The sequence below is a fragment of the Methylobacterium sp. B1 genome (genome assembly GCF_000333255.1).
GTDB lineage: Bacteria > Pseudomonadota > Alphaproteobacteria > Rhizobiales > Beijerinckiaceae > Methylobacterium > Methylobacterium fujisawaense.
Map to the genome: position 1 here is coordinate 1 of NZ_BACT01000245.1, position 41,574 is coordinate 41,574.

Below are 41,574 nucleotides of genomic sequence, written 5' to 3' on the forward strand. Positions count from 1 at the left end.
GCTCGCGCAGCGCAACGCGCGAGATGCCCATCTTGCGGTAATAGGCGCGCGGGCGGCCGGTCATGCCGCAGCGATTGCGGATGCGGGTGGCCGACGAGTTGCGCGGCAGTTCCGCGAGCTTGAGGCGCGCCTCGAAGCGCTCCTCCATCTCGAGGGCTTCGTTGTTGGCGATCTCGAGGAGCGCCTTCCGCTTGGCCGCGAAGCGCTTCACCAGCGCCTTGCGAGCCTCATTCTTCTCGACTGAGCTTTTCTTCGACATGTGGTCTATCTCCGGTGTCCGCGTCTGAAGCCCGAGAGCTTCACTGCCGGAACGGGAACTTGAAGGCGGCGAGCAGGGCCTTGGCCTCGGCATCGGTCTTGGCGGTGGTCGCCACGACGATGTCCATGCCCCAGGTCTGCTCGGCCTTGTCGTAGGAGATCTCCGGGAACACGAGGTGCTCCTTGAGACCGAGGGCGTAGTTGCCGCGGCCGTCGAACGAGCGCGGGTTCAGGCCGCGGAAGTCACGCACGCGCGGCAGCGCGATGGTGATCAGCCGGTCCATGAACTCGTACATGCGCTGCTTGCGCAGGGTCACCTTGCAGCCGATCGGCATGCCTTCGCGGACCTTGAAGGTCGCGATGGCCTTGCGGGCCCGGGTGATGACCGGCTTCTGGCCGGCGATCAGGGCGAGGTCGCCCGCCGCCACCGAGGCCTTCTTCGAGTCCGCGGTGGACTCGCCGACGCCCATGTTGATCACGATCTTGGTGATCTGCGGCACTTCCATGGGGTTCTTGTAGCCGAACTCCTCGATCAGCTTCTGGCGAACCACCTCGTCGTAGTGCTTGCGCAGGCGCGGGGTGTAGGCGTTCTTGTCGGCCTCAGCCATCGATCTGATCCCCCGTGGTCTTGGCGAACCGGACCTTGCGCCCGTCTTCGAGGATGCGGAAACCCACGCGGGTCGGCTTGCCGTTGGCATCCGCGACCGCGATGTTCGAGAGCTGGATGGCGGCCTCCTTGGAGATGATGCCGCCTTCCTGGTTCTGGGTCTGCTTCTGGTGCTTCTTGACCAGGTTGATGCCGCGCACGAAGGCCCGGCCTTCCTTCGGCAGAACCTGGATCACCTCGCCCGACCGGCCCGAATCGCGGCCGGTGAGCACGACGACCTTGTCGCCCTTCTTGATCTTGGCAGCCATTACAGCACCTCCGGAGCCAGGGAGATGATCTTCATGTGGTTGCGGGCGCGGAGCTCGCGCGGAACCGGTCCGAAGATACGGGTGCCGATCGGCTCCTTCTGATTGTTGATCAGGACCGCGGCGTTCTTGTCGAAGCGGATGACCGAACCGTCGGCACGCTTCACGTCCTTGGCGGTGCGGACGACGACCGCCTTCATGACGTCGCCCTTCTTGACGCGACCGCGCGGGATCGCCTCCTTGACGGAGACGACGATCACGTCGCCCACGCCGGCATACTTGCGCTTCGACCCGCCGAGAACCTTGATGCACATCACACGGCGTGCACCCGAGTTGTCGGCGACGTCCAGATTCGTTTGCATCTGGATCACGTGCGTGACTCCTTGTTTCAGGCGGGTTTCCGCACACGGACGGTATTGCCCGGCGGACGACGCCTGATGGGGACCTGATGTCCCCGGCTCATGTGTTCGACCGCGCTGGCGGTGTCGCAAGGACACCGGCGCGGTCACCGCGTTCACAGGGTGCGAGCACCCATCGGAATGTCGCGAAGGCCGGGCGGATACTACGGGCCGCCCCGGATGGCAAGCGGAGCGGCGCGAAATCGTCGGCGGCGCATGGCTGGATTGACCCGATGCACGGCCTGGTTCCAGCCGGCGCCCGTCAAGAGGCCGCGTCGCATGGGGATCGTCGGCGCGCCCCGATTCGGCCTCGCGCGCACGACTCGCTGCGGATCTGTCGTGCGGGCCGGCGTGCCTCTCAAAATGCGACGACCGGCGCGCCTCTCGGCGCACCGGTCGCTGAGCGCTCGGGCGGGTCTCAGGCGGGCTGGCCGCCTGATTCGAACAGGAAGCCGTCGAGGCTCGGGATCGTCACCGACGCGCCGCTCGCGGGCTTCGACAGGCGCCAGGGCCGCTCCGAGCGGGCGCGGATCGCTTCGGAGGGGCGGAGCCGCCGCATGAGACCGTCCTCGCCGACCTCCTCGATCGCCAGGAATCCGTAGACCTGAAGCCGGGAGGCCGTCAGTTTCGTCCCGCGATCCTCGGCGGCGACGACCATGCTGCCGGTGGCGTAGACGGCATCGAGCAGGGACCGCTGCTCGCTGCGCCGGCGGCTGCGTGCCTCCCACTCGCCCGGTGCCTGGGCGGGAATGGCCCGCCGGAACGGAACGACGTTGCTGACCGCGACGCAACCCATACGCAAAACCCTTGACGCAGACCCGCGGCGGCACGCAGGCCGCCCGTTGATCGCGACAATTCGACGGATCGCTTTAATTCTCCGTAGACCCTGCCGGCGCCCCCCTGCCCCGATCCGGTACGTCCCCTTCGGCAACCCGGCAGGATTTGCCGGCTTGCCCGCGTCCGGGGCGGGGTCCTCACGGCGGCCGCACCGGCCATCAACGGGCCTCCTCTCATCTCCGCCGGATGGCTTCGGCCCCTCTGGGCTGCCTCTCCCCCCCAAGGCGGAGTGGGACGCATCGCGCGACGGTTTCGGCAGGAGACCGTTTCATCGCCGGCCGAATCCGAGGTCGCGGCCATCGTTCGATCCGGCACGACGGGCGACCCAGGGGCCTGCTCCGGTCAGGATGGCCTCAGCCGAGATGTGCCGTCGGTCGCGAGCGGCGCCGCACGAGCCGCGCGGCGAGCCTGTCGAGGGCGACGCACAGGCCCGCGTAGAGGGCGCCGACGAACAGGAAGATCTCGGCCGGGTAGACCATGGTGCGGTTGTTCACCTGGGTGGCCACGAAGGACAACTCGGGCACGCCGATCACGTAGGCGAGCGAGGTGTCCTTGATGAGCGCGGTCCATTGATTGACGAAGGACGGCACCATGGCCCTGAGCGCCTGTGGCAGGATGATGAAGCGCAGCACCGGCCAGAGGCCGAAGCCGAGGGCGAGGCCCGCCTCCCACTGGCCGTGGCCGATGCTCTCGATCCCGGCCGCCACCCCGTACGAGAGATAGGCCCCGCCGACGAGCGCCAGGGTCGCCGCCACGGTGCCGATCTCCGGAATCGACACGCCGAACAGGATCGGCAGCAGGAAGTAGCTCCAGAAGATCAGCATCACGATCGGCACGGCGCGGAAGACGCCGAGCCCGATGGTCAGAGCGACGCGGGACGGCCCCGCGCTCATCGCCAGGGCGATGCCCAGGACGAGACCCAGCAGGGCCGAGGCGAGGCCGGACAGGCCGGAGAGGATCAGCGTCAGCGCCAGCCCGCCGACCGGGCCTCTGGGCCAGGCGCCGAGCAGCAGGTAGCCGAGATTGTCGGTGATGATCGCAGGATTCATCGGCGCGGTCCCGGAGCCGCGGCGCGGCGGGCCACCGCCTGCCCCGCCGCCTCGACCAGGGCGACCGCGCCCGCATAGAGCAGCGTCGCGATGCCGAAGGCCTGGAAGGTCTTGAACGTCTCGGTCTCCACCTGCCGGGACGCGTAGGACAGCTCCGCGAGGCCGATCGTCATGGTGAGGGCGGTGTTCTTGATCGTGTTGAGGTACTGGCCGACGATCGGCAGCCAGGCGACGCGCAGGGCCTGTGGCAGGACGATGTGGCGGAAGGTCTGGACCGGCGTCAGGCCAAGGGCGATGGCCGCCTCCCGCTGGCCGGGGCGGACACCGTTGACGCCTGCCCGGCCCTCCTCGGCGATATAGGCGCCCGCATAGACGGTGAGGCCGAAGAACCCGGCCAGGGTCTCGTAGGCCGGCCAATCCACGGCGCCGAATCCCAGATCGAGGGCGTGCGGCGTGTTCAGCCAGGTTGTCGCGCCGCTCGGCAACAGGGCTGCGCCCACGAAGTACCAGACGAAGAGCTGCACCAGCAGCGGCGTGTTCCGGACGATCCCGACGAAGCCGGCCACTGCCCGCCCGGCCGCGGCGCCGCCCGCTTCCCGCAGGCAGCACGCCGCGAGACCCACCCCGGTGCCGGCGAGACACACGGCCGCCGAGAGGGCCAGGGTGAGCTCGAAGCCTTGGATCAGCCAGACGAGGTAGCGAGGCGCCAACAGGTCGCCGAAGAGCTGGCCCATCTCCGTCGCCCGGCCTCGGCTAGTTGCGGTCGCCGATTCGGAACAGGCGCGGCAGCGGCTGCTCGGTGTTCGGGCCGAACCAGCGATCGTAGATCTGTGCCGCCTTGCCGCGCGCCTCCAACTCGCGCAGCGCCTCGTTCACGAGATCCCGAAGCCGGCCCTCCCCCTTCGGGATGCCGACGCCGATATAGTCGTTGGAGATGCTGAAGGGCGGGATCTCGTAATTCTGGCGGTCCGGCACCTTCGCCAGCAGCCCGACGAGCTTCGGCCCGTCCTGCGTGATCGCCTGGACGTTGCCGTTGCGCAGGGCGGTGAAGGCGAAGGGCGTGTCATCGAAGGCGACCACCGTCGCCTTCGGGAAGTCCCGGCGCAGCACGATCTCGTTGGTGGTGCCCCTGTCGACGCCGATGCGCAGGCCGTTGAGCTGATCGGGGGACGACAGGGTGCCCTTCTTGGTCAAGAACTGCTGGCCGGACGCGAAGTAGGGGATGCTGAAGTCGAGTTGCTTGCCCCGCTCCTCCGTGATCGTGAAGTTCGCCAGGACCAGATCGACTTTGCCGGAGATCAGCAGCGGGATCCGATTCGCCGGGTTGGTGGGACGCAGTTCGACCTTTACGCCGAGCTTGTCGGCGATGGCCTGGGCGTAATCGACATCGAGTCCGGCAATCTGCAGGGTCCCGCGATCAACGAAGCCGAAGGGCGGATTGCTGTCGAAGACGGCCACCCGGAGAACGCCGGCCTTCCGGATGTCGTCGAGCCTGTCGGCCTGAGCTGCACCCACCGAACAAAGGATTGCCAGGGCGAGAGCGAAGAGGCGGCGCACGCGAATCTCCGTTGAACAGGGCGGTGACAAAAACTCGGGCCGTTCACGGACGACGAAAGTTCTTCGGTGCCGGGTGCAAGATGATCTCCGGTCCGGAGAAGACGATCGGAGCGGTCTGTCCCGAGCCTCCGCATCATTCTCTGAAAGCCGCAATCCGATCAACGGACCAGATTTCCGTTTTTCACCGGGTCATCAGCACAGCGTGCTGGGGAAGCGTGGAGAAAGGCGGTGGATGTTCTTCTTGCGCCGGCAGGACGACTCGCGTGACCTTGCCCGGGTTCTGCCGCGGGTTGATGCCATTCCGGATCGAGCGCGGGGGCGGCCGTGGTTGACGGTCCGGTGATGCGGTGAGGGTCATGTCCGCGCGGACGGGGATTCCGCGCCTTGACCGATCCTTAACCTCCGGCGCGATGCAGTTTTCTGCCGCCACCGCATTGACCTGCGGGACAACCGCGGCTAGAAGCGCGCCACTTCGGACGGCCATCGGCTGCCGACGGCCCTTGGGCATACCCCCTTGACGCCGCCGCCATCGCCCCGCGCGCTCCGAGGGTTCAAATCGCCTGACGCTTAAGTCAGATCCGTAGGTATGAGCGCGTTCGTTTCGGGCGTGCTCCTCTGCCCACACCGCGCCGAGGGTCCGTGACAGGCCCTCCGGCGCATATTCGTTTTGCGGACTGCCCTGTGCAGTCCGGCCTAGGTGACCGAGGAAGAGGGCACAGGATGCCGACGATCAACCAGCTGATCGCCCAGCCGCGGAAGATCCAGCGGAGCCGCAACAAGGTTCCGGCGCTCGACGCTTGCCCGCAGAAGCGCGGCGTCTGCACCCGCGTCTACACGACGACCCCGAAGAAGCCGAACTCGGCGCTTCGTAAGGTCGCCAAGGTGCGCCTCACCAACGGCTTCGAGGTGATCGGCTACATCCCGGGTGAGGGTCACAACCTTCAGGAGCACTCCGTGGTGATGATCCGCGGCGGCCGCGTGAAGGATCTTCCGGGCGTGCGCTACCACATCCTGCGCGGCGTGCTCGACACGCAGGGCGTGAAGAACCGCAAGCAGCGCCGGTCGAAGTACGGCGCCAAGCGTCCGAAGTAAGTCGGATGCCCGGATTTTTCCCGGGCGCCGGTCTGCGTTTCCACGGCCTCGCAAGGATGTCGCCGGCCTTTCGGCTCAGGCGGCCTGCGCGGGGTGCTTAAGATCTTTTCGTTCGAGAGTTCCAGAAGATGTCCCGTCGTCACTCTGCCGAGAAGCGTGAGATCATCCCGGACCCGAAGTACGGGGACGTGGTGCTGACGAAGTTCATGAACTCCATCATGTACGAGGGCAAGAAGTCGACCGCCGAGCGGATCGTCTACGGTGCCTTCGACATCGTCGAGAACCGCGCCCGCGCCAACCCGATCGAGGTGTTCCGCGCCGCCCTCGACAACGTCGCCCCGATGATTGAGGTCCGCTCTCGCCGCGTCGGCGGCGCGACCTACCAGGTCCCCGTCGAGGTGCGCACCGAGCGTCGCCAGGCCCTCGCCATCCGTTGGCTGATCCAGGCGGCCCGTTCGCGCAACGACCGGACCATGATCGAGCGGCTCTCCGCCGAGTTGCTCGACGCCGCCAACAACCGCGGCAACGCCGTCAAGAAGCGGGAAGACACGCACCGGATGGCGGAAGCCAACCGCGCCTTCTCGCACTACCGCTGGTAAGCGGTTCCGCCGTCTCTCAGGAGCAATTCGATGCCCCGCACGCACGCGATCGAGGACTACCGCAACTTCGGCATCATGGCCCACATTGATGCCGGCAAGACCACGACGACCGAGCGGATCCTCTACTACACCGGAAAGTCCCATAAGATCGGCGAGGTCCATGAGGGCGCCGCCACCATGGACTGGATGGCGCAGGAGCAGGAGCGTGGCATCACGATCACCTCGGCTGCGACGACCTGCTTCTGGCGCGACAAGCGCCTGAACATCATCGACACCCCCGGCCACGTCGACTTCACCATCGAGGTCGAGCGCTCCCTGCGCGTGCTCGACGGCGCCGTGTGCGTGCTCGACGGCAACCAGGGCGTCGAGCCGCAGACCGAGACCGTGTGGCGTCAGGCCGACAAGTACGACGTGCCGCGCGTCGTGTTCGTCAACAAGATGGACAAGATCGGCGCCGACTTCTTCAAGTGCGTCGCCGACATCATCGACCGCGTCGCCGGCAAGCCCGTCTGCCTGCAGCTGCCGATCGGTGCCGAGTCCAGCTTCCAGGGCGTGATCGACCTCATCAAGATGAAGGCGATCGTCTGGACGGGAGAGGCGCTCGGCGCCAACTTCGACGAGACCGAGATCCCGGCCGACCTGAAGGATCAGGCTGTCGAGTACCGCACCAAGCTGGTCGAGGCCTGCGTCGAGCTCGACGACGAGGCGATGTCCGCCTACCTCGACGGCAGCGAGCCCGACGAGGCGACCATGCGCCGCCTGGTGCGCAAGGCCGTGCAGCTGCGCGCCTTCCACCCGGTGCTGTGCGGCTCGGCCTTCAAGAACAAGGGCGTGCAGCCGCTCCTCGACGCCGTCGTGGACTACCTGCCCTCCCCGGCCGATCGCGGCGAGATCAAGGGCATCGACTTCAAGACCGAGGAAGAGACCGTCCGTCACCCGACGGATTCGGATCCCTTCTCCATGCTCGCCTTCAAGATCATGGACGATCCCCACGTCGGCACGATCACCTTCTGCCGCGTGTATTCGGGCAAGGTCGAGACCAGCGCCAACGTGCTGAACTCGTCGCGCGACAAGAAGGAGCGCGTCGGCCGCATGCTCCTGATGCACGCCAACAACCGTGAGGACATCAAGGAGGCCTTCGCGGGCGACATCGTCGCCCTGGCCGGCCTCAAGGATACCCGCACGGGCGACACCCTCTGCGATCCGCAGAAGGCCGTGATCCTCGAGAAGATGGAGTTCCCCGAGCCCGTCATCGAGATCGCCGTCGAGCCGAAGTCGAAGGCCGATCAGGAGAAGCTCGGCATCGCGCTCTCGAAGCTCGCCGCCGAGGATCCGTCCTTCCGCGTGTCCACGGACCAGGAATCCGGCCAGACCATCCTCCGGGGGATGGGCGAGCTCCACCTGGACATCAAGGTCGACATCCTGCGCCGCACCTACAAGGTCGACGCGAATATCGGCCAGCCGCAGGTGGCCTACCGCGAGAAGCTGACCCGCCGTCAGGAGATCGACTACACGCACAAGAAGCAGACCGGCGGTACCGGCCAGTTTGCCCGCGTGAAGTTCGTGGTCGAGCCGAACGAGCCGGGCGCCGGCTTCCAGTTCGAGTCGAAGATCGTCGGCGGCGCGGTGCCGAAGGAGTACATCCCCGGCGTCGAGAAGGGCCTGAACTCGGTCCTGGGTGCGGGCGTCCTCGCCGGCTTCCCGGTGGTCGACGTGAAGGTCGAGCTGATCGACGGCGCCTACCACGACGTCGACTCCTCGGCGCTGGCCTTCGAGATCGCGTCCCGTGCAGCCCTCCGTGAGGCCCTGCAGAAGGGCGGCTCGGTCCTGCTCGAGCCGGTGATGAAGGTCGAGGTCGTCTCGCCGGAAGAGTACACCGGCTCGGTCATCGGCGACCTGAACTCCCGCCGCGGCCAGATCCAGGGTCAGGACATGCGCGGCAACGCCAACGTCATCAACGCGATGGTGCCGCTGGCCAACATGTTCGGCTACGTGAACAACCTGCGCTCCATGTCGCAGGGCCGGGCGAACTTCACCATGCAGTTCGACCACTACGAAGAGGTGCCGCGCGGCGAGGCCGACAAGGTCATCGCCAAGTACGCCTAAGGCTTCGGCCTGAGGCATCTCTTCTTCCGCAACGCGAATTCGAATCTAGGAGGCTCTGATGGGCAAGGAAAAGTTCTCCCGCACCAAGCCGCACTGCAACATTGGCACGATTGGTCACGTTGACCACGGCAAGACGTCGTTGACGGCGGCGATCACGAAGGTTCTGGCGGAGACGGGCGGGGCGACGTTCACGGCCTACGACCAGATCGACAAGGCTCCGGAGGAGAAGGCGCGCGGGATCACGATCTCGACGGCGCACGTGGAGTACGAGACGCAGAACCGTCACTACGCGCACGTGGATTGCCCCGGGCACGCCGACTACGTGAAGAACATGATCACGGGCGCGGCGCAGATGGACGGCGCGATCCTGGTGGTTTCGGCGGCCGACGGCCCGATGCCGCAGACCCGCGAGCACATCCTTCTGGCGCGCCAGGTCGGCGTTCCGGCGCTGGTGGTGTTCCTCAACAAGGTCGACATGGTTGACGACGAGGAGCTCCTGGAGCTGGTCGAGCTGGAGGTGCGCGAGCTCCTGTCGAAGTACGACTTCCCCGGCGACGACATCCCGATCACCAAGGGCTCTGCGCTGATGGCGCTTGAGGACAAGGAGCCGAAGATCGGCAAGGAGGCGGTGCTGGCGCTGATGGCGACGGTGGATGCCTACATCCCGCAGCCGGAGCGTCCGATCGACCTGCCGTTCCTGATGCCGATCGAGGACGTGTTCTCGATCTCGGGCCGCGGCACGGTGGTGACGGGACGCGTCGAGCGCGGCATCGTCAAGGTCGGCGAGACGGTGGAGATCGTCGGCATCCGCGACACGCAGACCACGACGGTCACGGGCGTGGAGATGTTCCGCAAGCTGCTCGACCAGGGCCAGGCGGGCGACAACGTCGGCGTGCTGCTGCGCGGCACGAAGCGCGAGGACGTGGAGCGCGGCCAGGTCGTGTGCAAGCCGGGTTCGGTGAAGCCGCACGCCAAGTTCAAGGCCGAGGCCTACATCCTGACCAAGGAAGAGGGCGGCCGCCACACGCCGTTCTTCACCAACTACCGGCCGCAGTTCTACTTCCGCACCACCGACGTGACCGGGATCGTGACGCTGCCCGAGGGCACCGAGATGGTGATGCCGGGCGACAACGTGACCATGGACGTGGCGCTGATCGTGCCGGTGGCCATGGAGGAGAAGCTGCGCTTCGCCATCCGCGAGGGCGGCCGCACCGTCGGTGCCGGCGTCGTCGCCGCCATCAACGATTGAGCTCGAGCAGGGCCGGCGCGTCGCGACAGACGACGCGCCGGCCCTGCGCCGTCAGCCGGCGGATGGTCCGTGGTCATCTCTAGACCACGGGGGTGCGTCAGGGCTCAAGCCATCGACTTCGATGTGACTCGCGCCGGCCTCCGTCTTGACGGGGTGCCGGCGTTATTTTGTCTTGTCTCCGCCTTGTCTTGGGGGAGACTCGGATGTTCGGAGATTCCGCGCGGTGGGCCGCGCGATTGCTGGCGCTGATCTGTGCCGGCTCCGTGTTCCTGCCGGTCGGCGCGCGGGCAGAACGACCTGAGCGACGGCCGCTTTCGCGACGCGGTGATCAAGCAGATCCGGATCCATCGACCGGACGTGGCGATCGACCTCAATGCCGATCCGGCGCAGCTCGGCATCGGCACCCAGACGCTCGATCTCACCAACCTCCACCAGCATGTCCGCGGCCTCACCGAGGCCGAGCGCCGGCGGGAGGTCGACGAATTCCTCGGCCTCGCCTTCGCCAAGGCCGGCCCTGCGCCGGAGCCGGCGGATTTCGCGGCGATCAAGGGCCGCCTGCGCGTGCAGCTGGTGCCGGATGAGATCCTTCAGCAGAACCCGCAGCTCGCGCATCGCCGGTTCTCCGAGACGCTGAACGTCGTCTACGTGCTCGACGAGCCCAGGCGCTACCAGTACGTCACCCGCGAGATGATCGCCGGCTGGCACGTCGATCCTGCCGTGGTGGAAGCCACGGCGGTGCGGAACCTCGCGGGGGCCTCCAAGGATGTGCCGTTCCAGCTCGTCGTCGCGGACCGCACGCCCGTCGCCGCCCTCGCCAGGGAAGACGACAATTACGCCCTCGCGCGTTTGCTCGTGCCGGACTGGCTCGAGGAGATCCGCAAGGCGCTGAAGGCCGACGGCATCACGCTGACCGGGCCGACCCGCAATCTGCTCATGGCGTGGCCCGCCGACAGCCCTGCGCGGCGCGAGCTGGCCGCAGAGGCCACCACGCAGATGCGCGCCGGCCCCTACGGCCGCAGCGACGAGCTGTTCCGCTTCGACCGGGGCGGGCTACGGCCCCTGACCGCCGCCGAGCGGGCGGATCACGGCCGGTGATGCGCGGCGATCGGCGGCGAACCTCTTGCAAGCCGCGCCGCGATGAGGCATTGGGCGGTGCGCTAGGAGTGTAGCTCAACTGGTCAGAGCGCCGGTCTCCAAAACCGGAGGTTGCGGGTTCGAGTCCCTCCACTCCTGCCAGACATTCAGCCCGATCCCGCGCGGTGGCCCGGTCGACAAGCCGGGGGAGTTGCGCTAGAGCGGGCGCAATCCGAGATCTGAAGCGACCGTCGGTGCGGGCCCATCCGGGTCCTCGGCGCCGACATTCGCATTCCCGGATGCGGTCTCTGCCTCGGGGCCGAACACGCACAGATACTGGCGCCATGGCATCGAACGAAGCGACCAAGAAGGTGGACCTGGTGCGCGGCGCAGCCCGCGGTCCCGCGAATCCGCCGCCGGCCCGGCCGGCGACGCCGAACCGGGCGCCGCAGAAGCGTGCCACGCCGGGCGAGTTCATCGCGCAGGTTCGCGACGAGGCCCGCAAGGTCACGTGGCCGACCCGCCGGGAGACCACGATCACGACGATCATGGTCTTCGTGATGGTCGTGGCCGCGAGCCTGTTCTTCACGGTCGTGGATCAGGCCCTGCGCTTCCTGGTCGGCCTGATTTTGGGCGTCTGAGTCGGAGGCGTACGAGGGCGGCTCGCCGCCGATCGGGGGAGACCCCGCGGACTTGTCGGAGTTGAACGGAACCGTGTCGAAGCGCTGGTACATCGTCCACGCCTACTCGAACTTCGAGAACAAGGTCGCCCAGTCCATCAAGGATCAGGCGGCTCAGCGCGGGCTGACCGAGCTGTTCGACGAGGTGATGGTCCCGACCGAGAAGGTCGTGGAGGTCCGCCGCGGCCGGAAGGTCGATGCCGAGCGTAAGTTCTTCCCCGGCTACGTGCTGGTGAAGTGCGACCTCACCGACGAGGTCTACCACCTCATCAAGAACACCCCGAAGGTCACGGGCTTCCTCGGCGCCGACAAGTCGAAGCCGGTTCCGATCCCCGACGCCGAGGCCGAGCGGATCAAGGGCCAGGTCGCCGAGGGCGTCGACCGGCCGAAGCCCTCGATCTCCTTCGAGATCGGCGAGACCGTCCGGGTCGCCGACGGTCCGTTCGCCAGCTTCAACGGCACCGTCGAGGAGATCGACGACGCCCGCTCCCGCCTCAAGGTGGCCGTGTCGATCTTCGGCCGCGCGACGCCGGTGGAGCTCGAATACGCCCAGGTCGAGAAGGCCTGAGCCTCCTGATTTCGGTGGCCCTGAGGCCGCCGCGTCCTTCCGGCCGTCGCTGTGCGGCGGCCGCGAACTTGCCCCATCCTCCTGAGGCTGGGGCATCATCCGCGGGAGATCCGCCCGGCCTCGCCTCCGGGATCCACGGCTCGCACCGCGACCTGCAACCGTCCGACCCGCCGCGCTTCAGGCCGCGTGGGGGCGGATTCTCATTGGGAGCAGTCCCATGGCGAAGAAGATCACGGGCTACGTGAAGCTTCAGGTCCCGGCCGGCGCCGCCAACCCGTCGCCGCCGATCGGTCCCGCGCTCGGTCAGCGCGGCCTCAACATCATGGAATTCTGCAAGGCCTTCAACGCGAAGACCGCGCAGATGGAGAAGGGCACCCCGATCCCGGTGATCATCACCGCGTATCAGGATCGGTCCTTCACCTTCGAGATGAAGCAGCCCCCGGTCACCTTCTTCCTGAAGAAGGCCGTCGGCCTGAAGCTCGGCAAGAAGCCGGCCTCCGGCTCGAAGACCCCGGGCAAGGGCCCGACCGTCGGCAAGATCTCCGAGGCGCAGCTGCGCGAGATCGCCGAGAAGAAGATGCCCGACCTCAACTGCGACTCGATCGAGTCGGCCGTTGCCATGATCCGCGGCTCCGCCCGGGCCATGGGCCTCGAAGTGACGGCCTGAGGGAGGATAGCATGGCTAAGGAAGGCAAGCGCATCCGCGCCGCCCGCGAGGGCATCGAGGTCACCAAGCTCTATCCCCTCGACGAGGCGATCAAGCTGGTGAAGGAGCGGGCGACCGCGAAGTTCGACGAGACCGTCGAGGTTTCCATGAATCTCGGCGTCGATCCCCGCCACGCCGACCAGATGGTCCGCGGCGTCTGCAACCTGCCGAACGGCTCCGGCCGGACGGTGCGCGTGGCGGTCTTCGCCCGCGGCGCCAAGGCGGACGACGCCAAGGCCGCCGGTGCCGACATCGTCGGCGCCGAGGACCTGCTGGAGATCGTGCAGAGCGGCAAGATCGAGTTCGATCGCTGCATCGCGACCCCGGACATGATGCCGCTGGTCGGCCGTCTCGGTAAGGTGCTGGGCCCGCGCGGCCTGATGCCGAACCCGAAGGTCGGCACCGTCACCATGGACGTGAAGGGCGCCGTCGCCGGCGCCAAGGGCGGCTCGGTGGAGTTCCGCGTCGAGAAGGCCGGCATCGTCCATGCCGGCGTCGGCAAGGTCTCGTTCGATGCCGACAAGCTCGTCGAGAACATCAAGGCCTTCGCGGACGCCGTCGCCAAGGCGAAGCCCGCGGGCGCCAAGGGCACCTACGTCCAGCGCATCGCCGTCACCTCGACGATGGGCCCGGGCGTGAAGGTCGAGCCGAACACGGTTCTGACCGCCTGAGGCAAGGCATAGCGTCTACGCTGCGGAGCGCCCGGCCGGAAACGGCCGGGCGTTTTCCGTTGCGGGCATGCGGACCGAGCCGCCGTCCCGCCGCGACAGTCTGGCGAGCCGCCGGACGGCACGCTCGACGCGGGCTCGGCGACCGATCCGGCGCATCGCGTGGGTACCTTGCCGGGAAACGCCCCGGATTACGGCGTGACCATGCTGGTCCCGTCCGAGGCCCGTCGGCGGATCTGATCGGCGGGGCCGAATCGCGGCGATTCTCGTGCTGGATCCCGGGTCGCATATCGCTGACGCGCCCTGTGCCCGGGAAGGGCCGGTGAGAAATAAACCCGTACCCCTTTTCCGGACGGTTGAAGCGGATCCTATCCGGAACCCGGCACGCGACAGGCCGCGACAGCGGCGCCGTTCTCCTTCACGCCATTCTTAACGGCAGAGGGGGCGCCAACGGGCGCGGCTGTGCTAGATAGGCCGACATGCGATGCACCCTGACGGTCACCTCCAAGCGACGCATCCTGTGCGTCTTTCCCGCCTACACGCCGTCCTTCGGGACGTTCTCCCACGCCTACCCGCTGATGGGCGGGGTGAAGGCGTTCATGCCGCCGCAGGGGCTGCTGCTGATCGCGGCCTACATGCCGGAGGCGTGGGAATGCAGATTCATCGATGAGAATATCCGCCGCGCGAGCCCGGCCGAGTTCGCCTGGGCCGACGCGGTGTTCGTTTCTGGCATGCACATCCAGGAACCGCAGATCCACGACATCCGCGACCGTGCCCGGGCCGCCGGCAAGGTCACGGTCCTGGGCGGTCCCTCGGTCTCCGGCGCGCCGGAGAAATACGGCGACTTCGACTATCTCCATGTCGGCGAGATCGGCGACGCCACCGACCAGCTCGTCGCGCGCCTCGACGCCGATGTCGCGCCGCCGCCCGCCCAGGTGGTGCTGGAGACGAAGGACCGGCTCGCGCTCGCCGACTTCCCGGCCCCGGCCTACGACCACGCACCGCTCAAGCGCTATCTGATCGGCTCGCTGCAATTCTCCTCGGGCTGCCCCTATCGCTGCGAGTTCTGCGACATCCCGCAGCTCTATGGCCGCCAGCCGCGGCTCAAGAGCCCCGAGCAGATGTGCGCCGAGCTCGACGCCATCATCAGCCAGCCCGGCCATCCGGCCGTCGTGTACTTCGTCGACGACAATTTCATCGCCAACCGCAAGGCGACCCGCGAGATGCTGCCGCACCTCGTGGCGTGGCAGAAGAAGAACAACTACCCGCTCCAGTTCGCCTGCGAGGCGACGCTGAACATGGCCAAGCAGCCCGAGATCCTCGAGCTGATGCGGCAGGCGAACTTCATGACGGTGTTCGTCGGCATCGAGACCCCGGAGGCCGAGGCCCTCAAGGGCATCGACAAGACCCACAACGCCGCCGTCCCGATGTACGAGGCGATCGAGACCCTCAATTCCTACGGGCTGGAGGTGACCTCGGGCATTATCCTGGGCCTCGATTCCGACACCGACAAATCCGAGCAGAACCTGATCGACTTCATCGACCGCTCGGCCATTCCCGTGCTGACCATCAACCTGCTTCAGGCCCTGCCCAAGACCCCACTCTGGGACCGGCTGGAACGCGAGGGCCGGCTCGTCCATGATGCGGCATTGGAATCGAACGTGCTGTTCAAGCGCCCGCACGACACCGTGGTGGGCAGCTGGCGCCGGGCCATCGCGCACGCCTATACGCCGGAGAAGATCTTCGAGCGCTTCAAGCACCAATGCGCGGTGACCTACCCGAACCGCATCACCACGCCGACCGCCGGCAAGCTGACCTTCACCAATCTCCGCCGGGGCCTGATCCTGGGGTTCAACATCATCACCCGGGTCGGGATCTTTTCCGATTACCGCAAGCCGTTCTGGAGTGCGGCCGGCTACGCGCTGAAGCGCGGGCAGATCGAGGCGGTGTTCAACATGGGCTTCGTGGCCCACCACCTGATCCGCTTCACCCGCGAGGCCCTGCGCGGCGAGCACAACGCCTCCTTCTACGCCGCCAAGGCCGCGGAGGCGAAGGCGGCCCGCGACCGGAGCTGGTGGGAATCGGCCCGGCGCAGGCTGGCGCCGGAACGCGAGGCCGCGTGAGGCGGGTTGCCGGTCAGGCCCGGAGATTCCGCAGCAAGTCCTTGCCTGCGGCGGAAAAGTCGCGCTTCAGCCCTTGGCAGGCGGCTTGCTAGGCTCTATACACCGCGCCTCACGCATTTCATCCTCACGGAAGGAGACGGCCGATCGGCCGGTTTCCGCTCGAAATGTCGCCCGGGCAACCGGGTGGCAAAGGCCGGACGGATCCCAGGGGCGACGAGCCCCGCGGAGCCTTGTCCGGCCATGTCCTGTCCGAGACTGCAGGTGCCGGCTCGCCGGCTTAATCCCCCAAGCCTGCACAGACGGGGAAGACCGAATTCGAAAAGCCTCGCCCAGGCCTCGGCCGCGGAGGGGTGTCGGTTTGAACCAACTCGCCCGAGGCGGCCTTCAGGGGCACGCGCGGGGACAGGGCCGCGAAGCGTCGTTCGGACGTTCCCGGTCTCTTGGCCGAGATGACGTCCGGGCGGCATGTGCAACCGGCGGACCCGAGATCGGGTTCCGCCAACCGGAGAGAGCCCAGTGGACCGGACAGCTAAAGCTGATCTCGTCTCGACGCTCAACGGCGTGTTCAGTGAGAGCGCCGTTGTCGTCGTGGCCCACTACAAGGGCCTCACGGTCGCCGACATGCAGAAGCTGCGTTCGCAGATGAAGCAGGCTGGCGCCACCGTGAAGGTCGCCAAGAACAGCCTCGCCGGCATCGCACTCGATGGCACGGACGTCGCCTCCATCAAGCCGCTCCTGAAGGGCCCGACCCTGCTCGCCTATTCCGGCGACCCGGTCGCAGCCGCGAAGGTCGCGGTCGATTTCGCCAAGGCCAACGACAAGCTCGTGATCCTCGGCGGCGCGATGGGGAAGACCGCCCTGAACCCGGACGGCGTGAAGGCCCTCGCCTCGCTCCCGTCCCTCGACGAACTGCGCGCCAAGATCGTGGGCCTCGTGCAGGCTCCCGCGACGAAGATCGCTCAGGTCGTCAACGCGCCGGCGGCCAAGCTCGCCCGCGTGTTCGGGGCCTATGCCAAGAAGGACGAGGCCGCCTGAGGCCCTTCAAAAACCATCCGTTCGAACCGATATTGAGAGGAATTCAAAATGGCTGATCTCGCCAAGCTCGTCGACGACCTGTCCTCGCTGACCGTGCTCGAGGCCGCTGACCTGGCCAAGATGCTCGAAGAGAAGTGGGGCGTCTCGGCCGCCGCTGCCGTCGCCGTTGCCGCCGGCCCGGCTGCCGGTGGCGCCGCCGCCGCCGTCGAGGAGCAGACCGAGTTCACGGTCGTCCTGGCCTCGGCCGGCGACAAGAAGATCGAGGTCATCAAGGAGGTCCGCGCGATCACCGGCCTCGGCCTCAAGGAAGCCAAGGACCTCGTCGAGGGCGCGCCGAAGCCGGTCAAGGAAGGCGTTGCCAAGGACGAGGCCGAGAAGCTCAAGGCCCAGCTCGAGAAGGCCGGCGCCAAGATCGAGCTCAAGTAAGTCGACGATGGGCCGGTCCCGGCCCATCACCCCACGGAGGTCCGCTTCGGGCCTGTCGTGACCGGAGCCCGCGGGTGCAACACCCGCGGGCTTTAGGCCGCTTCGGCGGATGGTCCCGGAAGGGACCGGCGAGAAGTTTCGGTTCGGTGGCGCTGCCCGGCGGGGCGCGCGTCGCGGCCCGGTGCGGGAGGTCCCTTTCGGGAGCGCTTCCCCGGGCGAGAGGTACGCGGGTAGGAGCGAGGTCACATGGCCAACACGCTGGTCGGTCGCAAGCGCATTCGGAAGTTCTTCGGCAAGATCAAGGAAGTTGCCGAGATGCCGAACCTCATCGAGGTTCAGAAGGCGTCCTACGACCAGTTCCTGATGGTCGACGAGCCCGAGGGTGGGCGCGCCGACGAGGGGCTGCAGAGCGTGTTCAAGTCGGTGTTCCCGATTTCCGACTTCGCTTCCACGGCCCTGCTCGAGTTCGTGCGCTACACCTTCGAGGCGCCCAAGTACGATGTCGACGAGTGCCGCCAGCGCGGCATCACCTTCGCGGCCCCGCTGAAGGTCACGCTGCGCCTCATCGTGTTCGATGTCGATCCCGACACGCAGGCGAAGTCGGTCAAGGACATCAAGGAGCAGGACGTCTACATGGGCGACATGCCCCTGATGACGGAGAACGGCACCTTCATCGTCAACGGCACCGAGCGCGTGATCGTCTCGCAGATGCACCGCTCGCCGGGCGTGTTCTTCGACCACGACAAGGGCAAGACCCATTCCTCGGGCAAGCTCCTGTTCGCCGCCCGCATCATCCCGTACCGGGGCTCCTGGCTCGACGTCGAGTTCGACGCCAAGGACATCGTCCACGTCCGCATCGACCGGAAGCGCAAGCTGCCGGCGACGTCGCTGCTCTATGCCCTCGGCCTCGACGGCGAGGAGATCCTGTCGACCTTCTACAACAAGGTCGTCTATGACCGCGACGGCGCCGACTGGCGCGTGCCCTTCGACGCCGAGCGCATGAAGGGCATGAAGGCCACCGTCGACCTGATCGACGCCGATTCCGGCGAGGTCGTGCTCGAGGCCGGCAAGAAGCTCAACGCCCGCAACGCCCGTCAGATCACCGACAAGGGCACCAAATTCCTCAAGGCCACCGACGAGGATCTCGTCGGCCAGTACGTGGCCGAGGATCTCGTCAACGCGCAGACCGGCGAGATCTGGGCCGAGGCCGGCGAGGAGATCACCGACAAGCTCCTGAAGAGCCTGGATGATGTCGGCATCACCGAGCTCCCGGTGCTCGACATCGACCACGTCAATGTCGGCCCCTACATTCGCAACACGCTGGCGGTGGACAAGAACTCCAACCGCGAGGGCGCGCTGTTCGACATCTACCGGGTCATGCGCCCGGGCGAGCCGCCGACCCTCGAGACCGCCGAGGCGATGTTCCACTCGCTGTTCTTCGACTCCGAGCGGTACGACCTCTCGGCCGTCGGCCGCGTGAAGATGAACATGCGCCTCGACCTCGACGCCGCCGACACCGTGCGCACCCTCCGCAAGGAGGACATGCTCGCGGTTGTGAAGGCGCTCGTGGAGCTGCGCGACGGCAAGGGCGAGGTCGACGACATCGACCACCTCGGCAACCGCCGCGTCCGCTCGGTGGGCGAGCTCATGGAGAACCAGTACCGCCTGGGCCTCCTGCGCATGGAGCGCGCGATCCGCGAGCGCATGAGCCAGGTCGATATCGACACGGTCATGCCGCAAGATCTCATCAACGCGAAGCCCGCCGCCGCGGCCGTGCGCGAGTTCTTCGGCTCGTCGCAGCTCTCGCAGTTCATGGACCAGACCAACCCGCTCTCCGAGGTGACGCACAAGCGCCGCCTGTCGGCGCTCGGCCCGGGCGGTCTGACCCGCGAGCGCGCCGCTTTCGAGGTGCGCGACGTGCACCCGACCCATTACGGCCGCATCTGCCCGATCGAGACGCCGGAAGGCCCGAACATCGGCCTGATCAACTCGCTCGCCACCTTCGCGCGGGTGAACAAGTACGGCTTCATCGAGACCCCGTTCCGCCGCGTCCGCGACGGCGTGGTCACCGACGAGGTCGCCTACCTCTCGGCCATGGAGGAGGCGAAGTACTACGTCGCTCAGGCCAACGCCCAGATGGACGAGGCCCGCAAGCTCACGGAGGACCTCGTGGTCTGCCGTCGGGCCGGCGAGGTGATCGTCGTGGGGCCCGAGCGCGTCGATCTCATGGACGTGTCGCCGAAGCAGCTCGTCTCGGTCGCCGCGGCGCTGATCCCGTTCCTTGAGAACGACGACGCCAATCGCGCCCTCATGGGCTCGAACATGCAGCGCCAGGCGGTGCCGCTCGTCCGCGCCGACGCCCCGTTCGTGGGCACCGGCATGGAGGCGGTGGTCGCCCGGGATTCCGGCGCCGCCATCGCGGCCCGCCGGGCCGGCATCATCGATCAGGTGGACGCCACCCGTATCGTCATCCGCGCCACCGAGGAGGCCGACGCCAACAAGCCCGGCGTCGACATCTACCGCTTGCAGAAGTTCCAGCGCTCCAACCAGTCGACCTGCATCACGCAGAAGCCGCTGGTCCGCGTCGGCGAGTTCGTGAAGAAGGGCGAGATCATCGCCGACGGTCCCTCGACCGAGTTCGGCGAGCTGGCGCTCGGCCGGAACGTGCTCGTCGCGTTCATGCCGTGGAACGGCTACAACTTCGAAGACTCGATCTTGCTCTCCGAGCGGATCGTGAAGGATGACGTGTTCACCTCGATCCACATCGAGGAGTTCGAGGTGATGGCCCGCGACACCAAGCTCGGGCCGGAAGAGATCACCCGCGACATCCCGAACGTCTCCGAGGAGGCGCTCAAGAACCTCGACGAGGCCGGCATCGTCTATATCGGTGCCGAGGTGAATGCGGGCGACATCCTCGTCGGCAAGATCACCCCGAAGGGCGAGAGCCCGATGACGCCGGAGGAGAAGCTCCTCCGCGCCATCTTCGGCGAGAAGGCCTCGGACGTGCGCGACACCTCCCTGCGGGTGCCGCCGGGCGTCACCGGCACGATCGTCGAGGTGCGGGTGTTCAACCGCCACGGCGTCGACAAGGACGAGCGCGCCCAGGCGATCGAGCGCGAGGAGATCGAGCGGCTCGCCAAGGACCGCGACGACGAGCAGGCGATCCTCGACCGCAACACCTACGCGCGCCTCGCGGACGTGCTGATCGGCCAGGCGCCGGTGGCCGGCCCGAAGGGCTTCCGGAAGGACACGACGCTCACCCGCGAGCTGATCAACGACTACCCGCGTTCGCAGTGGTGGCAGTTCGCCGTCATCGACGACCGTCTCATGACCGAGATGGAGGCGATGCAGAAGCAATACGACGAGTCGAAGAAGCGCCTCGAGCAGCGCTTCCTCGACAAGGTCGAGAAGCTGCAGCGCGGCGACGAGCTGCCCCCCGGCGTCATGAAGATGGTCAAGGTCTTCGTGGCGGTGAAGCGCAAGATCCAGCCGGGCGACAAGATGGCCGGCCGTCACGGCAACAAGGGTGTCGTGTCGCGGATCGTGCCGATCGAGGACATGCCGTTCCTGGAGGACGGGACGCATGCCGACATCGTGCTCAACCCGCTGGGCGTGCCCTCGCGCATGAACGTCGGCCAGATCCTGGAGACGCATCTGGGCTGGGCGGCTGCGGGCCTGGGTCGCAAGGTGTCGAAGGCGGTGGATGCCTATCTGAAGTCGCAGGACATCGCGCCGCTGCGGGAGGAGATGAAGGCGATCTACTCCCCGGGCGAGCTCGACGGGCTGACGGACGAGGAGCTGGCCGAGGCCGGCAACAACGTCCGCCGTGGCGTGCCGATGGCCACGCCGGTGTTCAACGGCGCCAAGGAAGCCGACATCGAGCAGATGCTGGAGATGGCCGGGCTGGACCGCTCGGCGCAGTCGACGCTCTACGACGGGCGGACCGGCGAGCCCTTCGACCGCAAGGTCACGATGGGCTACATCTACATGCTGAAGCTCCACCACCTCGTGGACGACAAGATCCACGCGCGCTCGATCGGCCCGTACTCGCTCGTCACCCAGCAGCCGCTGGGCGGCAAGGCGCAGTTCGGCGGCCAGCGCTTCGGTGAGATGGAGGTCTGGGCGCTGGAGGCCTACGGCGCGGCCTACACGCTGCAGGAGATGCTCACGGTGAAGTCGGACGACGTGGCCGGCCGCACCAAGGTCTACGAGGCGATCGTCCGCGGCGACGACACCTTCGAGGCCGGCATCCCCGAGAGCTTCAACGTGCTCGTCAAGGAGATGCGCTCGCTCGGCCTCAACGTCGAGCTGACGTCTTCGAAGAAGGCCGCGAACGATCAGCTGGAGCCGCCGGCCGACGCGGCCGAGTAGAGCCAGTCACAAACACCTCCCGTGGCGGCGGATCCCGCCGCCACGGTCGAGCGGGGAGGGGAGGGGCCTTCCGAGTTCGACGACGGTGAGCAGCGCCCGTGCGGGGTGCGGCGCCGGATCTTTTTCAGGACGCGGTGGCCCGGCGCGGGGCTGCCGGCGTCAACAAGGAGCGGATCATGAACCAAGAGGTCATGAACCTTTTCAACCAGCAGGCCACGCCGGTCAGCTTCGATCAGATCAAGATCTCGATCTCGTCCCCGGAGAAGATCCTCTCTTGGTCGTACGGCGAGATCAAGAAGCCCGAGACCATCAACTACCGGACCTTCAAGCCCGAGCGCGACGGCCTGTTCTGCGCGCGCATCTTCGGGCCGATCAAGGACTACGAGTGCTTGTGCGGCAAGTACAAGCGCATGAAGTACAAGGGCGTCATCTGTGAGAAGTGCGGCGTCGAGGTCACCCTCGCGCGCGTCCGGCGCGACCGCATGGGCCATATCGAGCTGGCCGCCCCCGTCGCGCATATCTGGTTCCTGAAGTCGCTGCCCTCGCGCATCGGCCTGCTGCTCGACATGGCCCTCAAGGACCTCGAGCGGATCCTGTACTTCGAGTCGTACTGCGTCATCGAGCCGGGCCTCACCCCCCTGAAGGAGCGTCAGCTCCTGTCGGAGGAGGAGTACCTGCGCGCCCAGGAGGAGTACGGCGAGGACAGCTTCACCGCCATGATCGGCGCCGAGGCCATCCGGCGCATCCTGCAGGAACTCGACCTCGACAAGATCGCCAACGATCTGCGCGAGGAGATCGCGGTCACGACGTCGGAGCTGAAGCCCAAGAAGCTCCTGAAGCGGCTCAAGATCATCGAGGCCTTCCAGATGTCCGGCAACAAGCCGGAATGGATGATCCTCACGGTCGTCCCGGTGATCCCGCCGGACCTGCGCCCGCTGGTCCCGCTGGACGGCGGCCGCTTCGCGACCTCCGACCTCAACGACCTGTACCGCCGCGTCATCAACCGCAACAACCGCCTGAAGCGGCTGATCGAGCTGCGCGCGCCCGACATCATCATCCGCAACGAGAAGCGGATGCTGCAGGAGGCGGTCGACGCCCTGTTCGACAACGGCCGCCGCGGCCGCGTCATCACGGGCGCCAACAAGCGTCCGCTGAAGTCGCTCGCCGACATGCTGAAGGGCAAGCAGGGCCGGTTCCGCCAGAACCTGCTCGGCAAGCGCGTCGATTATTCGGGCCGCTCGGTCATCGTGGTCGGCCCGGAGCTGAAGCTGCACCAGTGCGGCCTGCCCAAGAAGATGGCTTTGGAGCTGTTCAAGCCGTTCATCTACGCGCGCCTCGACGCCAAGGGCTTCTCGGCCACCGTCAAGCAGGCCAAGAAGCTGGTCGAAAAGGAGAAGCCGGAGGTCTGGGACATCCTCGATGAGGTGATCCGCGAGCACCCGGTGATGCTGAACCGCGCGCCGACGCTGCACCGCCTCGGCATCCAGGCCTTCGAGCCGAAGCTGATCGAGGGCAAGGCGATCCAGCTGCACCCGCTGGTCTGCGCCGCGTTCAACGCCGATTTCGACGGCGACCAGATGGCCGTGCACGTCCCGCTGTCGCTCGAGGCGCAGCTGGAAGCGCGCGTCCTCATGATGTCGACAAACAACATCCTGCACCCGGCCCACGGTCAGCCGATCATCGTGCCGTCGCAGGACATCGGGCTCGGCCTCTACTACCTGTCGATCGTGGCCGAGGGCATGCCGGGCGAGTTCAAGGCGGACAACGCCAAGAACCCGATGCAGGGCGTCTACGGCGACATGGGCGAGCTGGAGCACGCCCTGGCCGCCAAGGCCGTGTCGCTGCACACCAAGATCAAGTGGCGCTGGACCGGCATCGGCCCGGACAATCAGCCCCTGACCAAGACCTACGAGACCACGCCTGGCCGGGTGATCCTGTCCGGTGCCCTGCCGAAGCACGCCAAGGTGCCCTTCGAGGTCGTCAACAAGTTGATGACCAAGAAGGAGATCTCGGCGATGATCGACACCGTCTACCGCCACTGCGGTCAGAAGGAGTCGGTGATCTTCTGTGACCGGATCATGGCGCTCGGCTTCAACCACGCGTTCAAGGCCGGCATCTCCTTCGGCAAGGACGACATGGTCGTGCCGGAGAACAAGTGGTCGATCGTCGACACGACCCGCGCGCTCGTGAAGGACTACGAGCAGCAGTACAACGACGGCCTGATCACGCAGGGCGAGAAGTACAACAAGGTGGTGGATGCCTGGGCCAAGTGCTCGGACAAGCTGGCCGCCGAGATGATGGGCCGCATCTCCGCGGTCCAGAAGGACGAGCACGGCGCCGACAAGCAGATCAACTCGATCTACATGATGAGCCACTCCGGCGCCCGTGGTTCGCCCGCCCAGATGAAGCAGCTCGCGGCGATGCGCGGCCTCATGGCCAAGCCGTCGGGCGAGATCATCGAGACCCCGATCATCTCGAACTTCAAGGAAGGCCTGGACGTTCTGGAGTATTTCAACTCCACGCACGGTGCCCGTAAGGGCCTGGCCGACACCGCCCTGAAGACCGCCAACTCCGGCTACCTGACCCGCCGCCTCGTCGACGTGGCGCAGGATGCCGTCATCCGCGAGGTGGATTGCGGCACGACCAACGGCATCAAGATGCGCGCCATCGTGGATGCCGGTCAGGTCGTGGCGACGCTCGCCACCCGCATCCTGGGCCGCGCCACGGCCGAGGATCTCGTGGCCGCGGACGGCACGGTGATCGTCAAGACCGGCGAGACCATCGAGGAGCGGCACCTGCCGGCGATCAACGCCGCCGGCATCCAGGAGGTGAAGATCCGCTCGGTGCTGGTCTGCGCCACCAAGAGCGGCGTCTGCGCCACCTGCTACGGGCGCGACCTCGCCCGCGGCACGCCCGTCAACATGGGCGAGGCCGTCGGCGTCATCGCGGCGCAGTCGATCGGCGAGCCGGGCACGCAGCTCACGATGCGCACCTTCCACATCGGTGGTGCGGCCCAGATCGCCGACTCGTCCTTCATCGAGTCGAGCTTCGAAGGCACGATCAAGATCCGCAACCGCGCCGTCGCCAAGAACACGGACGGGGACCTGATCGCCACCGGCCGCAACGTGGCGGTCGTGATCGTGGGGTCGGACGGCGTCGAGCGGGCGGTCCACCGCCTGCAATACGGCGCCAAGCTCCGGGTCGACGAGGGTGACAAGATCAAGCGCGGGCAGCGGATCGCCGAGTGGGATCCCTACACCCGTCCGATCCTCACCGAAGTCGACGGCCTCGTGGCCTACGAGGATCTGGTCGACGGCCAGTCCATGACCGAGACCACCGACGAGTCGACCGGCATCGCCAAGCGCGTCGTCGTCGACTGGCGCGGCTCGGCCCGGACCTCGGACCTGAAGCCCGCGATGGTCGTGGTCGATCGGGAGGGCAAGGCGCTCAAGCTGCCGCGCGGCTCGGACGCCCGCTACTTCCTGCCGGTCGACGCCATCATCGGCTTCGATCCGGGCGCGACGGTCAAGGCCGGCGACATCCTGGCCCGCGTCTCGACCGACTCGGCCAAGACCCGCGACATCACCGGCGGTCTGCCGCGGGTGGCGGAGCTGTTCGAGGCACGGCGCCCGAAGGACGCGGCGATCATCGCCGAGAAGTCGGGCACCATCGCGTTCGGCCGCGACTACAAGAACAAGCGTCGGCTCACGCTGACGCCGCATGACGGCTCGGAGGCGGTCGAGTACCTGATCCCGAAGGGCAAGCACATCCACCTGCAGGACGGGGACGTGGTGGAGCTCGGCGACTACATCGTCGACGGAAACCCGGCTCCGCACGACATCCTGGCGATCAAGGGCGTCGAGGAACTCGCCGCCTACCTCGTCAACGAGATCCAGGAGGTCTACCGGCTGCAGGGCGTGTCGATCAACGACAAGCACATCGAGGTGATCGTCCGTCAGATGCTGCAGAAGGTCGAGGTGACCGATGGCGGCGACTCGGACATCCTCTCGGGCGACCAGATCGACCGGACGGAGCTGACCGAGTTCAACGAGAAGCTGCTCGCCGAGGGCAAGAAGCCGATCCAGGGCGTCCCGGTCCTGCTCGGCATCACCAAGGCGTCGCTGCAGACGAAGTCGTTCATCTCGGCGGCCTCGTTCCAGGAGACCACCCGCGTCCTCACCGAGGCGGCGGTCAACGGGCAGGTCGACACCCTGGAAGGCCTGGAGGAGAACGTGATCGTCGGATCGCTGATCCCGGCCGGCACCGGGTCGATGGTGGCGGACATCCGCTCCATCGCCCGCCGCCGCGACGCGATGATCCTGCAGCAGAAGCAGACCGAGAGCGGCGCGATGCCGGTCGAGGAGCTTCCGCCCGCCGCCGAATAAGGCGACAGGCAGGATTGAGAGAGACAAGGGCGGCCTTCGGGCCGCCCTTTTTCGTGGTTGCTCTCCAAACCGGGACGCCGGCACGGCGGCCGACTTAACCGAGGCTCAACCATGCCGCGCGATAAATCCTGAGCGGCCCCAGAAACACCCTGGAAACGGGGAGGATCGGGCCGGTTCGGGTGCGTGAGTGCGGGTCTGGCGTCGTGGGCACGAGACGAGGACGGGAATCGAGCCTGCGCTGGCTCTCGGCGGCGATGACGCCCTGGATGGTCGGGCTCGGCCTGCTGGTGTCGTTCACGGCCGATGCCGGCACGGAGAACGCCATCGGGGCGAGCCGGCTCGGGGTGATCGATGCCGAGACCGTTCCGCCCCTGCCGCCCGGCACCCTGCTGATCGGATCCGCCCTGCGCCGCCTCGGTGACGAGCCGCCCCAGACAGTGTTCAAGACCGGTGCGCACGTCTTCCCGGTGGTGCAGCGGGGCGGCAAGGGCAACCCCACCCGGCCGCCGGCCGAGAGCTTCGCCCGCCGGGCCGCCAACCTCCGGGAGCCCGGCGGCGCCCTGGTGTTCGGCGACGTCACCGGCAGCGTCACCGGCGTGCTGACGCAGGGGGCTGCGGTCTGGGATCCGGATTCCGAGCCGGAGGCCGGTTTCGTCCCCGTGCCCGATCTCGGCCTGACCACCGGCGCCGGCACGGCCGCCTCCACGGGCGAAGGCACGGCCGACCTCACCGCGGATGGTGGGCCCGAGCGCTTCGACGGCTCGACCCCGCCGGTGCCCCGCGCCATCGCCCTGTCGTCCACGACTCCGGCGCCCGCGGACGCGATCCCCGTGGAGATCGCCGCGGCGAGTCTCGCGCTCCCCGATTTCGCAATCCGCACGGAGCGCCCGGACAGCGCCCAGCCGGTGCCCGAGGATGCGCGCCGGCGCTACGCCGACCTGATCGACCCGAACGCCCTCGACAAGGAGCAGCGCTGCCTCTCCGAGGCGGTCTATTTCGAGGCCCGGAGCGAGCCGGAGGCCGGCCAGGCCGCCGTCGCCCAGGTGGTGCTCAACCGCGTGAAGAGCGGCCTCTACCCGGCGAGCGTCTGCGGCGTCGTCTACCAGAACCGGCACCACTACATGGGCTGCCAGTTCTCCTTCGCCTGCGAGGGCAAGTCCCTGCGCATCACCGATGCGGGCGCCTGGGAATCGGCGACCCGCATCGCCCGCTCGGTGATCGAGGGCCGGACCTACCTCGCCGAGGTCGGCGCCGCGACCCACTACCACGCCGACTACGTCCGTCCGGGCTGGGCGCGCCGCCTGCGCAAGATGGACGTGATCGGCCGGCACATCTTCTACCAGCTCCGGGCGGGTCAGACCTGAGGCGGCTCTGGCCTGACTTCGTAAGAGAGACTGTGGAAAATTCGAACAATGCTACCTAGGTAGGCGACGACTAAGCAGTCGAAACCAAGGGTTAATTTTACCTTCGTTCCCGATAATGCTTGCGCGCCGGGCAACGAGTCTGGCCTCTGGTACGTCGAGACGAGCGCCGCTTGCGCGCCGCTTCTCGTTGTAATGCGTATCAGAGGACTTCCATGACCGCGCCGGTCGCTCGCACCGCTCTCCTGGCCGCCGCCCTCGGCGGCGTTCTCCTTGCCGCACCCGCCCAGGCCGGCGGCTGTTACGGCTCCGAATGCTACCGCCACGTCGTCACGCCGCCGGTCTACGACACCGTGCAGGAGAACGTGCTGGTCCGTCCGCCCCGCACGGTCTACCGGACCACGCCGCCGGTCTACGATACGGTGTCCGAGCGCGTGATGGTCTCGCCGGGTGGCCGCTACTGGCAGACGAGCCGCGGTCCCGGCGGTGAGCTGATCGGCTGCTGGGTCACCACGCCGCCGCGCTTCGCCGTGCGCACGCGGACCGTGCTGGTCCGTCCGGCGCAATCGATCCCCGAGACGATCCCGCCGGAATACGCCAGCGTCAGCCGCCGGGTTCTCGTGGCGCCCGCCCGGGCCGGCTGGGTGCCGGTCGGCGGCGGCTACGGTTACCGGCCGGCCTCTTACGGTGGCCCGCTGGTCGGCTCGATCCCGGACGCCGTCGGCATCACGGGGGCCAGTTCTTCGGATATCGGCGTCGGGCTCGGCTTCTACACGGGCAGCCGGTACGAGGGGTACTGATCCGGCCGCGAAGGCTTGATTCCGGACGTCCCGGCGACACCTCACCGCGCAACACGGGAGGTGACGATGGGGACGTTCAAGGCCTGGGTGGTCGAGAAGAACGAGGCGGGCCAGAGCCTCGCCTTCAAGGACTTCGACGACGCCGACCTGATGGACGGCGACGTCACCGTGCGGGTGACGCACTCGACCCTGAACTACAAGGATGGCCTCGCCCTCACCGGCACGTCGCCGGTGGTGCGCCGCTTCCCGATGATCCCCGGCATCGATTTCTCGGGGATCGTCGAGACGTCGGACCATCCCGAATACAAGCCGGGTGACGCGGTGGTGCTCACCGGCTGGGGTGTCGGCGAGACGCATCTCGGCGCCTACGCCCAGCGCGCCCGGGTGAAGGGCGACTGGCTGGTGCCGCTACCCCAGGGGCTCACGCCCGAGCAGGCCATGGCGGTGGGCACCGCCGGCTACACGGCGATGCTGTGCTGCATGGCCCTCGAGGCCCACGGCGTGACGCCGGAGCACGGCCCGGTCATCGTCACCGGCGCCTCCGGGGGCGTCGGCTCGGTCGCCGTGGCCCTCCTCGCGCGGGCGGGCTGGCACGTCATCGCCTCCACGGGCCGGGACGGCGAATCCGACTACTTGAAGGGCCTCGGCGCTGCCGAGATCCTCGACCGGGCCGAGTTGTCGAAGCCCGGCAAGCCGCTCGGCAAGGAGCGCTGGGCCGCGGGGGTCGATGCGGTCGGCTCCACGACGCTCGCCAATGTGCTGGCCATGACCAAGGCGGACGGCGCCGTCGCCGCCTGCGGGTTGGCGCAGGGCATGGATCTGCCGACCTCGGTGGCGCCGTTCATCCTCCGCGGCGTCTCGCTGCTCGGCATCAACAGCGTCACCACCCCGCAGCCGAAGCGTCGCGAGGCCTGGGCGCGGCTCGCCCGGGATCTCGATCTGGGCAAGCTCGCCGCCATGACGAGCCGTGTCCCCCTGGAGGAAGTCGGCCGGCTCGGCGCTGAGATCCTGGCCGGGAAGGTGCGCGGGCGGATCGTGGTGGAGGTGGATCGGGCGGGCGGTCCTCGCTGATCCTCAGGGGTTTCGGCTAACCCGTCCCGGCACCGGGCTGGACCGGAATTTTGCCGCGGCCCCGGAACCTTTGCCGTGCATCGCGTGTTGATGTTTTCATGAGCGTTGCATTCGTCAAAGAGCCCGAGGGTGGAGAAGCGTTCGAGAATCTGCCGGATCGGCCGATCTCGCCGCACACGAATTTCGTGACGCCGGAAGGCCTCGCGCAGATCGAGGCCGAAGTCGCCCGCCTGGAGAAGGAAGTCGCCTCGCTGGATCCTGCCGACAAGGCGGAGGATTCCCGCATCGGGCGCGACCTGCGCTACTGGGCGGCCCGGAAGAACACCGCGCAGCTCGTCGAGCCCAAGGCCGGCGACACGGTTCAGTTCGGCTCTACCGTCACGGTGATCCGGGAGGACGAGGCCGGCAAGGAGACCCGCCAGACCTTCCGGATCGTCGGCGAGGACGAAGCCGATCCGCACAAGGGTTCGATCTCCTACGTGGCGCCGCTCGCCCGGGCGATCACCGGCAAGACGATCGGTGACGTGGTCGAGGTGAACGGCAACGAGGTCGAGGTGGCGGAGATCCGCTGAGCCGGTTCAGCGGCCTTCGAAGCGCGGTCGCAGGGGCAACAGCGCCTCGGCAATATGTTCCATGAAGACCCGGACCCGTGCCGCGTGGCGCAGGTCCGGATGCGTCAGGATCCAGAGATCCGCCCCCAACTCCGGATGCGGCCCGGACAGGCGTTGCAGTGCCGGATTGACGTCGGCGGTGAAGCAGGGGAGCGGGCCGATCCCCAGGCCGGCCTGCACGGCCGCCTCCAGGCCGATCACCGCGTTGAGCCGGAGGCGGATGTGGTCGGGCGGCACCCGCCCTTCCACGAAGCGCATGAACGAGCCCCCTGCCACCAGCGGTCCCGGACTGATCCACGCCTCCCGGGCGAGGTCGCCATAGGCGCGGTCGGCCCGGCCGTAGACCCCCCACGCCGTGACTGCGAGACGCCGCCCCACCAGAGTCTCGCTCGGCTCGCGGCTGATCCGGATCGCGACGTCGGCATCCCGGCGCGACAGGTTGAGCGTCGCCTCGGCGAGGATCAGCTCGATCCGGATGTCGGGGTACCGCTCCGTGAAGCTCGCGAGCATCGGCATCAGCAGCTCTGCGGCGAAGCCGGCCGGCGCGGTCACCCGCAATTCGCCGGACGGGGTTTCGCCCTGGCCGGCGACCACGCGGGTGAACCGCGCCACGTCCGCCTCGATCCGCGCGGCCGCCGCGATCATCGCCTGTCCGGCGGTGGTCGGCACGTAGCCCGTGCGCAGCCGCTCGAACAGGCGCGTATCGAGCTTCGCCTCCAGGGCCGCGAGGCGTCGGAACGCCGTCGAGTGGTTGATGCCGAGATCCGCCGCCGCCGCGGTCAGGCCGCCGCGGTCGGCCACGGCCTTTGCGAACCGAAACTCGTCCCAGTCGAGCGCCACACCCGGGTCCTTGCGTCTGCGCAAGATCACTCTTGCATGGTGGGGCATTCTTGCAAGGCGCCAAATGCGCGATGGAGGGGCACGACGCTGGCCGACGATTCGGCCGCCCGACACATAGGAGAGACCCGTCCATGGCCAAGGTTCTGGTGCTGTACTACTCGACCTACGGTCACGTCGAGCAGATGGCCTACGCGGTCGCCGAGGGGGCCCGCGAGACCGGGGCCGAGGTCGTCGTGAAGCGCGTGCCGGAGCTGGTCCCGGAGGAGGTCGCCCGGCAGAGCCATTTCAAGCTCGATCAGGCGGCCCCGATCGCCACCGTGGACGAACTGGCGCAGTACGACGCCATCATCTTCGGCACGCCGACCCGCTACGGCAACATGGCGTCGCAGATGAAGCAGTTCATCGACCAGACCGGCGGGCTCTGGATGAAGGGCGCGCTGGTCGGCAAGGTCGGCTCCGTCTTCACCTCGACGGCCTCGCAGCATGGCGGCCAGGAGACGACGCTGACGAGCTTCCACACGGTGCTGTTCCACCACGGCATGGTGGTGGTCGGCCTGCCCTACAGCTTCCAGGGCCAGGGCGGTGTCGAGGCGGTCAAGGGCGGAACACCCTACGGGGCCAGCACGATCGCGGATGGTGACGGATCCCGCCAGCCGAGCGCCGTGGAACTGGAGGGGGCCCGCTTCCAGGGTCGCCATGTGGCCGGCATTGCCGCCAAGCTGGCCCGAGACTGAGAAGGCAAGAAAAAAGGCTCGGATTGCTCCGAGCCTGAAAGGAAAAAGGCCATTGGGGGCTGAGAAGGCCTTCGTGATCAATAAACGGATCAGGCCGACATCTGTTCCGCTGCCGGCAAAAATTTCTGCGCCGTCAGCGGGGCGCGGCGGCCCGGGCGAGGCGGTCGCGGATCGCCTCGCCGAGGCCGTCTTCCGGAATCGGCACCACCGCGATGGTGCCGGCCCCTGAGGCATCGAGGTCGCGCAGGGCGCCGAACAGGCGGGCCGCGGCCTCCGCGGGATCGCCCGACGGGCTCAGGTTGAGGCTGGCCCGCGCGGTTTCGTGACCGGCCGGGCGCCCGGCGCCGAACAGCAGCACCGCCTCGCCGGGCTCGATCCGCACCGCATCCAGGCGGACCCGCGCCCGGGGCGCGTAATGCGAGGCGAGCATGCCGGGGCCCGCCGGCCGGTCGGCGTCGGCCGCCTCCGGAGATGCCGGATCGAGGCCGAGCACGTCCCGGAGCGCCGCCCGCGTGATGCCGCCCGGCCGCAGCAGCCGCGGCGCGCCGCCGAGGCAAGCCACCACCGTCGACTCGACGCCCACCATCGTGTCGCCACCGTCGAGCACCGCGGCGATCCGGCCGGCGAGATCGTCGAGGACATGGGCGGCCCGGGTCGGGCTCACGCGCCCGGAGCGGTTGGCCGAGGGCGCCGCCACCGGACGGCCGACTTCCGCGAGGAGCGCCTGGGCGAGCGGGTGCGCCGGCACCCGCAGGGCGAGGCTCGGCAGGCCGGCGCGGGCGAGGTCGCAGACCCGCGTGCCCGGATGGGCCGGGACGACCAGGGTCAGGGGACCCGGCCAGAAAGCCGTGGCGAGGCGGCGGGCCTGCGCGTCGAAGACCCCCTCCGCCAGGGCCGCGTCCGCATCAGCCAGATGCGAGATCAGCGGGTTGAAGCGCGGCCGATCCTTGGCGGCGAAAATGCCCGCCACCGCGGCGGCATCGGTGGCGTCCGCCCCGAGCCCGTAGACCGTCTCGGTGGGGAAGGCGACGAGGCGCCCCGCCCGCAGAAGCGCGGCGGCCTCCGCGATGCCGGCCGCGTCGGGGGGAAGCCGGCGGGTCGCGGTCGGACCCGTTGACCCGGGATCATTCATGCGGGAAGCCGTCTCCGAGGTCATGGCGATGCGAGCCCCGCGCGCCTATCCTCGCCCCGCCCTAGCGCCGGTGCGCGGGCGCGGTCAAACCCGCCCCGGATCGAACGAGCGGGCGGGCCGCAACACGGGAGGATCGTATGAGTTACCGCGCCCCGGTCCCCGAGATGCTCTTCACCCTCCGGCACGTGGCCGGGCTCGATTCCGTCGATCCGGACGACGCCGAGGCGATCCTGAGCGAGGCCGGGCGGATCGCCGCCGGCGTGATCGCGCCGCTCAACCGGGTCGGCGACCGGCACGGCACCCCCTTCGCGGAGGGGCGGGTCACCACGCCGCCCGGCTGGCGCGAGGCCTACCGCACCTTCACGGAGGGCGGCTGGAACGGGCTCTCGGCCGAGGCCGACCATGGCGGCCAGGGCCTGCCGAAGCTGATCGAGGCCGCCTGCACCGAGATGTGGAACGGCGCCAACCTCGCCTTCGGCCTCTGCCCGCTCCTGACCCAGGGCGGCATCGAGGCGCTCGCGGCCCACGGCTCCGACGACCTGAAGGCGCGCTACCTCGAGAAGCTGGTCTCGGGCGAATGGCCCGCCACGATGAACCTGACCGAGCCGCAGGCGGGCTCCGACCTCGCCCTGCTGCGCACCCGGGCCGAGCCTGCGGGCAACGGCACCTACCGGATCACCGGGTCCAAGATCTACATCACCTACGGCGAGCACGATCTCGCCGACAACATCGTCCACCTCGTCCTGGCCCGGCTGCCCGACGCGCCCGCCGGCACGCGGGGCATCTCCCTGTTCCTAGTGCCGAAGGTGCTGCCGGACGGGACCCGCAACGACCTGCGCTGCTCCGGCATCGAGCACAAGCTCGGCATCCACGCCTCGCCGACCTGCTCCATGGCCTTCGGCGACGATGGCGGCGCCACCGGCTGGCTGATCGGCCAGGAGAACAAGGGCCTCGCCTGCATGTTCACGATGATGAACGCGGCGCGGCTCAACGTCGGCCTGCAGGGCGTCGGCGTGGCCGAGGCCGCGACCCAGCGGGCGCTCGCCTACGCGCAAGAGCGGCGCCAGGGTAAGGCCATCGGGGCCGCCGAGGCGACGAGCCCGATCGTGGCGCATCCGGACGTGCAGCGGATGCTGCTGACCATGAAGGCGTACACGGCCGCGGCACGCGCCATCTGCTACCTCACCGCCGCCGCCCTCGACGCGTCGAAGGGCCCGGAGGGGCAGCCCGCCCTGGACCGCGCCTCGCTTCTGACGCCGGTGGCGAAGGCCTTCGCGACGGACCTCGCCAACGAGGTGACCTCGCTCGGCGTGCAGGTCCATGGCGGCATGGGCTTCGTCGAGGAGACCGGGGCGGCGCAGCTCATGCGCGACGCCCGCATCCTCGGCATCTACGAGGGCACCAACGGCATCCAGGCGATCGACCTCACCGCCCGCAAGCTGCCGCTGAACGGCGGCGCCACGGCCCGGTCGCAGATCGCCTGGATGCGCCGGGCGGCCGAGGGCCTGCTCAAGGCCGGCGATCCCGCCTTCGGCCACATGGCGGCACGGCTGCGCGACGGGATCGGCAGCCTCGACCGGGCCACGAGCCACCAGCTCGCCGCGCTGAGCTCCAACCGCCCCGAGGCGGCGCTGGCGGGCGCGACGCCGTATCTGCGCCTGTTCGGCCTGACGCTCGGGGGCGCCTGCCTCGCCCGCAGCGCACTCGCCGCCAGCGCCGCCCTGAAGGCCGGCGAGACCGATCCGGCGCAGGCCGCCCGCATCGCGCTCGCCCGGTTCTACGCCGAGAACCTGCTCACCGCGGCCGGCGGCCTGGAGCAAACCGTCGTGGCGGGCGGCGCCTTCACGGACGACGCCCCCCTGGCGCTGGCGGTTTGAGGAGCGGATTATGGCCGAACCCGTCGCGATCGACGACCTCTCGGGCGGCGTCCGCCTGATCACCCTGAACCGCCCGGAGAAGAAGAACGCGCTCACCGGCGCCATGTACGACGCGATGCGTGCAGCTCTGGTCGAGGCCGACGCCTCGGACCGGATCGGCGCCGTGGTCTTCGCCGGGCAGCCCGGCATGTTCAGCGCCGGCAACGACCTCGCCGACTTCATGGGCCAGTCCTCCGGGGATCGTGCCGGGGACGGGTTCAGCGCCTCGCCGGCGCTGGCCTTCATCCGCCAGCTCGCCCGCACCCGAACCCCGATGGTGGCGGCGGTCGACGGGATCGCGGTGGGCATCGGCGCGACGCTCTGCCTGCATTGCGACCTCGTCTATGCGAGCCCGGCGGCGCGGCTGCGCATGCCCTTCGTCGAACTCGGCCTCGTGCCGGAGGCGGCCTCGAGCTACCTGCTGCCCCTGCGGGTCGGGCGCCTCCGGGCGACCGAGCTGCTGCTCCTGTCCCGGCCGCTCGAGGCCGACGAGGCGCAGGCGCTCGGCCTCGTCAACGCGGTGCTGCCGGCCGACATGCTGGTGGAGCAGGCGGTCGCGCAGGCGGCGCGCCTCGCCGCCCTGCCGCGCGGGGCGCTGGCGGCAACCCGGGCGCTGATCCGGGGTGATCAGGCGCAGGTCGAGGCCGCCCTCGAAGCGGAGGCCAAGGCCTTCGACGCGCAGCTGCGCTCGCCCGAATCCCAGGAGCGGCTCGCCGCCTTCCTCAACCGCACCAAGCCCGTCTCGGCGTGAGCCCGCCCGACCTCTCCCGGAAGATCTGCCTCGTGGCGGGCGCGTCGCGGGGCGTCGGCCGGGGGCTCGCCCGCGCGCTGGGAGAGGCCGGGGCCACGGTGATCGTCACGGCGCGCTCCAGCGAGACCGGCCCGCGCACCGAGATGCGCCCGGAGGCGATCGAGGACACCGCCCGCATGGTCGACGCGGCCGGAGGGCGGGGTCACCATTACCTCTGCGACCACCGCTCCGAGCGCGCCACCGACGCGCTGGTCCACTGGACCCTGCGCCGGTTCGGTCGGATCGACGTCGTGGCCTGCAGCGTGTGGAGCGGCAACGAGGGCTATGACGGCGAGCGCTACCCGGACGGGGCCGGATGGGGCACGCCGTTCTGGCGCCGCTCGGCCGAGCCGTATCTCGGGTTGCTCGAAGCCGGGCCGCTGCCGGCGCTGCTGCTCGCCCGCGCGGTCGCCCCCGCCCTGGTGGCGGCGCGGACCGGGCTGCTGGCGCTCGTCTCCTTCGGGACCGAGGATTACCTCGGTGACGTGTTCTACGATTCCGCCAAGGCCGCCACCAACCGGCTGACCCTGGCCTTCGCCCGCGAACTCGCGCCCCACGGCGTCACCGCCCTCGGCCTCTCACCGGGCTTCGTCGCCACCGAGCGGGCGCGCGATCTCGGCCAGGAGGTGCACGCCACCGAGAGCCCGCTCTACGCCGGCCGGGCGCTGGCGGCGCTGGCGGCAGATCCGGATATCGCCGCCCGGGCCGGTGCGGTGCTGCATGCCGGCGACCTCGCCCGGATCTACGGCTTCACGGACGCCGACGGGACGCAGCCGGAGCGGTTCCGGGTCGGGCCGTGACGGGCCCTTGTCGGGCGTGTCGTGGAACCGGCGCACGCTCCCGACGGACGGGCCAAACAAGCCTCAACGCTCCCCGGTGGGGCGATTTTCGGCGTTCGGTCCGGCGTCCTGTCGGGATTGGCGGTGCCGATTGCTGCGGGAGCGAAAAACGGCCTTAATTGACCCGCAGGTCAGGGGGCGATCCTGCACCCGGTTCCGTCTGGAGCCGGCGGGGCCGGGTATGTGTGGACGAGGGAAACTGGCATGTCGGAAGCGAACACGGCCCCGCGCGTGCTGATGGTGTTCCCGAAGTTCTACGAAAACTCCATGTGGAACTTCAAAGAGGCCATGGAGCTGCAGGGCGCCCGCGCGCCCGCGCCGCCGCTCGGCCTCATCACGCTGGCCGCGATGCTGCCGCCGGCCTGGCAGGTGTCGCTCGTCAACCGCAATTGCGAGGAGCTGACCGACGAGCAGATCCGCGCCGCCGACCTCGTGATGACCGGCGGCATGCTCCCCCAGGAGCCGGATTGCCTCGTGGTCATCGACCGCTGCGTGGCGCTCGGCACCCCGGTCTGCGTGGGCGGCCCCGCGCCGACCTCGACGCCCGAGGTCTACGACAAGGCCGACTTCCTGGTGCTGGGCGAGGCCGAGGGCATCCTCGACAAGTTCGTGGCCGCCTGGGAGGCCGGCGAGCGCCGCGGCCGGCTCACGGCCGAGAAGTTCAAGGCCGACGTCACCACGAGCCCGATCCCGCGCTTCGACCTGCTGACCTTCAGCCACTACCTCTACATCGGCGTCCAGTTCTCCCGCGGCTGCCCGTTCACCTGCGAGTTCTGCGACATCATCGAGCTCTACGGCCGCGCCCCGCGGACCAAGACCACGCCGCAGATGCTGGCGGAGCTCGACCGGCTCTACGGCCTCGGCTACCGCGGCCATGTCGATTTCGTCGACGACAACCTGATCGGCAACAAGAAGGCCATCAAGCTGTTCCTGCCGCACCTGATCAAGTGGCAGGAGGATCACGGCTACCCGTTCAAGTTCTCCACCGAGGCCTCGCTGAACCTCGCCGACGACGACGAGCTGCTCGGGATGATGCGGGACGCGAACTTCTTCGCCCTGTTCACCGGGATCGAGACGCCCGACGAGGCGACGCTGATCCAGACGCAGAAGAAGCAGAACACCAAGCGCTCGATCGCCGACAGCGTGCACAAGCTCTACGAGCACGGCATGTTCGTCACGGCCGGCTTCATCGTCGGCTTCGACACCGAGAAGGACAGCATCAGCAAGGCGATGTCGCTGTGCATCAGCCAGACCGGCATCCCGATCGCCATGGTCGGCCTGCTCTTCGCGCTGCCGAACACGCAGCTCTCGCGCCGCCTGCGCAAGGAGGGCCGCCTCTACGAGAACTACGCGGCGACCACGGCCGACCAGGGCGACCAGTGCACGCAGGGCATCAACTTCGTGACCCTGCGTCCGCAGCGCGACGTGCTGGCCGATTACCGCGACGTCCTCCAGGAGATCTACGACCCGCCGAACTTCTTCGACCGGGTCCGGGTGGTCGCGCGGCAGGTGAAGCGGCCGAAATTCGCCGCTCAGAAGCTGAACTGGCGCCACATCGCCCACGATCTCTATTCGCTGCTGCGCGTGTGCTGGCGGATGACCGTGCGCCGTCCCGAGCTCGCCAAGCACTTCTGGAGCGTGTTCCTGGAGACCGCCCGGCGCAATCCGGCCGCCCTGGAGGCGGTGGTCACCAACATGGTGATCTACCTGCACGTCTACCCGTTCTCGCGCTACGTCATCCGCGAGATCAACAGCCGGATCGCGGACCTCGACGCCGGCCGCTGGGTGCAGCCGCCGGTCCTGGCCCCCGAGGCTGAGACCTGCAAGGCGCCGCCCGTGGGCAAGGTTGTGGCGCGGGCCGAGGTGAAGCACCTGGCTGCGGTGGCGTGACGGGGCGTCGGTTCGGGTCATCCGACCCGCGCCCTCGTCCCGAGGTGCCGGAGCGCAGCTTTGGTCTCGAACGAGACCGCCACCGGGCGGCGCGCTTCCGGGAGGCCGCCTTCCAGGCCCGCTTCGCGGTCACCTCAGGATAAGGTCCGTGGATCGGGCCCGTGCGGCGCCCTTGCCGCCGTCCCCCGTAAACCTTAGCTGATCCCGCGCGAGGCCACGTCCTCCCTCCGGTTAACGGGGCACAAGTCCGGGACGGCCCGGCCCTTTCAGGAGGGCCGCCATGGCCTGGATCTCTCTCGTCATCGCGGGCGTACTCGAGGTCGTCTGGGCCTACGCGATGAAGCAGTCGGACGGCTTCACGCGCTTGTGGCCGACCGCGATCATGGCCGTGTCGATGGCCGGCAGTGTCGGCTTCCTGGCGCTGGCGATGCGCACGTTGCCCCTGGGAACCGCCTACACGATCTGGACCGGCATCGGCGCAGTCGGCGCCTTCCTGGTCGGCATCGCTGTGCTCGGCGAGCAGGCGAGCGCCAGCCGGATCCTCGCGGCCGGCCTGATCGGGTCCGGGCTCGTCCTGATGAAGCTGTCGAGCCCCGGCTGAGCGTCAGGCCGCGCGCACGGTGTGCAGGAAGCCGTCGATCTCCCGCCGCAGCTCGGCGGTCTCTTCCGAGAGGCTTGTCGCCGAGGCGAGCATCCGTGTAGCGGCCGAGCCCGTGTCGTCGGCCGCCCGCGCCACTGCGTCGATCGTCCCGGTGACCGCGCTGGTTCCGGATGCGGCCTCGGCGACGTTCCGGGCGATCTCCCGGGTCGCCGCGCCCTGCTGCTCGACGGCGGCCGCGATCGAGGTCGCCACGCCGTCGATCTCGCGGATGCGGGATGCGATGCCGTCGATGGCATCCACGGTCTGTCCGGTGGCGCCCTGGATCCGGCCGACCTGACCGGCAATCTCCTCGGTGGCCTTGGCGGTCTGGGCGGCGAGCTGCTTCACCTCGCTGGCGACCACCGCGAAGCCGCGTCCCGCATCGCCGGCGCGGGCCGCCTCGATCGTGGCGTTGAGCGCCAGCAGGTTCGTCTGGCCTGCAATGTCGGTGATGAGGCGCACGACATCGCCGATCCGGCCCGCCGCCGTGCTCAAGTCCTGTACGAGGCCGGCGGTGGCGCCGGCCTGGACCACCGCGCTCCGGGCGAGTTCGGCAGACCCGTCCACCTGGCGGCCGATCTCCTGCACCGAGGCGCCGAGTTCCTCCGCGGCCGCCGCGACGGTGCCGACATGCTGGGCGGCCTCCTGCGCGGCCCCCGCCACCGTGGCCGAGCGCTCGGCCGTGTGCGTGGCCGTGCTGGTCATCGCCTCGGCCTCGGCCCGCAGGCCGAGGGCGGCGTCCGCCACCCGCGTCAGCACGCCGCCGACCGCGGCCTCGAAGGACTCGGCCATGGCGTGAACGGCCCGCCGGCGCTGCGCCTCGGCGCCCTCCCGGGCCTGGGCCGTCTCCCGCTCCAGGGCGCGGGTGTGGATCAGGTTGTCCTTGAAGACCTGTACGGCCGCCGCCATCGCGCCGATCTCGTCGCGGCGCCCGGTGTGCGGGACCGGCACGCTCTCGTCGCCCTGGGCGAGGCGGCCCATCGCCCCGGTCATGCGCTCGATCGGGCGCGCGATCCCGAACAGGGCGAACAGCATCGCGGCGGCGGCGACCACGAGGCCCACCACGGTGGCGGCCATCGCGATCAGCTTGGCGCGCGTCGCCGCCTGCACGGTCACGGCGACATTGGCCGCGGTCTGTGCCCGGGCAGAGGCGATGGACTCGGTCAGGCTCGCCACCGCGGCATCGTTCTGCGCACCCGTCGCGGGGTCCAGCACCAGCGCGAGCGCGCCCGGCTGATCGCCTGCGATCGTCAGCTCGACCACTTGCAGCTGGACGTTCTGGTAGGCGTTCCAGGCATTGGTGAAGCGCTCGTAGATCTCCCGGTCCTGGGGACCCGTCAGGCGCTCCTGGTAAGCCTGACGGAGGCCGGAAAGCTCGCCGAGGGTGTCGGTGAGCGCGGTCTGGTTCTTGTCCAGGGCTGCCGCGTCGGGCGAGGCCACCGCGAGGCGGTAGAGCCGCAGGCGGGCGTCCCGCACGGCCGTTCCGATGGCCTCGGCCTGGTTCTGCGTGGGCAGGGCCTGCTGGGAGATCGCCGCGGCGTTGCGCTCGATCTCCGACAGGCTCACGACACTGGCGATGCCCTGGCCGACGGCGGCGAGGGCAAGCAGGCCGATCGCACCGGCGAGAACCGTCTTGAGGGAGAAACGCATGGGAGGTTCCGTCATCGCGGCCATGCCGCGCCTGCAGGTCTCACCATGCTCCCGCAGAGACCTTAATATTTTTCCGGTCCTGAAGCAGACTTTGCCGTTAAAGCCACTTCTTCCAGCGAAAGAAAAAGTAAGGGAATACCGCTGCGACGACCATCATGACCAGCGCCATCGGGTATCCGAATGAGAAATCTAGTTCGGGTATGGCTTTAAAATTCATGCCATAGATCGACGCGATCAGCGTCGGCGGCATGAAGACGACCGCCATGACCGAAAACAGCTTGATGATGTTGTTCTGTTCAAGATTGACAAGACCGAGTGTTGCGTCGAGCAAAAATTGAATTTTCGTGGACAGGAAGGTGGCGTGCTCCTCGAGGGATTGAAGATCCCGCAGGGTGGAACGGACATCCTCGCGCAGATCGCGCGGGGCCTTGTTGGTCCGGTAGGTCGCCGACAGCGAGAGCAGAATACGCTCCATGGAGACGAGGCTCTCCCGCTGCTTGGAGATGAGATCGCCGTGCCGGCCGAGGGCGCGTAACGTGTCCTGGAGGGCGGTGTTGCGGGCGGACGGATCCTCCTGCACTTCGAAGATCTTGCCCGACAGGCGGTCGATGCGTTCGCCCTGGAGCTGGAGCACGTCGGCGGCCCGGTCGATCACCGCCTCGATCAGCCCGGCCAGGATGGTCTCGCCCGAGGTGGCCGACGCGCTGCCGTTGCCCATCGAGCGCCCGGCGCGCTGCGTGTACATGCGGAAGGCCTGCGGCTCCTCGTGGCGCACGGTGACGAGCCGGTTGCCGCGCAGGATGAAGGTGATGCCGGCGAGCCCCGGCTCCTCGGCATCGCTGACCTTCGAGAGCACGCGCCCGGTCATGTAGCGGGCGCCGTCTTCCACGTAGAGCAGCTCCGAGGGCTCGATGTCCTTCATCTCCTCGCGGGTCGGCACCTCGATGCCGGCGAAGGCCTCGACCTTCAGCTCCTCCTCGCGGCTCGGGCGGATCAGGTCGAGCCAGACGGTATCTTCGGGGATCGTGTCCTGGAGATCGATGACGCGGCGTTCAAGCAGCGTGGCTCCGGCGCCAATGGCGGGCTGGTGGATGAAGATCACGAACAGGTCTCGGATACGGATCGGTCACGGGACAGCGCAGGGCCGCAGCCCGCATCCGGCACCGCGACGATCGATGCAAGCTGTGCCGGGGATGTGGCCCTGTTT

General features: G+C 68.5%; 36 protein-coding genes and 1 tRNA gene. 25 read left to right on the forward strand and 12 right to left on the reverse strand.

All coding sequences use genetic code 11. The features are described from left to right. From rpsN to I53_RS06840, 8 genes are all read right to left on the reverse strand, one after another. Positions 1-259 (reverse strand): 30S ribosomal protein S14 (rpsN, locus tag I53_RS06805; protein ID WP_043348259.1); only part of this gene is annotated, 259 nt, incomplete at its 3' end. Positions 260-299: 40 nt separating this feature from the next. Continuing rightward, entirely contained in the window at positions 300-866 is a 567-nt protein-coding gene (rplE, locus tag I53_RS06810) for a 50S ribosomal protein L5 (RefSeq protein ID WP_043348261.1), read from the reverse strand. After that, positions 859-1,173, reverse strand: coding sequence for a 50S ribosomal protein L24 (gene rplX, locus I53_RS06815; RefSeq protein WP_012319178.1), 315 nt, complete (start codon positions 1,171-1,173; stop codon positions 859-861). Before rplX ends, rplE begins: the two co-directional genes overlap by 8 nt. Next, positions 1,173-1,541 (reverse strand): 50S ribosomal protein L14, encoded by a 369-nt coding sequence (gene rplN / locus I53_RS06820; RefSeq protein WP_010686182.1) that lies wholly within the window; start codon positions 1,539-1,541, stop codon positions 1,173-1,175. Before rplN ends, rplX begins: the two co-directional genes overlap by 1 nt. Before the next feature lie 445 nt (positions 1,542-1,986). After that, positions 1,987-2,364, reverse strand: a complete 378-nt coding sequence (locus I53_RS06825; protein ID WP_043348264.1) for a hypothetical protein — start codon at positions 2,362-2,364, stop codon at positions 1,987-1,989. Between the two features lie 394 nt (positions 2,365-2,758). Further along, on the reverse strand, positions 2,759-3,454 hold the full coding sequence (locus I53_RS06830; protein WP_043348267.1) for an amino acid ABC transporter permease: 696 nt from the start codon (positions 3,452-3,454) through the stop codon (positions 2,759-2,761). Next, positions 3,451-4,188, reverse strand: a complete 738-nt coding sequence (locus I53_RS06835) for an amino acid ABC transporter permease (protein WP_043348270.1) — start codon at positions 4,186-4,188, stop codon at positions 3,451-3,453. The genes I53_RS06830 and I53_RS06835 overlap by 4 nt, the downstream gene beginning before the upstream one ends. Positions 4,189-4,207: 19 nt before the next feature. Next, the gene (locus I53_RS06840; RefSeq protein WP_043348271.1) at positions 4,208-5,011 is read right to left on the reverse strand and encodes an ABC transporter substrate-binding protein; all 804 of its coding nucleotides are present in this window, start codon (positions 5,009-5,011) and stop codon (positions 4,208-4,210) included. Between the two features lie 720 nt (positions 5,012-5,731). Here I53_RS06840 and rpsL point away from each other — a divergent pair. The 19 genes from rpsL (at position 5,732) to greA (ending at position 29,897) form a co-directional block, all read left to right on the forward strand. After that, the gene (gene rpsL / locus I53_RS06845; protein WP_007557568.1) at positions 5,732-6,103 is read left to right on the forward strand and encodes a 30S ribosomal protein S12; all 372 of its coding nucleotides are present in this window, start codon (positions 5,732-5,734) and stop codon (positions 6,101-6,103) included. Between the two features lie 128 nt (positions 6,104-6,231). Continuing rightward, the gene (rpsG, locus tag I53_RS06850) at positions 6,232-6,702 is read left to right on the forward strand and encodes a 30S ribosomal protein S7 (protein WP_007557567.1); all 471 of its coding nucleotides are present in this window, start codon (positions 6,232-6,234) and stop codon (positions 6,700-6,702) included. 30 nt (positions 6,703-6,732) lie between these two features. Continuing rightward, a complete protein-coding gene (fusA, locus tag I53_RS06855; RefSeq protein ID WP_043348274.1) occupies positions 6,733-8,808 on the forward strand; it encodes an elongation factor G in 2,076 nt (691 codons plus the stop codon). Positions 8,809-8,866: 58 nt separating this feature from the next. Continuing rightward, positions 8,867-10,057 carry an elongation factor Tu gene (gene tuf / locus I53_RS06860; protein WP_043348276.1) on the forward strand — a complete coding sequence of 397 codons (1,191 nt, stop codon included), beginning with the start codon at positions 8,867-8,869 and terminating at the stop codon, positions 10,055-10,057. Between the two features lie 324 nt (positions 10,058-10,381). Continuing rightward, on the forward strand, positions 10,382-11,152 hold the full coding sequence (locus tag I53_RS06865) for a hypothetical protein (RefSeq protein ID WP_148291086.1): 771 nt from the start codon (positions 10,382-10,384) through the stop codon (positions 11,150-11,152). A gap of 64 nt (positions 11,153-11,216) precedes the next feature. Next, a tRNA-Trp gene (locus I53_RS06870) sits at positions 11,217-11,293 on the forward strand. A gap of 182 nt (positions 11,294-11,475) precedes the next feature. Continuing rightward, on the forward strand, positions 11,476-11,772 hold the full coding sequence (gene secE / locus I53_RS06875; protein WP_043348282.1) for a preprotein translocase subunit SecE: 297 nt from the start codon (positions 11,476-11,478) through the stop codon (positions 11,770-11,772). 73 nt (positions 11,773-11,845) lie between these two features. Next, on the forward strand, positions 11,846-12,379 hold the full coding sequence (gene nusG, locus I53_RS06880; RefSeq protein ID WP_012320778.1) for a transcription termination/antitermination protein NusG: 534 nt from the start codon (positions 11,846-11,848) through the stop codon (positions 12,377-12,379). A 217-nt stretch (positions 12,380-12,596) separates the two neighbouring features. Then, entirely contained in the window at positions 12,597-13,046 is a 450-nt protein-coding gene (rplK, locus tag I53_RS06885) for a 50S ribosomal protein L11 (RefSeq protein WP_043348285.1), read from the forward strand. Positions 13,047-13,057: 11 nt separating this feature from the next. After that, on the forward strand, positions 13,058-13,756 hold the full coding sequence (gene rplA, locus I53_RS06890; RefSeq protein ID WP_043348287.1) for a 50S ribosomal protein L1: 699 nt from the start codon (positions 13,058-13,060) through the stop codon (positions 13,754-13,756). A gap of 476 nt (positions 13,757-14,232) precedes the next feature. Further along, complete coding sequence (locus I53_RS06895; RefSeq protein WP_043348289.1) at positions 14,233-15,876, forward strand: B12-binding domain-containing radical SAM protein; 1,644 nt, start codon at positions 14,233-14,235, stop codon at positions 15,874-15,876. Between the two features lie 516 nt (positions 15,877-16,392). Further along, complete coding sequence (rplJ, locus tag I53_RS06900) at positions 16,393-16,911, forward strand: 50S ribosomal protein L10 (protein WP_043348291.1); 519 nt, start codon at positions 16,393-16,395, stop codon at positions 16,909-16,911. A gap of 48 nt (positions 16,912-16,959) precedes the next feature. After that, positions 16,960-17,337 carry a 50S ribosomal protein L7/L12 gene (rplL, locus tag I53_RS06905; RefSeq protein WP_012320773.1) on the forward strand — a complete coding sequence of 126 codons (378 nt, stop codon included), beginning with the start codon at positions 16,960-16,962 and terminating at the stop codon, positions 17,335-17,337. 246 nt (positions 17,338-17,583) lie between these two features. Beyond that, entirely contained in the window at positions 17,584-21,708 is a 4,125-nt protein-coding gene (rpoB, locus tag I53_RS06910; RefSeq protein ID WP_043348294.1) for a DNA-directed RNA polymerase subunit beta, read from the forward strand. 176 nt (positions 21,709-21,884) lie between these two features. After that, positions 21,885-26,093 (forward strand): DNA-directed RNA polymerase subunit beta', encoded by a 4,209-nt coding sequence (rpoC, locus tag I53_RS06915; protein WP_043348326.1) that lies wholly within the window; start codon positions 21,885-21,887, stop codon positions 26,091-26,093. A 266-nt stretch (positions 26,094-26,359) separates the two neighbouring features. Further along, on the forward strand, positions 26,360-27,457 hold the full coding sequence (locus I53_RS06920) for a cell wall hydrolase (protein WP_043348328.1): 1,098 nt from the start codon (positions 26,360-26,362) through the stop codon (positions 27,455-27,457). A gap of 212 nt (positions 27,458-27,669) precedes the next feature. After that, positions 27,670-28,254: a hypothetical protein gene (locus I53_RS06925; RefSeq protein WP_043348296.1), complete on the forward strand. Its 585-nt coding sequence runs from the start codon at positions 27,670-27,672 to the stop codon at positions 28,252-28,254. A 66-nt stretch (positions 28,255-28,320) separates the two neighbouring features. Next, on the forward strand, positions 28,321-29,325 hold the full coding sequence (locus I53_RS06930) for an MDR family oxidoreductase (RefSeq protein ID WP_043348299.1): 1,005 nt from the start codon (positions 28,321-28,323) through the stop codon (positions 29,323-29,325). Between the two features lie 98 nt (positions 29,326-29,423). Further along, positions 29,424-29,897: a transcription elongation factor GreA gene (greA, locus tag I53_RS06935; protein ID WP_043348301.1), complete on the forward strand. Its 474-nt coding sequence runs from the start codon at positions 29,424-29,426 to the stop codon at positions 29,895-29,897. A gap of 6 nt (positions 29,898-29,903) precedes the next feature. Here greA and I53_RS06940 read toward each other — a convergent pair whose 3' ends face one another. Continuing rightward, positions 29,904-30,776 (reverse strand): LysR family transcriptional regulator, encoded by an 873-nt coding sequence (locus I53_RS06940; protein WP_043348304.1) that lies wholly within the window; start codon positions 30,774-30,776, stop codon positions 29,904-29,906. Positions 30,777-30,907: 131 nt separating this feature from the next. Between I53_RS06940 and wrbA the strand changes: the two genes are divergently transcribed. Continuing rightward, positions 30,908-31,510 (forward strand): NAD(P)H:quinone oxidoreductase, encoded by a 603-nt coding sequence (gene wrbA, locus I53_RS06945; protein ID WP_043348306.1) that lies wholly within the window; start codon positions 30,908-30,910, stop codon positions 31,508-31,510. A 133-nt stretch (positions 31,511-31,643) separates the two neighbouring features. Here wrbA and I53_RS06950 read toward each other — a convergent pair whose 3' ends face one another. Continuing rightward, on the reverse strand, positions 31,644-32,642 hold the full coding sequence (locus I53_RS06950) for an L-threonylcarbamoyladenylate synthase (RefSeq protein ID WP_043348331.1): 999 nt from the start codon (positions 32,640-32,642) through the stop codon (positions 31,644-31,646). A 137-nt stretch (positions 32,643-32,779) separates the two neighbouring features. Here I53_RS06950 and I53_RS06955 point away from each other — a divergent pair, with 137 nt between their 5' ends. The 5 genes from I53_RS06955 (at position 32,780) to I53_RS06975 (ending at position 38,678) form a co-directional block, all read left to right on the forward strand. Then, positions 32,780-34,519 (forward strand): acyl-CoA dehydrogenase, encoded by a 1,740-nt coding sequence (locus tag I53_RS06955; protein ID WP_043348308.1) that lies wholly within the window; start codon positions 32,780-32,782, stop codon positions 34,517-34,519. Positions 34,520-34,529: 10 nt separating this feature from the next. Further along, positions 34,530-35,309 carry an enoyl-CoA hydratase-related protein gene (locus I53_RS06960; protein WP_043348311.1) on the forward strand — a complete coding sequence of 260 codons (780 nt, stop codon included), beginning with the start codon at positions 34,530-34,532 and terminating at the stop codon, positions 35,307-35,309. 32 nt (positions 35,310-35,341) lie between these two features. Then, positions 35,342-36,148 (forward strand): SDR family NAD(P)-dependent oxidoreductase, encoded by an 807-nt coding sequence (locus I53_RS06965; RefSeq protein ID WP_043348313.1) that lies wholly within the window; start codon positions 35,342-35,344, stop codon positions 36,146-36,148. Positions 36,149-36,391: 243 nt separating this feature from the next. Further along, the gene (locus I53_RS06970) at positions 36,392-38,077 is read left to right on the forward strand and encodes a B12-binding domain-containing radical SAM protein (protein WP_043348316.1); all 1,686 of its coding nucleotides are present in this window, start codon (positions 36,392-36,394) and stop codon (positions 38,075-38,077) included. 280 nt (positions 38,078-38,357) lie between these two features. Continuing rightward, positions 38,358-38,678: a multidrug efflux SMR transporter gene (locus I53_RS06975; protein ID WP_043348319.1), complete on the forward strand. Its 321-nt coding sequence runs from the start codon at positions 38,358-38,360 to the stop codon at positions 38,676-38,678. Between the two features lie 3 nt (positions 38,679-38,681). On the opposite strand, the gene I53_RS06980 is transcribed toward I53_RS06975, so the two are convergent. Continuing rightward, on the reverse strand, positions 38,682-40,367 hold the full coding sequence (locus I53_RS06980) for a methyl-accepting chemotaxis protein (RefSeq protein ID WP_043348322.1): 1,686 nt from the start codon (positions 40,365-40,367) through the stop codon (positions 38,682-38,684). Between the two features lie 97 nt (positions 40,368-40,464). After that, positions 40,465-41,469, reverse strand: a complete 1,005-nt coding sequence (locus I53_RS06985) for a magnesium transporter CorA family protein (protein WP_043348324.1) — start codon at positions 41,467-41,469, stop codon at positions 40,465-40,467. Positions 41,470-41,574: the final 105 nt, after the last annotated feature.

Bases quoted from the DNA above. Each gene is read 5' to 3' on its own strand.
- rplE (WP_043348261.1), bottom strand. From the start codon at position 866: ATGGCTGAGGCCGACAAGAACGCCTACACCCCGCGCCTGCGCAAGCAC.
- rplX (WP_012319178.1), bottom strand. From the start codon at position 1,173: ATGGCTGCCAAGATCAAGAAGGGCGACAAGGTCGTCGTGCTCACCGGC.
- I53_RS06825 (WP_043348264.1), bottom strand. From the start codon at position 2,364: ATGGGTTGCGTCGCGGTCAGCAACGTCGTTCCGTTCCGGCGGGCCATT.
- I53_RS06830 (WP_043348267.1), bottom strand. From the start codon at position 3,454: ATGAATCCTGCGATCATCACCGACAATCTCGGCTACCTGCTGCTCGGC.
- I53_RS06835 (WP_043348270.1), bottom strand. From the start codon at position 4,188: ATGGGCCAGCTCTTCGGCGACCTGTTGGCGCCTCGCTACCTCGTCTGG.
- rpsL (WP_007557568.1), top strand. From the start codon at position 5,732: ATGCCGACGATCAACCAGCTGATCGCCCAGCCGCGGAAGATCCAGCGG.
- rpsG (WP_007557567.1), top strand. From the start codon at position 6,232: ATGTCCCGTCGTCACTCTGCCGAGAAGCGTGAGATCATCCCGGACCCG.
- fusA (WP_043348274.1), top strand. From the start codon at position 6,733: ATGCCCCGCACGCACGCGATCGAGGACTACCGCAACTTCGGCATCATG.
- tuf (WP_043348276.1), top strand. From the start codon at position 8,867: ATGGGCAAGGAAAAGTTCTCCCGCACCAAGCCGCACTGCAACATTGGC.
- secE (WP_043348282.1), top strand. From the start codon at position 11,476: ATGGCATCGAACGAAGCGACCAAGAAGGTGGACCTGGTGCGCGGCGCA.
- rplK (WP_043348285.1), top strand. From the start codon at position 12,597: ATGGCGAAGAAGATCACGGGCTACGTGAAGCTTCAGGTCCCGGCCGGC.
- rplA (WP_043348287.1), top strand. From the start codon at position 13,058: ATGGCTAAGGAAGGCAAGCGCATCCGCGCCGCCCGCGAGGGCATCGAG.
- I53_RS06895 (WP_043348289.1), top strand. From the start codon at position 14,233: ATGCGATGCACCCTGACGGTCACCTCCAAGCGACGCATCCTGTGCGTC.
- rplL (WP_012320773.1), top strand. From the start codon at position 16,960: ATGGCTGATCTCGCCAAGCTCGTCGACGACCTGTCCTCGCTGACCGTG.
- rpoB (WP_043348294.1), top strand. From the start codon at position 17,584: ATGGCCAACACGCTGGTCGGTCGCAAGCGCATTCGGAAGTTCTTCGGC.
- rpoC (WP_043348326.1), top strand. From the start codon at position 21,885: ATGAACCAAGAGGTCATGAACCTTTTCAACCAGCAGGCCACGCCGGTC.
- I53_RS06920 (WP_043348328.1), top strand. From the start codon at position 26,360: ATGGTCGGGCTCGGCCTGCTGGTGTCGTTCACGGCCGATGCCGGCACG.
- I53_RS06925 (WP_043348296.1), top strand. From the start codon at position 27,670: ATGACCGCGCCGGTCGCTCGCACCGCTCTCCTGGCCGCCGCCCTCGGC.
- I53_RS06930 (WP_043348299.1), top strand. From the start codon at position 28,321: ATGGGGACGTTCAAGGCCTGGGTGGTCGAGAAGAACGAGGCGGGCCAG.
- greA (WP_043348301.1), top strand. From the start codon at position 29,424: ATGAGCGTTGCATTCGTCAAAGAGCCCGAGGGTGGAGAAGCGTTCGAG.
- wrbA (WP_043348306.1), top strand. From the start codon at position 30,908: ATGGCCAAGGTTCTGGTGCTGTACTACTCGACCTACGGTCACGTCGAG.
- I53_RS06950 (WP_043348331.1), bottom strand. From the start codon at position 32,642: ATGAATGATCCCGGGTCAACGGGTCCGACCGCGACCCGCCGGCTTCCC.
- I53_RS06955 (WP_043348308.1), top strand. From the start codon at position 32,780: ATGAGTTACCGCGCCCCGGTCCCCGAGATGCTCTTCACCCTCCGGCAC.
- I53_RS06960 (WP_043348311.1), top strand. From the start codon at position 34,530: ATGGCCGAACCCGTCGCGATCGACGACCTCTCGGGCGGCGTCCGCCTG.
- I53_RS06970 (WP_043348316.1), top strand. From the start codon at position 36,392: ATGTCGGAAGCGAACACGGCCCCGCGCGTGCTGATGGTGTTCCCGAAG.
- I53_RS06975 (WP_043348319.1), top strand. From the start codon at position 38,358: ATGGCCTGGATCTCTCTCGTCATCGCGGGCGTACTCGAGGTCGTCTGG.
- I53_RS06980 (WP_043348322.1), bottom strand. From the start codon at position 40,367: ATGCGTTTCTCCCTCAAGACGGTTCTCGCCGGTGCGATCGGCCTGCTT.